This window comes from Flagellimonas sp. 2504JD4-2 (assembly GCF_053642935.1).
This window is the reverse complement of record NZ_JBSIOV010000003.1, coordinates 288,358-342,991: the sequence shown is the minus strand read 5'-3', so window position 1 is coordinate 342,991 and position 54,634 is coordinate 288,358. Positions and strand designations below refer to the sequence as shown.

Sequence of the window (54,634 nt, the reverse complement as noted above, 5' to 3'; positions counted from 1 at the left end):
ATGAGCAGCGCTTTTGAATACATTAAACGAAGATTTCGCCTTCATATTTTAAACGGTTACAAGCATTCGTTTTTCTACGTATTCCAATACCGACATCCAGTTCATTTTAAGAATCAATGCGGCCGTTGGAATATTGTCTTCTTCAATAGCCTGTACAATGGCCATACTTTGATGCTCTAAATTGGCGTAAAAACCTTCATCATGGGCAAAACTGTACTCATAGAACAAAAGCCTGGCCTTTAAATCTTCCAGCATTTGCAACAACATGGTGTTTGAAGATTTCTGGGTCAATAATTTATGGAACTCAAACCGGGCATGTAATCTATCCTCGAAAGTATCGGCCATTTTCACCTTTAGCTGTTGGGATTGAAGGCTTTCAATGTCTTCTTGGGTAAAGCTCGAGCTTTCCAAAGCCATCACCTCCAATTGGGAGAGGGTTTTGTACAAATCCTGTGCCTCCTTCTGGCTCAAACGGGTCACTACGAATCCCCGATTGGGAATTGCTTGAATGATTCTAGCCTGTTCCAATTGACTCAGCGCTTCGCGAATTGGAGTAACGCTAATCCCAATCTGTCGGGCCAAAGCAGCCAGATTGATGGTCTTTCCAATTTTTAATTCGCCATTACGAATTTGGTCTAATAGATGTAACCGCACTTGGTCACGGAGGTTAAAGGTTGATTGCATATCCCTAAATTACAAATCGTATACGATTTTAAGGATTTAATGTTGTAAATCATGAAAATTCGGGTATAAACCCTATTCCATAGGATAAAATGCAGCCTTGGAAATGATGGTTTGGAGCTTCTGCGAATTCAAAATAATTGCTTACTTTTCACAACTAACTTTCTCATGTAACTCAAACTGACTGACTCGCTATGAAATTTCATTCCATATTTATTTTAGCTGCTGTTTTACTCGTCGCATCCTGTCGAAAGGAGATAAAAACCGTTGACAGTTTATACGAAACACAACTGTTCAATGATGTGCAACTGAGTGATGCTTTTAAAGATTCCAAAACCTTTGTGGATTTGGTGCCAAAAGAGGATGCGAATGTGCTTGAGGCTAAGTATTTAGATCAAAAAGACAACGAAGGGTTTAACCTCCAGGTTTTTATCAATGAAAACTTTGAAGATAGGTCAATGAGCGCATTGGAATTTGAGACGGACACTACCAAAACCATGTATGAACATATTACGTTAATGTGGGATAAGTTGACTAGGGGGCCAGATACCATTATCCCCAATTCGTCTAGGATAGCATTGCCCTACAAATATGTTGTTCCTGGTGGACGTTTTCAGGAAATCTACTATTGGGATAGCTATTTTACGCTCGAAGGTCTACTGGCCGATGGGAGGGATGATCTTGCGAAATCCATGGTGGATAATTTCTCCTATTTGATAGACACCATTGGCTTTATACCAAATGGTACAAGAGATTATTACGAAACACGTTCCCAACCTCCATTTTATGCCCTTATGGTCGATGCCTTGGCACGAAAAGATGACAATCTGATTTTATACTACCTGCCTGAGTTGGCTAAAGAATATGAGTTTTGGATGCAAGATATCGATAAAGTGGTTTTGGCAAGACCGCAAAAACACGTTGTCAATATAGAGGGGTCCGTTTATCTAAATAGATATTGGGATGAAGGAGATTCGCCCCGTCCGGAAGCTTATAAGGAAGATATGCACTTGGCCAGCGGATTGGAAACAGATTCGTTGAAACAGATCCTATATAAAGATTTACGGTCTGCAGCCGCTTCGGGTTGGGATTTCAGTTCTCGTTGGTATGGTGAAAAAGGTGAATTCAATAGCACCGAAACTACTGCTATTTTACCGATTGATCTGAACTGCCTTCTATATTTTATGGAACGAACGCTCTTTAAAGCTTGTAGATTAAAGGGAGATGAAGAAGCTGGAACAACCTTTTATCGTAGGTCACAGAAAAGAAGATTTGCAATCCGTGAATATTTTTATAATCAGGAAACTGGTTTTTTTCATGATTATAACTTCAGAAAAAAAGCAGTAACGCCGGAATTAACCTTGGCTGGGGCTTACCCACTTTATTTCGAAATCGCAACTAAGGAACAGGCAGAGAAAGTAAAAGAGGTAATAATGGCCGAGTTTTTAAAGGACGGAGGTTTGGTCACCACCTTGGACCACTCAGGGCAACAATGGGATGCTCCGAACGGTTGGGCACCACTACAATGGATTGCCGTTAACGGATTGCTGCGGTATGGATACAAAGCAGAAGCTATCGATATCATGGAGCGCTGGCTGGCCCTGAACGAAAAAGTCTATAAAAACACGGGTAAAATGATGGAGAAATATAATGTGGAGGATCTTTCCTTGCTTTCCGGTGGGGGAGAATATGAGACCCAGGATGGCTTTGGCTGGACCAACGGTGTTGCCGTAGGTTTTAAGCAACTACTAGAAGATTTGAACCAGCAGGCAGCGAAGTAAGCTTTGGTTTTTTAGTGAGACCAATTGCCTAACAACTTCAATCAAAAACATGTCCAAGTCACTACTCTTTATTCCTGATATCTCCGGATATACAAAATTTATTCAGACCACCGAGGTTGAACACAGTCAGCATGTGATCTCAGAATTGCTTGAAGTTCTGGTCAATGCCAACACCCAGGAGTTAAAGTTGGCCGAGATTGAAGGAGATGCCCTTTTCTTTTATAAGGAAAACGAAATCCCATCCCAAGAGAATCTTTTGGCGCAGATAGAGTCCATGTTCACGGCATTTTACAGTCATTTGAAAATGCTCGAGAAAAATAGGATATGTCCATGCAACGCTTGCGCAACGGCTCCAAATCTTCAGCTAAAGATTATTGCGCATAGCGGCAATCTTCAGCATATTGAAGTGCAAGGCACCCGAAAACCGTTTGGTGAACAGGTTATAGAAGCCCATAGACTATTGAAAAATTCGGTGGACAGTGACAATTATGTGTTGATAAGTCGAACACTTGCTCTGGATATTATGCTGTCACGGTACTACTCCAGCAAGATTTATAGATTTAGACAGGGCTCCGATATATACGATGACAAGGAAGTGGAATATATCTACTCAGTTATCGATCCCAAAGAATTGAAACTACGCAGTTTTTCCAATCCAACGAAGGTGTCCTTTGATTATCCGGCTCCAGTGACCATGAAAGAACAATATCCGGTATCAGCAGAAGCGCTATTGGAATACGTTACAAACTATTCGCTACGACATCTTTGGACGGAAGGAGTGGATCGATTGGATTTTAACGAGCATGAGGTAACAAGGGTAGGCTCTGAGCATACCTGTGTGATCAACGGAAAACATTTTAACTTTACCACCATCACAAAGGAACCTAGGGAAGGAAGCATTATTTATGGTGAGCTTTTGACGAATCCGCCGCTTGTGGACGAGCTATACCAATTCTACCATTTTTCACCAATATCCGAAAATAACAGTGAATTGGAGATAGAGGTATTTTGGAAGGTAAAGTCTCCCATAAAAAAACTGATCGTCGCTCTTATAGGTAAGAAGTTGTTCCGGAAAAGCGTTGATAAGGCCCTGACCGGTTTGCTTCAATTTACCCAAAATAGAAGTGGAGCTTAGTTGGTGTCCAAATAATTTCCAAGATTGTCCAAAGTAGCATCCCAGAACTTCTCATAAAAGCTTACCCACTCAGTAATCTGTTTTAAAGGTTTCGCATCCGCAACACAAAAACGTTCCCTGCCGCTTGATGTAATTTCCACCAAACCCGCTTGCTCCAAGGTTTTGATATGTTTGGTAACTCCCTGCCGGCTAATCTCAAATTGACCGGAAATTTGGGAAATGGATAGGGCAGAGGAGGTAATGATCAAGGCGTGAAAGATTTCACGCCTTTTGGGATCTGCAATTGCCTTTAAGACTTTGGTGATACTATCCTGCATGGACTTCTTTGGTTAAAAATGAAGTTAATTCCGTAATGCAGTTGTCCCAGCCTCCGTCATAATCATTGAAATAGGTAATGGCCGAGTCACCAGGATATCCAGATATTCCGGAATGCTCCAAATGCAGGAGTGTACCTGCTTCGGTCTCCCGTAAATCCCATTTCACAACAGTTTCGGTGGTGGTATTTTCCACCACCCAAGTGTAGATCAAAGTGTAGGGAGATGCGCTTTTCACCTCCCCGGTAATGTTTGTACATCCATGTTCCTCGCTCGCTACGAAGGTATATTGATACCCTTTTTCTGCTTTAAAATCAGCTTTGATAAACCAAGTCGAGATTTCCTCAGCTACGGAAATGGCGTTCCAAACTTTCTGGATGGGATGAGCGAATACATGCTCTTTTGTGATTACATCTTTCATAATGTTCGTTTTTTGAATTTATTTATGCAACTAATCGGTTGCTAATATACAAAATGATTTTTAATGTGCAACTTTTTGGTTGCTTTTTATCAAAAGTCACTTCACTATATTTGATACAAGAACCTTAGCAATGAAGAAAAAATTCTGGAGTTCGGACAAGTTGGTTGGTCTAGTGGCCATTCTAATTAGCTTGATTACCCTGATCATTTTTGTGAAGCAGACCAACATCATTGAGAAACAAAGCCGTTTGTCTGCGATGCCGTATCTCTTACTTTCCCAATCCTACGTAGGAGCAGAGAACAAGTTCTCCCTTGAATTGATCAACCATGGGGTAGGGCCGGCGATTATCGATAGCACCGTGATCATATATCAAGGAAAGGTGCACCACAAAGAACTTTATGAATTCCTGACATCAGAACTAGAGGCTATGGATAGCATTCCAATCCTTAATTATGCTACCCTGGAAAAAGGTTCTGCTATCCCCGCTGGAGGCGAACGAAATATTCTTACCGTCGGAGGAAGTAAACAGGCTTTTGACGCTTTCTTGGTTCTTTTTGAAGAGCTTCAAGCCAATGGTCTCGATTTTGAAATTAGATATCGCTCCATTTACGATGATCAATGGCGGATTGGCTCCGATACAGATTTACCCGAAAAATTGAACGACTAATTCCATGCCAGAAGGATACTCAGGAACGCCCTTGGCCAAAAAATTGGGAATCAAAGCAGGGTTTTCAATGGTTTTGCACAATCCCCCGAAACAGTATTTCAGTTTGTTTTCTGATTTTCCCGATGATGTGATTGTTGTTGAGCAACCCGAAGCGGAAACGATTGACTTCATCCACATATTTACCACCACTTTTCAAGAACTGCAACAAATCGCAGACCAATACAAATCGCTGTTAAAAAAGAATGGAATGCTTTGGGTCAGCTGGCCCAAAGGCGCTTCGAGCATCCCCACAGATCTAAAACGGGACCCTATCCGGGAGTATTTACTTTCCATGGGATTGGTCGATGTCAAGGTCGCTGCTGTCGATGAAGATTGGAGCGGTTTAAAGTTTGTCTACCGCCTGAAAGATCGTACTTGAAAATTCTTCAAAAAGGCAGATTATTTTCACATTTTTTTTGGAATTAAGGCTAATGCTTTTGGTTATCTTTCAATGCTAATTCAACGTAAACTAAAACGCATGAAACACTGTACAAAATTCTCTTATGTCCTAATCTTTACATTTCTTTTTTCTTTTCAATTATTTTCCCAAAAACCCGATTCCACAACCTTTAAAGGCTTGGAATGGAGGAGCTTGGGACCTGCTTTGACATCTGGGCGGATTGCGGATATCGCCATCCATCCGAAAAACGAAAGTGTTTGGTATGTTGCCGTTGGCTCTGGAGGTGTTTGGAAAACCATCAACGCCGGAACCACATGGAAACCGATTTTTGACAAGCAATCCAGTTATTCCATCGGATGTGTCACTATTGACCCCAATAATCCGAGTACCATTTGGGTAGGTACTGGTGAAAACGTTGGTGGTAGACATGTTGGTTTTGGTGATGGAATCTATGTCAGCCATGACGAAGGCAAGACCTGGAAAAATATGGGGTTGAAAGCCTCTGAACATATCTCGGAAGTGATTGTGCATCCTGAAGATTCCAATACGATTTGGGTGGCTGTGCAAGGCCCGCTATGGAGCAAAGGAGGCCAGCGTGGTTTCTATAAATCCACCGATGGCGGAAAAACATGGCGCAAAACATTGGGTGATAACGAATGGACCGGGGTAACAGACGTTGTTCTAGATCCGAAAAACCCGAACATCCTATATGCCGCAACTTGGGATCGACACAGAACGGTAGCCGCTTACAACGGTGGTGGACCTGGTTCTGGAATCCATAAGAGCACCGATGGAGGAGAGACGTGGACAAAATTGACCACTGGAATTCCTGCATCCAACCTTGGAAAAACGGGATTGGCCATTTCTCCATTCAATAGTGATGTGATCTACGCGGCCATTGAGGTCGATCGCAGAAAAGGTGGACTCTACATATCTAAAAACCAAGGTGCATCATGGACCAAACAATCCGATGCGATTTCTGGTGGAACAGGTCCACACTACTACCAAGAATTATACGCCTCCCCGCATCAAGAAGGGAAGCTATACCTTATGAGCAACTATGTGTTGGTTTCTGATGACCACGGAAAGCATTTTGAACAAATGAACGAAAAGGGCAAGCACGTTGATAGCCATGCGATGGCATTCAAAAGCGATGACCCAAATTATGTGTTGTTTGGTACCGATGGAGGTTTGTACGAGTCATACGACCTGACAAAGACATGGAAATATTTCAGCAATCTTCCCATCACACAGTATTACAAAGTGGCGGTGGACGATGCAGCACCTTTTTATAATATCTATGGAGGAACACAGGACAACGGTTCCCACGGTGGACCTTCAAGAACTAGAAGTAGTGCGGGAATTTTAAATGCTGACTGGTGGATTACATTGGGTGCTGACGGACATCAGTCCGCAACAGAGCCTGGAAATCCGGATATCACCTATGGTGAATTTCAACAAGGGTGGTTATGGAGAATCGACCAGACTACTGGGGAAACTGTGTTTATCCAGCCGCAACCTTCCGCTGGTGACCCGCACGAACGTTTCAATTGGGATGCTCCCATTTTGGTGAGTCCACATAACCCAACACGACTGTACTTCGCTTCGTATCGTGTTTGGAAATCTGAAAATAGGGGAGATGACTGGACGTCAATTTCCGGAGATCTTACCCGAAATGAAGAGCGATTGGCACTACCCATTATGGGGAGGCAGCAAAGCTGGGACAACCCATGGGATGTTTTGGCCATGTCCAATTATAACACCATCACCTCTTTGGCTGAATCGCCAATACAGGAAGGGCTGATTTACGCCGGTACTGATGACGGAATCCTTCAGGTGACCGAAGATGGCGGTAATACTTGGCGAAAAGTCATGCTAGGAAATATTAAAGGTGTTCCGAACAGGGCTTTTGTAAACGATGTACGTGCCGATTTGTACGATGCCAATACCGTTTATTTAGTACTGGACAATCATAAAGAAGGAGACTTTAAACCGTATTTGCTGAAGAGTAGGGATAGGGGTAGAACTTGGTCCTTTATGAACGGAGATCTTCCAAAAAGATTGGTTACTTGGAGAATTGTCCAGGATCATGTAAAACCAGGGTTGCTGTTTGTTGCTACGGAGTTTGGTATCTACTTCAGCAGTAATGGCGGGGTCAACTGGTTGGAGCTTGATGGTGGACTGCCAACAATTTCCTTTAGGGACATTACCATTCAGCGCAGGGAAAACGATTTGGTCGCTGCCTCTTTCGGTCGTGGTTTCTATGTTTTGGATGATATGTCCGCGCTGCGTGACTTTGACACTTCCAAAATGAATGAGGCTACGCTCTATTCTGTTAGACCAGCCTATTGGTATGTGGAAAAAGCAGGGATGTATGCCCAGGGTAGCAACCAATATGTTGCCAAGAATCCAGCATTTGGTGCCACTTTCACATATTACTTGCCAGAGAAACTAAAATCCCTGGAAGACACACGAAAGGAAAGGGAAAAGGATCTTAACAAGCAGAAAAGCAATATTGCGTTTCCAGGATATGACGCTTTGGACGAAGAAAAGAACCAGGATAAACCAGGGATAGTGCTATTGGTGAAAGATAGTCAAGGAAATGTCATCAATACCGTAAAGGGAACCAACAAAAAAGGTTTCAATCGAGTAGCTTGGAATCTTACCTATGCGGATAGGACAGGGGTTCCCCTAAAAAAACCAAAAGGGGGTGACGATGATTTCTTCGGATCTCCGTATTTGGCAACACCAGGAAACTATACGGTTGAATTGTATCAACGTGTAAATGGCGGGATGCAACAACTTTCAAGCGCCCAGACCTTTGAGGTAAAACCATTGGCCAAGGGAGCATTGCCTGCAAAACCAACATCGGAAATCGATGCATTTAGGGGAATGTACCAGGATTTCCGTCAGGATTTGTCCGCCACAAACTCCGTGCTTAGCAAAAGCTTGGAGAAAGTGGGTGCTATGAAGCGTGCTTTTGATGAAGCCCAAAGACCAACCGCGGCATTGGCGACCAAGATTGGTAATGCCAACAAGCAATTGCAGCAGTTGAACAAGGTAATGAACGGTAGTCCGGCCAGAAATGAGATAGGAGAGAAGACGCCTCCATCTCCGCAGGACGGTACTTTTATAGGCTTGGTTGCCCTACGTAACACTTATGGTCCAACAGGCAATCAAAAAGCTGCGATGCAACGTGCCATGAATCAATTGGATGAGCTCAAAAGAGAGCTTAAAGCGCTTGCCAACAGCACTTTACCAGCACTTGAAGCAGAACTTAAGGCTGCAGGCGCTCCATGGATTGAAAGTCAGGGACTTATAGAAGATTAAAAATATAAATGAAAGCTCATCGTTCCTTCCTTTTTATCTTGTTGTTACCATTGATAGGGCTCAATGCCCAATACGGCAAGGAAGATTGGAAGGAACGCGATGAGTGGATGCAAACCGAAACCCTTTTAGCGTTAGCAGATTTATCAGAAGGGGATAGGGTAGCGGATATTGGCTGCCATGAGGGCTATTTGAGCATTCATCTGGCCCAAAAAGTACCGAACGGAAGGGTTTATGCCGTTGATGTAAGGGAAGACCGCTTAAAGACCCTACGGGAAAACGCTGCTGACAGCAACCTAAAGAACATCATCACCATTTTAGGGGACTACGATGATCCAAAGCTTCCGGAACGGGAGCTGGACATGGTTTTTGTGATTGACACCTACCATGAAATAGATTCCCATGAAAAAATGCTTCGGCTTATCAGGCGTTCACTCAAGCCAGGGGGCAAGGTCATGTTTCTTGAAAAATTAAAAGAGTGGGTAAGGGGCAAATCACGTGAAGATCAGGTGCGGTCGCATTCCCTTGGACCAGAATATGTTCGTAAAGAGCTGCGTCAAGCGGGATTCACCATAGTTTCAGAAATCGAAGATCATGGACCGTGGGAGCGTGAGGAGAACAAACAAATGTGGGTCATCATTGCGCAAAAGACCCCTTAAAACATCATTCTTTATGCAACTCCTCCTGTAATTGCTCATAGGAAGCAATCCAACTGTATAACCTTCCACCTAAACTAATAATGGGATTTGCAATCGAATCCATCTCTTCAGGGGATTTGGACAAAAATTTACCCAGTTGCTCCTTCACATCGGGTTGTTCATCCAACGAAACACTTCTGAATAGATAGTTATCCACAGTAAGTTTGGACACAATGCTATCGCAAGAGGCACAGTTGGTTCTGGTATAAACTGTTATCTGTTTTTTCGGTTTGATCTTTGGCGGGGGAATATCCAATTTCTCATATTCTTTTTTCAGCGCCCGTTTGGAGAGGCTATCGTTCACCTTAATGGTTTTGGTGTAGACGGGCTGTTTGTCTCGAAACAGAATAATGGTCTTCAAATTCACCCTTGAGGTGGCCGGAATATGAATCCATCGCGGTCTAGCCGCACTCTGTCTAAAATTACTTCCCTTGACCTCAAAGAGCACGTCGTAAGGAGTATAGGTTTTATTTACCGCATAGAAGGTAATCCTGTTCTTGCCTTTCTTTTCCTCAATTTTTATAGGATGCGCCTGGGCATACAGTTGGGATACCCCCAAACCTAAACACAACAAAAGAACTAGTAGAGGTTGCTTCATATTTTTAAATCTTTATTAACCTACGGCCTCAAGGCGTAGACATAGCTTACGATTCCCGGTAAATCGTCACCAATCTGATTCACCAATTGGTCATTGATAATAACAAAAGGATCTGGCGCATTATCGCCGCTGAAGGTAACCTGACTTCCGCTCGCATTCCAAAGTCCCGTAGAAATATCCGTACCGGTACAATCCGCAAAAAACAACCCTCCTGTAATCGTGGTAATGCTGATTCTGGACTGTTCCAACGTCCAAATCAAGTCGCTGTCGATCAATAGTGTGCCCGAAATACAATCCACTTCATCCAATAGGTTTGTGGAGGAAGTACCATCGCTATTCATATCCTGTGCACTGCTAATATTGACCTCCACCAAATCCCAAATACCGATTACGGCAGTGTTTAGGGTATTGGTATCGCCATTATCATCAGAATTGCAGGAAGAGAGGCCAAGGAGCAAGGCCAAAAGCGGTAGAATTTTAAGAATTTTCATAATTCAATCTTTTTCAAACAATATATACTGTAAAGTAAAACAATTTTCACAAAAGCTGGGATAACATCTTTTTTTAACAGTAGTGTATTTCATCGATTAGTCAATTTTAAAAACACTAAAAACAGCTGCGTTGCGTTCACCAAACGTAACCAAAACTTAAGTAATATGTATAGACTCGCAAGAATCACCTCCTTAGTAGCTTTTTTAAGCCTTGTTTTAGTATTTGTAGGATGTAGTGAGGACGCCAAACCTTTGGGAGAAGGGCAGGAGCTGAGCCAAACTGAAGTAAAGACCATATTGGAAACCGATGATGTTACCAGTGTAGTGGATAGTGTTTTGGCCGAACTATATGCCAACAGTGCAGCTGGAAAAGCTGTGGAAAAATCAAATGAATGTTATTCCGTAGAGTATTCACAGAGTGGTTTTGTAGCCACTTTTAACAATTGTGAGCTCAACGGAACCGATAATATCAATGGTACGCTGACCGTAGCGTATCAAACCGACGGGGAAACCGTATCGTTTACAGCGGTGTATTCCGATTTTTATGTGGGTACCATCAAAGTGAACGGAACCAGAACCTTTGTAATTAGTGGTGACGAGCAGCAAGGCACCATTTCCTTTACCGTGACCAGCGAGTTGTCGGTTGTTATGGAAGATGAGAGCGAAATTACCGAAAGTGGAACCAAGACCTTTAGCTTCACCTTTGGTGATGGACTTGAAAACAGCGGATTTAGCATCTCAGGTAGCTGGACCATCACTGCCGATGGCAATACCTATAGCATAGCGACCGTGGATGACCTTCAAGGTAGCTTGGGATGTGAATATCTTACCAGTGGTAGCATGACAGTCTCTAAAAACGGATTACAGGTAACTGTTGATTTTGGAGATGGCGAATGCGACAACGCAGCTACGGTGACCTATCCTGACGGAACCGTGGAAGACATCGAACTATAAGATATCTCCCTTATAAAATAGCAAAGCATCGACCGGGGTCGGTGCTTTTTTTGTTTGTCCGCTTTTTATTGGGAAGCCAGTCTTACCGATTTCTTGTAACGGATCAACCCAATGGTCTGAAAGGTGGCGAACACCGCGACCAAAAGGTTGGTGCCGATGATCAATAGTGTTCCGCCTATGCTGATTTCGGAGGCGACCAAACTTAGGGTGTACAATCCGAGCAGGACATATAGAACGTCGAGGACTATGATTATCCAAACGAGAATGGTGGGTACCTTTTTCCGATAAGCGGCCAGCAGAACCACCGCTGCAAAAAAGAAGAGTTGCAATGAAAGGGCCGTAGGTTGCCCATTGGCCATTTCATTGATTGCAATAACCGTGCTGCCCAATATGAGTGTCACCGCTGCCATGGTCAATGAGAAAAATCCATTGGCTTTGAGCGCAGTGCGTAGTATCGTTAAACCTTCCATATCTATTTATTTTGATGGCAAGGTTAGGGTATATGTGTGTCAATCGAGTGTCTATGGCTTTAGAATGACCCATTTTAGGCTCCTGGATTCGGTGATGGCAGGGAAGCGCTTACATTTGTAGTATGCGAAACCGTTTTTGATCATGCAGCAATTTTCTGAAATTACCTTTGACCTTTGGTCGGCCCTTTTAATTTTTGGGCTGCTGCAGGGCGTGTTCTTTAGTATTGCGCTGATGGTGGGGTTTCGCGGAAGAAAATCCAAGTATTTCTTGGTCTCGCTGGTGATGGTAATTTCCTTGAATTTGTTGAACTACCTGATCATCAATACGAATTTATATACAACCTTGCCGCATTTGGCGCATATAAGCCTTCCCTTATTGTTTTTGATTGGTCCCTTGTTCCTGTATTATATCAAATCCAGCTTAACGGATCAATTGAAGCTCCGCGCTACGGATCTGTTGCACAGCATACCGTTTTTGGTAGCGGTGGTGTTTATGTTGCCGTTCTTTGGATTGGCAGGGGAGATCAAAATTGAATTATTACAGGCCCAAACACGGCCCGGAGGTCAGGAATTTGATGTAGCCAGTCAGATATTTACCATGGCGCAGATCATCCATAGTTTTGTGTATGTACTTGTGGCGCTACGGTTGCTAAATACAAAGGACTTGGCCACCCATTTGAAGGGTATGGACAGGAGGGTAGGCTGGCTAAAAAAGTTCGCGGTTGGATTCTTACTGTTCTGGGTTGTTGATTTTTTGGCGGTGCTCTGGTATTTTCAGCAGGGGTATATTGATATCAGGGCCTATTATTTGACCATGTTCTGTTGCGCATTTGCAATTCATTTGCTGGTTTTTCTGGCAATGGGCAGGAATAGGGTGTTTATGGAGATCTTTTTGGGGCTGACCAAGCCAAAATACCGGAATTCAAAGCTTTTGGAGGAGGATTTAAGCCGACATTTAAGGGAAATCAAGGCCTATATGGATGCTGAAAAACCGTATTTGGACCATGAATTTTCGCTCTCCAAATTGGCCAAAGACCTGAACAAGTCCAAATATTTGGTCTCACAGGTATTGAATGTCGAGTTTGGCAAAGGCTTTTATGAATTTTTAAACGAATACCGTTTCGAAGAAGTAAAACTGCGCTTAAAGGATCCCCAATACAGACACCTGACCATATTGGCGATTGCATACGATTCTGGGTTTAGCAACAAAAATACTTTTAATAAGGTGTTTAAAAAGCAAGCTGGAATTACACCTTCGGAATACTTACGGTCGGTTTCTTGAGGCTATAATGAAGCTGTTGCGTTCATAGTTGCGATAAATAAAACAGAACATAAGGAGGGGAAGGAAAACTAGGAGGATTCGGGGTTATTGAATATTCTATTTTACATAATATGGATTATAGTACAAGATGTGACAAGTTTTGGACTACAAGTTAAATTGGTATGGTGACGTAAGAAGTAGGAAAATGAATCGTTAAACCCAGAACGCACTAGTATAAATTGGTGTGACTACCCTCTAGTGCGTTCTTTCAATTTCATCTGAATGAGTGACCAATTTACTACAATTGGCGTTAATCGACAACGCCGTTTGACGAAAATCGTCAAAAAACCCTCCAAAAAAGAGCTTTTGACCTTGGAAAGGGTCAGAAAAATGAACTACACTAAGCTGTGTGGCAACACTTTACAGCGCAACGCCTCTCGTTTTTATTTTACAAGTAAGATAGGCTCAAGATTGGTGCTTTCACATCCGTACACCGATGTACATGGTAGGCATATAAAATCTGTGCTGCTTGATTTTTCCCTGCACAAGAATACGGGCTATGTTCATGTACAACCTTTTGCGCATGTGAGTGAAGATAGTCACGGTGTGACCACTACAAATTACACTTTATCATTATGGGTTGATTCCCATAAAGCCCTGTACAGGAAATTACTTGAACACAAACTATTGTAAATGAAGGTGTGCAGGCACTGTCTGCACTTCCGCTTGCATCTTCCAAGGAATACAGAGGTTGGCCTATGCTCAAAATGGGTACAGACCGAGGATAGTAACGGTAAATGTGGTTGGTTCAAATCAAGACCTCCAGAGCCTATTTTACATAATCCTTGGTCACGTAATGGCAAATCCTTTGCCGAATGGAAAGCACTAACAAAAGGTGTTGACTGTATGACGGGCTACCCTCTTGAATACTGGAAGATAAAGGCCATAGCGGACAAACACGGCATTCCTTCAAAGGACATTGAAAAATTCAAAAACAACGCTGTTAAGCAGTTGGATATAGGATACGAGCTAAATCTATTTTCTGATGGGAACAACAATAAGCCAAGGTCTGGTAAAAGTGGTTTACGGTAACAAAATCGATGGTGTTTCACATTTTGTGTGGCACCGTATAAGCCGTCGTACTTGGCATTCCTTGGAAAGTTATTACGGACGGCAACCCAATTTTTATTACGCCAAAGTTTACGAGTACAAGCGTCTGGGCAGGAAAAAAGGCCATCCCACTAAACAGATTGGATTTATCCATTGGGATAGTGACGGGATTTTGACCACAAAGATTTTTTAACTACTGCCAATCCCCCGCGCTCAACAGCGTAGCGAACACCATAAAAACTAATGAACACAAAATAACATTGAAAATGAAAAAACTTATAAAACGAATCTTCACCCTTAAACAACCAGAGACACCCCAAGAACTGTTATTGGCAATGGTGCATAGTCTGTCTCTGTCCGCCTTTGTTCTGGCGTTATTCGTATTGATTCTCGAACTTTTAATCCTTTATAAGTAATGCTATCACCTCAAAAACAGGGCGTTAAAGTCCCCGATAGGTATAACGGGGACTTACTCGATTCGGGTTATGCGCTCAACTTGGACTATTTGATTTTGAACCTCACGGGCAATCCATTAACTGAATCCTTCGACGGTCTAAAAATTGATGTTGCCGACTACGGCACGAAAGTTTTTGCGCATCGTGCCACCCTCACCTATTTGGGTGAATCTTTTGGGACAATGGTATTTAAGCCTAGAAGCTCCGTTATAGATGAAGATTTGGTACAGCTCCAACTCGAAAACCATCTTTTTTATACTGACACCCCCGAAAAGCTCAGGGACAAGGTAAAGGCCGTTATAGATATTCTTGGTCTGGAATTTTCAGGCATAAACCGCCTCGATATAGCACTCGACTTTAGCGAAAAGCAACACGATATACCAAGTCTTTTAAGGGGTATTTTCAATGGTGAGTTTCTGATCTCTGGACGTGAAAAGGATGTGAACGTGTACACCAAGACCAAAAAGGGAAAGATTGAATTTACGGGTGTCCAAATTGGTAAGCGTTCCTCCTCCCGTTTTTGCCGTATCTACAACAAGTCCCGTGAAATGAAAACGGGGGCTTTGAAGCCCTATATAAGAACGCTTTGGGAAACATTGGGGTTTGAGGGCGATGTATGGCGTTACGAATACCAATTGAGCAATAAATACTTGACTGAAATTGAAGGTATAGACCTTGATAGCCTATTCAGTAAGAACTTTATCTATAACCTCTTGGAAAAGGCACGTGCAAACCACTTTGAAATAAAGCACAATACGGGCAAATCCGAGGTAAACAAGGAAGAAACGCACCAATTTATAGACTTTGGAAAAGTTGGTAGAATGGTTGGCGCTATCAAGGGGGCTTTGGGAAAATTGGTGCGCACTATCAAAGAGACTTTTATAGGCCAACAACGTATGATTAAGGGGCTGCTCCGCTCCTACTTTTCATCAAACCATGATATACGGTTTTTACTGCCTGTGCGTAGGATTCTGGATGATTTTGATTTGTGGGAATGGTACAGCGAAAAGATAGGCCAGTACATACACGAATTTAAGTTTAAGGAAATGATTAAGTGTGTTGATTTACGGATTTATGAACGTGATTTTGAATTAGATTTTTGATATGAAGGTTACAAGAAAAATGCTGGCAAATTATCTGGGAATCCACCCCAACAAGTGTAAACCCTTCTATGATGATTATTTAAGGCTTGCGGACAATGGCCGTGATTACTTGACATTATCGGATGTGGCTAGGGTCGATGGCATTCCGTTAATCTCTGTTGTAGAGATAATGGGTCTAAAATCTGTTGTGAATTTATCGGCTTTTGATACTCGAGTTGGACAAACAAAAGCAAACTAATTCAAACAAATCCAAACCAAATCAAACATAGTCAAACCATTGTAAAAGCGCAATTTAAAAGCTCTTTATACTTGTGACTGAATTCATTAAGAACAAAATTTTTTAAATAATACAAATATGAAATTAGCAAGTGCAGCAGCAGCGAATGAATTGGTCTTTGAGGTCGATGTGCCAAGCCAAGGTCTTATTTTGGTGGGTGATATACCTTCCGAATGTAAAGTGAAGGTGGATTTGATTACTTCAAATGCCAATGACGTTAACAGGATTCCAGAGGTCTATATTGAGGACTTGTTGGACATTAACACCTATATCGGTGCTGATGCGGTAAGAACTTGGGACGATAACAATGCGGTTCATCAGAACTACCCTCTTATTCTTTTCTCTGCTGGTGGTGTCCTTCTTTTTGATGATGACACTAAGTACAAAGTGACTTTTACCGAATTGGGCGGTGCTACCTTCGACGTACACAACTTGGACAACTCAAAATTGGGTGTTCCTATGGTTGTCAAAAAAGCAGAGGTAAAGCAAACCCAAGCTGAAAGAACCGAAAACTACTCAAATGTTGACTTCCTATTGTTCAATGGTGACCACTCCCCTACCAAATTGACGCATTTGGTAAATGACAATGTGGGTGTTAATGGCGCTCCAAAAGTTAGGAAGGTTGAAATTGATGAAGAGCAGATTAAGGCTTACCATGCATCCTTTGAGGCATCTCAGAGGGCTACTGTAGGCGGTCTTTTTAGTAATGGCGTGGGTAGTTATGGTTTTCCGATTGACCAGTTGGACGCTCTAACGCTCCATCATGATACATCCTTGAATGAGGATATGTCCTACCTGACGGTTGACTACAGTTAATACAAAATAAATTTGGTCGTTGCATGTTAAAACCCCCGTTATCTCCTTGACGGTATGCATAATGGGGGTTTTTATTTAAAGTAAAAAATTATGGTTTATAACATATATAGCGGTGGTTCTACCCTACCAAAAACACAACCTGTAAAGGGCGGTGGAACTAAAACCGGTTCTGGTGGTGTGCTTGGTGCTGTTGGTCAAATATCCGCTGTTTCAAGCCTGTTGGGTGGCATTGTTAGTGCAGAGGTGATAGGTAAGACCATTGGGCAAGCGTTAAAGGATGGTTGGAAATGTTGGGGCTCTACTTGGACTCCCACAAGGGCGCAAAATGAATTGCCCCAATGGGTTGCTGTTATAGGTGAGCAGTTCAAAAACGCTTTGAACGTAGATAGGAATCAGCTTGAATCTTCTGTAAACACTTTCTTTAAGAGTTTTTGGGGGAAATCAAGGGTCACGGGTACTACACTTGAAAACTGGATAGGGTGGCGTTATGATTCTGCAAAGGATTGTACGCTAAAAGGGCTTATCTCTCTTGAAAAGGGTGTTGATGCCTATTTAAGTGAGCTTGAATCTGCTTTAAAGCTGATTGGCCCTGAAATAAATGCAACGGTGGTTGTCCGAAGGGAAACGATAACACTCTATCGTACGGAAGCTGGTGGAAAAAAGGTAAACAAGCCTTATAAGAAATCAGTACCGCAAATCAAGGTGACAATAAAACCTGATGTAATAGATGATACCAAAGATGCAGTGGATAACGTAAAAAAATTGGCTGGTAACAAGACGTTGCAATTTTTCGGTGGCTCGGTGCTTGCTCTTGCTGCTCTGGGTACTCTTTTTGTAAAGTCTGGTAACGGTTCAAAAAGCAAATCTAAATCAAGAAAACTTTTTAAATAATGGAAAAGGCAAAGGAATATTTTATGAAGCCCCTATTCTGGGGAATTACAGTAGGTCATCTCACATTGACCGTACTTAGTGTAATTGCAAGTGTAGTGTACTTGCGTAAATTTTCAAAATAGCAGGTTATGTACGGAAACAATAACGGTTATGGGAACAATGGTTATCGAAGGGGTAACAACTATAACAATAATGGTTATCGCAATGGTAATGGTTATCAAAACGGTAACAATAACCGCCCTGCACCCAAAAGAAGTGGTGCAAAATACTCAATCATCCGTAATGGGAAGTTTGAGGGTGGTACGATTGTGAACGCTTGGAACAAATCCAGAAGTAAGGGATTGATTACGGCAAAGGTTGCACCTTATAAGGATTCCAAGGAATATACTGCTGAATCAAGTGGCAAGACATATATTACTATGATTGCGGAAGTGACTTATCAAAATAGCGGTCATACAAGGATTATACCATGTAGTATGAACAAGGCTACGAAGGTTATTGTACTTAATGACATTGGTATGGTTATCACTCCCAATGGTGCGGGTATTACCTCTAGTGGAAAAAAAGTTACTGGCTACTTCGGGAAATTTAGTAGGTAGCTATGGTGCATAAAATCTTGATGGTTCTGTCATATGGCAGAAAAATAGAAAAATATGCACGTTCTGCGCAAGCGATTTCCAAGGCTTTTAAGATGCTCCATGATGATTTGAGCGAAATATGGGGCGATAAGAAGAAAGAAGTAGGAAGTAAAAAAGTCTTGGATTCGGTGAAAGAGGTAATTAAGGACGAAAAATAGAAACAAGATGTTTAAAAAAGAAAATACGGGGTTTTGGCTGTTGATGACGGTGTTAGCGCTCCCTTTTGTGATATGGTTCATATTCCCAGACATTTTGGAATCAAAGAAAAGCTAATTGTTAGCTTGATAATATTGTTGGTTTTATCAATATCAAGGTTTATGAGGTTTAGCATGTTGAATTTTAAAGAGGGTCTTAGGCTCTGTGATGCGTGGGGCTGTGGACATTTTGGCGCAAATAGAAGTCATGGAAAACATAGGGGTATGGATTTTAAGATTGCTCCTGATGGCGCTGTTTATGCTCCATTTCCTTGCAAAGTGATTCGTCAAGGCTACCCCTACTCGGACGATTTGAGCTATAGGCTTATTGAGATTAAAGGTTTGGAAGGGTATAGCGATTATACCGCTAAGCTCATGTATGTTAAGAATTTACCTGCTGTTGGTTCAACCTTCGGTGAAAAAGAAAAAATGTGTATTGCGGATGACCTTTCACGCAAGTTTGATGAACGTATGGTAAACCATGTTCATTTTGAGCTTTACGCAAAGGGAAAATTGGTCAATCCTGAAATTTATTTTTAGTATGAAAAGTCAAGTTAAGAATACCAAATGGATGTATTTATTGGGTGGCCTAGTGTTTTTGTCTGGGTTGTTGATTCTTTGGTTACTGAAAAAGAACAAAAAACCCTGTGTCTGTAAAGAGGCGGATATGGATTCAAAATCTAGCAAAGGCGGTGATACCTCTAAGGGTTCGGCTGCTGTAGGCGCAAAAGGAAGCGTTGCACCTGATAATAGCGAAGTGCTTGATTCTGTGGATGAATTGAAAAAACTTTTGGTAGAAAAGGGTAACGATAATTGCGGATGTTGAACAAGGTAAAGCAAATATGGTCTAAAAATCCAATTTTGGTATTGGTCTTTGTGGCCTTTACCCTAGCTATTCTAATGTTGGTTTGGAGTTGGTTAAAAAAGGGGTTCGCTTACATTTTTGATAGTGTGAAGGGTGTTGGTTCAACCTTATCCAAAGATGAAGCCGAGGCTTTAGCATCAGCGATTTACTCAGAAATAAACTCCATGTTTACCGATGAAGATAACATAGTTGATTTGGTCGTACCGTTGACTTTGGCAGATTATCATAAGGTAAAAGCTGCATTCGGTATTCAGCCCTATAATGCTACTTTGGATGAATTTAGCGAGTTGGGTGGGGATGATAGCAATTTAACGGAAGTATTGAATAAAACATTAAGTGAAAGTGACAAAGAAAAAATCAAATCTCAAAATCCTCTGCTACCGATTACTTAAATGGGGGTTGTTCATACCCTCTTTTGTGGGGCTGTTGGTCTATATATTGGGCTTGTCCATTGAGTTGTTTTCTATTAAGGCTGCCAAGGCCGAGCATACAAAACGGGATGTAAAGAATGCCCGTTTGTGGTTCATTTATTTGGCCTTGCCGTTTTTCGACTCAAATCATTTTAGTGGTATGGCGTATGAAATGACTGGCGATGAACTTCGTAGGATGTATGAGGTTTACGGAATGAAAAATTTTAGTTCTAAGCTGAAAATGTACGTGCCATTCGTTGGTAAGAAACTTAACGCCTTTGATGCTGTACATGCTAAAAATGGGCTTTCACTTGAATTGGTAGGTTAATGAAGCTGTGGGAAGTAAATACTATTTCGCTGTTCTCTTTGGGCAGTTTGGCGGTTAACGTAGAAAAGGGGTTGACGATTTTGTTATTGATAACCGCAATAATTCTGAACATTAAAAAATTCTTCGATAAAAATGATTGATAAGATACTCGGCATATTTTCCAGCCTTGCGACTAGTAGGGAATTTTTGGCCTTATTCAAAGGGAAGGAAAGGAAATTACAGGAATTTCAGTTAGCAATGGCAAAGGAAATGCAAAAGGCTAATTTCCATCAAATTGAGCTTAATAAAATTGAGGCCAAGCATAAAAGTATTTTTGTGAGTGGTTGGAGACCGTTTATAGGTTGGGTCTGTGGTTCTGCACTTGCCTACCATTTTATTTTACGGGATTTGGTGTATTGGTTTTTGGATGCTGTTGGGCTCAATGTCTCTCCCCTACCCGCTATTGAGCTTGGGCAGTTGATTAGCATTCTTCTTGCTATGCTTGGTATGAGTGGTTATAGGACTTATGAAAAAATTAAAAACGTTAGGTAATGATTGATTTTAGTTGTTGTGAAGTTGAAAAAGCTGTTAAATCTCTTTTTTCTGATAATGAAGTTTTGAGGGTTAGCCCGATAATCAAGTCTTATGGGCAAACGTTTACGGATGACGGAAAAACCGCATATTATGGATTTTTTACTAATGTGGGTGACGGTCATCAAGCAATGTACGGGGCTTACCCCCTAGCCTCTGATGGCGTTACGTTGTTTAGTCGTGTGCAGAATCCTAGGTATGACTTTTTTCAAGGTTATGAGATTAGGTTAAAGAACAATTTGGACGGCTCGGTAGATTACCAGCAGCTTAAATTGATTGATGATACGGTGTTTGGTGATGATTCGGTAACGTTTAATATCAATTGGACTTTGTTTGTTGGTACTTATCCATTGTTCCGGTTGACTTTTTCAAGTGGTGATTATATCATATTGAAAACTCATGCTGATGGTGTTCAACCTTATGACTTTTTGGGATGGCCTTTGAATATGGGTAATTATTTGGGGCAATCTGTAAGGATTGAATGTTTGAATGATGATTTAACGGTAAGGGGGCTTGGTGTGAATATACCAGGCGATATTGTTAGGGAAGAATATTATGATATGGAGATAAAGAAAGGTTACAATACCGTGAATTTGAATGCGCAGCCTGTTTTTGCTTAATAATTGTTTGTTGGTTTTGGTGCAATATGTTTCAATTTCATTTTGCTTAACCTAGTTGTTTTATCTGATCTAGAATATTTAATCAATGTGTTGTGGTCTTGCTCTGTCCATTCGTAAATTTCTAAACCTTCGTGCCTGTATAAATTGGTAGGTGGTTTTAGGATTCTATAAAGTGTGGGTTGACCATTTTTACATAAACTCTTTAAGAGTTTGTGACGTTCTTCATCATCTTTGGGTGCAATTAGATAACCTAAAATTTTTGTACCGTTTAAGGTTGATTTGGTGGTTTTATCTCTAACCTTTTTGTCGAAAAGTTTCTTTCGTATTGCTAAGGCTTTGGTGATTTCCATTTTAAATTATTGCCTTTTCGATGAAGTGCTTGTTATACATTGAAAATATAAGAATTATTATTGTCGTATTACATATAAATTACTTAATTTGGCAACAAATATTACTTCACATACTGATTTTTTTCTAAGGCAAAACTTGTGCCTCACTTGACAATAATATGGATTATAGTACAATATATGACTGATAGGGTCTTACAGGTTTGGTAACAAAGTTTACTGAAATTGTAGGAAACGGACACGTTTATTAACCCAGAACGCACTGTCCCCAACTTCCCGGTTGTCACAGTGCGTTCTTAATATCATTCTAATATGAGTACGCAATTTACTACAATTGGCGCAGAACGCCAACACCGTCTGACGAAAATCGTCAAGAAGCACAAGAAAAAGGAACTCCTGACACGTAAACATGTTGACTTCATGCGTGACACGCCTTTAAATCCAACAACATTTCAAAAGCATGCCAGACAGTATTATGTGACACATCTTGTGGGTACACGTCTTGTACTGAGCCATCCATACACGGATATCCATGGTCGTTATATCAAAACCGTTGTGTTGGATTTTTCCGTGTACAAGAGAACAAACTATGTATATGTACAGCCCTTTGAACCTGTTAAGGGCAATGAATATGCTGTTTCGTCGGTCAACTATACTTTTAGTTTGAACGTGCGCTCACATCGTGAACTGTACAAAAAACTTCTGGAACACAATCTATTGTAAATGAAGGTCTGCAGACAATGTCTGCATTTCCGCCTGCACCTTCCAAGAAATACGGGAATCGGTCTATGTTCACAATGGGTTCAGACCGAAGAAAGTACGGGTTTTTGCAGTTGGTTCAAGGGAAAAACCATAAAACCAACTGTATATAATCCTTGGTCACGCAATGGGAAATCCTTTGCCGAATGGTCGGCACTCAAGAAAGGTGTTGACTGTATGACGGGCAATCCCATGGAATACTGGGAGATAAAAGCGATAGCGGGCAAATACGGCATTCCTTCAACTGATATTGAAAAATTCAAGAACAACGCTGTCAAGCAATTGGAAATGACATGGGAACAATAAGCCAAGGTTTGGTAAAAGTGGTATACGGTAATAAAATCGATGGTGTTTCACACTTTGTGTGGCACCGCATCAGCCGTCGTAAATGGCATTCCTTGGAAAGCTATTACGGTAACCAACCCAATTTTTACTACGCCAAAGTTTATGAATATAAACGCCTAGGCAAGAAAAAAGGCCATCCTGTTAACCAGATTGGCTTTATCCATTGGGACAAGGACGGGATTCTGACCACCAAAATTTTCTAGCTCCCCTCCTGCCAATCACCCGCGCTCAACAGCGTAGCGAACACTATAAAAAGTATTGAACACAAAATAACATTGAACAAAATGAAAAAATATATAAAACGATTCTTCACACTGGTAGAGCCAGAGACACCTAAAGAGCTAATACAGGCAATGGCACATACTTTATGTCTTTCTGCCTTTATGCTGTCAATTTTCTTGTTGATTCTCGAACTTTTAACTCTTTAAGACCATGTTAGATATTGAAAATAAAGGCGCTAACGTCCCCGATAGGTATAACGGGGACTTACTCGATACGGGGTATGCGATCAACTTGGACTATTTGATTTTGAACCTTTCCGGTAGTCCATTAACAGAGTCCTTTGACGGTCTAAAAATCGATGTTGCCGATTACGGCACAAAAGTTTTTGCGCATCGTGCTACCCTCACCTATTTGGACGAATCTTTTGGTACGATGGTTTTTAAGCCTAGAAGCTCGGTGATAGATGAAAATTTGGTACAGCTTCAGTTGGAAAACCATCTTTTTTATACTGACACTCCTGAAAAGCTAAGGGACAAGGTAAAGACCGTCATAGATATTCTTGGTCTGGAATTTTCAGGCGTAAACCGCCTCGATATAGCACTCGACTTTAGCGAAAAGCAACACGATATTCCCAACCTTTTAAGGGGTATTTTCAATGGTGAGTTCCTGATCTCAGGACGTGAAAAAGATGTGAACGTATATACCAAAACAACAAAGGGTAAAATTGAATTTACTGGCGTTCAAATCGGTAAACGCTCCTCCTCCCGCTTTTGCCGTATCTACAACAAATCCCGTGAGATGCAAACGGGTTCTTTGAAGGCCTATATAAACACGCTCTGGGAAACCTTGGGGTTTAAGGGCAATGTATGGCGTTACGAATACCAATTAAGCAACAAATACCTGACTGAAATTGAGGGCGTAAGCCTTGACAACCTGTTCAGCAAGAACTTTATTTATAACCTCTTGGAAAGGGCCAAGTCGAACCATTTCGAGATAAAGCACAATACAGGCAAATCCGAGGTGAACAAAGAGGAAACTTATCAATTTATAGACTTTGGAAAGGTCGGTAGAGCCGTTGGCACTATCAGGGGTGCAATTGGAAAATTGGTGCGGACAATCAAAGAGACCTTTATAGGCCAACAACGTATGATTAAGGGGCTGCTTCGCTCCTACTTTTCGTCAAACCATGACGTGCGCTTTCTTCTCCCAGTGCGCAGGATTCTCAACGATTTTGACCTCTGGGATTGGTACGATAGGAAGATTAGTCAATACATCCATGAATTCAAGTTCAGAGAAATGATAAAGTGTGTCGATTTAAGGATTTACGAAGAGGATTTTAAACTTGAATGTTAGTTATGAAGGTGACTAAGAAAATGTTTGCTGTTTACTTGGGAATGCATCCTACCAATATAAAACCATACTATGAAAGCTATTTGGAGGATTTGGGTTTGAAGAGGAACTATTTGCTTATTTCGGATGTTGCCCGTTTGGATGGGGTTCCCATTAAATATGTATCGGACATAATGGGCGTAAAAATCCCAAGTCAATGTGACTTTGTGCCACGGAGAATGTTATAATTCAATTTCCTTAATTACAAATTCCTTGATATCGTTTTTATTGTATATATAATTTTCTTTAGAATTAACTTTTCTAAAAAAAAGATAGTCGTTCGTTTGTCCAAAAAAGAGAAGCTGTTTGTTAGTTTCTATTAGTTGTTCATCAATTGTAAATTTTACATGGTACTCGGGCTCTCCACTGATTATTTTGTCAGCTTTGTTCAATGTAATGTCAGCATAAACGATGAACATGACTATTAATAAAATGAAGTAAACGAATAATTGCATTCTTGGATTAAATTTCGATTTAGAATTTTGAAATCTAAACTTAAGCATAAATAGAATCCCCCAAATTATCATCAAAACAACCACTAGTTTGGAAGTCAACATGGTATATTCAAGATTTTTGGTTATCACGAAAAATAAAAATAGAAGCATGGGGACGTAATCAAGATATATGATGGTAATTATTGCGAGTATCCAATATGTTTTTCTTGATATTTTTTGTAGTTTTTGGTTTTTGATTTTATCAATTAGACGATAGATATTATGCTTGTCTTTCTTGATTTCGGATTCTAAATCTTCCTCATCGTCGGCTCGAAACACTAACCATGGAGACGAGACAATAATTAGAAAAAGTATTGCTGCAACTATTGCCGAGCCAGCTGGAATAAACATTAAAACCAGTTCCTGTATGCTGAGGTAATACAGGATGTCAATTCCGAATTTGTCATAATACAGGCTTTTGCTGAAATAACCAAAGCATACTAAGAAGATGTAAATCAAAGGCAGATATTCTTTTAAGGTTTTTAAGCGGGAATCTTTTGTAGCCATGTATTGTTCTATCCAAGTGTTTTAAAGTTTAGTAAAAATAAGTGATTATTAGAGATTCTTAGCGATTCCTGATTGTACACCCCCCTACTCCATATGTTTGTTTCATAATTCCTTAAGAACGAAAAATTTAAATAGTATAAATATGAAATTAGCAAGTGCAGCAGCAGCGAATGAATTGGTCTTTGAGGTGGACGTACCAAGCCAAGGATTGATTTTGGTAGGTGACATCCCTTCCGAATGTAAAGTGAAGGTTGATTTGATTACTTCAAATGCCAATGATGTTAACAGGATTCCCGAAGTCTATATTGAAGACTTATTGGACATTAACACCTATATCGGTGCTGATTCGGTTAGGACGTGGGATGATAACAATGCGGTACATCAGAACTACCCTCTTATTCTTTTCTCTGCTGGTGGTGTCCTTCTTTTTGATGATGACACTAAGTACAAAGTGACCTTTACTGAGTTGGGCGGTGCTACCTTCGATGTACACAACTTGGACAACTCGAAATTGGGTGTTCCTATGGTGGTTAAAAAAGCTGAGGTTAAACAAACCCAAGCTGAAAGAACCGAGAATTACGGAAACGTTGACTTTCTTTTGTTCAACGGTGACCACTCGCCTACCAAGTTGACACATTTGGTAAATGATAATGTGGGTGTCAATGGCGCTCCAAAAGTAAGAAAGGTAGAAATTGATGAAGAGCAGATAAAGGCTTACCATGCATCCTTTGAGGCATCCCAGAGGGCTACAGTGGGTGGTCTATTTAGTAATGGTGTAGGTAGTTATGGTTTTCCGATTGACCAGTTGGACGCTCTTACGCTTCATCATGATACGTCCTTGAATGAGGACATGTCCTACCTGACAGTTGACTACAGTTAATACAAGATAAATATTGGTCGTTGCATGTTAAAAACCTCCGTTATCTCCTTGACGGTATGAATAATGGGGGTTTTAATTAAAGTAAAAGATTATGGTTTATAACATATATAGTGGTGGCTCTACCCTACCTAAAACACAGCCTGTAAAAGGTGGTGGAACTAAAAGCGGTTCTGGTGGCGTGCTTGGTGCTGTTGGTCAAATATCTGCTGTTTCCCAATTGTTGGGCGGTATCGTTAGTGCAGAAGTCATAGGTAAGACTATTGGTCAGGCGTTAAGGGACGGCTGGAAATGTTGGGGCTCTACTTGGACACCTACAAGAGCCCAAAATGAATTGCCCCAATGGGTTGCGGTTATAGGTGAGCAGTTCAAGAACGCTTTGAATGTAGATAGGAATCAGCTTGAATCCTCCGTTAATACATTCTTTAAGAGTTTCTGGGGAAAATCAAGGGTTACCGGCACTACGCTTGAAAATTGGATAGGTTGGCGTTATGATTCGGCTAGGGATTGCACATTAAAAGGGCTTATTTCCTTAGAAAAGGGTGTTGATGCCTATTTAAACCAATTGGAATCTGCGTTAAAACAGATTGGTCCTGAGATAAACGCAACCGTTGTTGTGAGAAGGGAAACAATTACGCTCTATCGTACGGAGGCTGGTGGAAAAAAGGTAAACAAACCTTATAGAAAATCTGTTCCGCAAATAAAGGTGAGCATAAAGCCCGGCGTTGTGGGTGATGTAAAGGAATTGGCAGGTAACAAAACAGTACAGTTCATGGGCGGTTCGCTTCTAGCTCTTGCTGCGCTAGGAACTCTTTTCGTAAAGTCTGGCAACGGCTATAAACGTAAATCTAAATCTAGAAAACTCTATTAATTATGGAAAAAGTAAAAACATATTTTATGAAGCCTCTGTTCTGGGGGATTACAGTAGGTCATCTCACATTGACCGTGCTTAGTGTAATTGCAAGTGTAGTGTACTTGCGCAAATTTTCAAAATAACAGGTTATGTACGGAAACAATAACGGTTACGGTAACAACGGTTACCAAAGACGTAACGGATATGGAAATAACGGTTATCAACGTGGTAACGGTTATAGGAACAACAACCGTCCTGCCCCTAAAAGGAGTGGCGCAAAATATTCAATCATACGTAATGGAAGGTTTGAGGGCGGTACAATTGTCAATGCTTGGAACAAATCCCGGAGTAAGGGTTTGATTACGGCAAAAGTTGCTCCCTATAAGGATTCCAAGGAATATACTGCCAAAACAAGTGGTAAGACCTATATCACCATGATAGCGGAAATCACATATCAAAAAAGTGGACATACCAGGCTTATCCCTTGCAGTATTAACAAGGCCACCAAAGTTATTGTACTCGGTGATATTGGTATGGTGATTACCCCCAACGGTGCAGGTATAACTTCTAGCGGAAAAAAGGTGACAGGCTACTTCGGCAAATTCAGTAGATAGCTATGGTGCATAAAATTTTAATGCTCTTGTCGTATGGCAGGAAAATAGAAAAATATGCACGTTCGGCACAAGCTGTTTCCAAAGCCTTTAAGATGCTCCATGATGATTTGAATGAAATATGGGGTGATAAGAAGAAAGAAGTAGAAAGTAAAAAGGTTCTGGAATCTGCAAAAGAAACTGATAAGGAAGGAAAATAGAAATAAGATGTTTAAGAAAGAAAACACGGGGTTTTGGCTGTTGATGACTGTATTGGCGCTCCCTTTTGTGATATGGTTCATATTCCCCGACATTTTGGAATCAAGGAAAAGCTGATTATCAGCTTGATAGTATTGTTGGTTTTATCAATATCAAGGATTATGAGGTTTAGTATGTTGAATTTTAAACAGGGTCTTAGACTCTGCGATGCATGGGGCTGTGGACATTTTGGAGCAAATAGAAGTCACGGAAAGCATAAGGGCATGGATTTTAAGATAGTTCCAGATGGTGCTGTTTATGCTCCCTTTCCCTGTAAGGTGATTCGACACGGCTTCCCCTACTCCGACGATTTGAGCTACAGGCTTATAGAAGTCCGAGGTTTGGACGGTTATGAGGATTATACCGCCAAGCTTATGTATGTCAAGGATTTGCCCGTTGTTGGTTCAACTTTTGATGAAAAAGAAAAAATGTGTGTTGCGGATGACCTTTCACGCAAGTTTGATGAACGTATGGTAAACCATGTGCATTTTGAACTGTATGCCAATGGGGAATTGGTCAACCCTGAAATCTATTTTTAGTATGAAAAGTCAAGTCAAGAATACCAAATGGATGTATATGTTGGGCGGTCTTGTGTTCGTCTCTGGGCTGGTCATTCTATGGCTGCTCGGCAAGAACAAAAAACCTTGTTCGTGCAAGGATTCCGATAAATCGGGAAATGTCTCTAAGGGTAGCCGCGGCAAGGGTGCAACTAATAATACGGATAACATTAAAGAATCTGTGGATGAATTGAAAAAATTATTGGTAGAAAAAGGTAATGATAACTGCGGATGTTGAACAAGATGAAACAAATATGGTCAAACAACTCCATTTTGGTACTGGTATTTGTGGCCTTTACTCTAGCTATTTTAATGCTGGTCTGGGGTTGGTTGAAAAAGGGATTTTCCTATGTGTTCAATAGCGTAAAGGGTGTGGGTTCTTCTTTATCCAATGATGAAGCCCAAGCTATTGCCTCCTCTATCTTTTCAGAGGTAAACAGTATTGCCACGGATGAAGATAAGATAGTTGATTTGGTGGTGGTTTTGACATTGCCCGATTATCACAAGGTAAAAGCGCAATTTGGTATCGTTCCATATTCGGCAACCTTTGACAATTTTGATTCGCTTACAGGAACTGACAGCAATTTAACTGAAGTATTAAACCAAACATTAAGTGAAAGTGACAAAGAAAAACTTAAATCTCAAAACGCTGTGCTACCGATTAGTTAAATGGGTGCTTTTCATACCCTCTCTCGTAGGTCTTTTGGTCTATATATTGGGCTTGTCCATTGAGTTGTTTACCATTAAAGCTACCAAAGGTGAGCATACCAAACAGGATATAAAGAACGCTCGTTTATGGTTTGTTTATTTGGCTTTGCCCTTTTTTGGCCCTAATTATTTTGAAGGTTTTGTGCATGGCATGACGGGAGAGGAACTTCGCAGGATGCATGAGGTTTACGGAAAGAAAAACTTTAGCTCCAAGCTTAAAATGTACGTTCCGTTTGTAGGTAAAAAACTTAACGCCTTTGATGCTGTCAATGCTAAAAATGGGCTTTCACTTGAATTGGTCGGTTAATGAAGTTGTGGGAAGTAAATACTATTTCGCTGTTCTCTTTGGGCAGTTTGGCGGTTAATGTAGAAAAGGGGTTGACCATTTTGTTATTGTTGACCGCAATAATTCTCAACATTAAAAAATTCTTTGATAAAAATGATTGATAAGATACTCGGCATATTCTCCAACCTTGCGACCAGTAGGGAGTTTTTGGCGCTGTTCAAGGGTAAGGAAAGGAAATTACAAGAATTCCAATTGGCGATGGTAAAGGAAATGCAAAAGGCGAATTTCCACCAGATTGAACTGAATAAAATTGAAGCCAAACACAAAAGTCTATTTGTTAGTGGTTGGCGACCGTTTATAGGTTGGGTCTGTGGTTCTGCTCTCGCTTACCATTTTATTTTAAGGGACTTGGTGTATTGGTTTTTAGATGCAGTTGGGGTCAATGTATCTCCCCTACCCACAATTGAATTGGGACAATTGATAAGTATTCTTCTTGCCATGCTTGGAATGAGCGGTTATAGGACTTATGAAAAAATTAAAAAAGTTAAGTAATGATTGATTTTAGTTGTTGTGAAGTTGAAAAGGCTGTGAAATCTCTTTTTTCGGATAATGAGGTGTTAAGGGTCAGCGCTATAATCAAGTCTTATGGGCAAACGTTTGCGGATGATGGCAAAACTGTATATTATGGATTTTTTACAAATGTTGGTGACGGTCATCAAGCAATGTACGGGGCTTACCCCCTAGCCTCCGATAGCGTTACGTTGTTCAGTCGTGTGCTGAATCCTAGATATGACTTTTTTCAGGGTTATGAGATTAGGCTAAAGAACAATTTGGACGGCTCGGTAGATTACCAGCAGCTTAAATTGATTAATGATACTGAGTTTGGTGATGATTCGGTGACGTTTAATATCAATTGGACTTTGTTTGTTGGTACATATCCATTGTTCCGGTTGACTTTTTCAAGCGGTGATTACATCATATTGAAAACCCATGTGGATGGTGTTCAGGCATATGACTTTTTGGGCTGGCCTTTGGATTTGGGAAATTATTTGGGGCAATCGGTCAGGATTGAATGTTTAAACGACGATTTATCAGTAAGGGGAATGGGCGAAAATGTTGATGGTGGTTTAATCCGAGTGGAGCATTATGACATGGAGATAAAGGAAGGTTTTAATACAGTTAATTTGAATGCCCAGCCAGTTTTTATCTAAATATGATTTAAATATAGCTTAGGAAGGTTTTATTTTGGTATTCCCTTCCTTTGTTCATCTTTCATCCACAAACTTATTCGTTTCATAAAACCCCAAACATCATCGTCTCCGGGTTTAACATATTCGGGGCTATCCGAATTTGCTCCCATTTTCTCGAATACTTTTGAAATCCAATTAGTTTTATTAGCTTCTATGTTCAAATCTGACAGCCAGTTTTCAACTTCGCCTATTCTAACAGTAAAAATTCCATATTCTTCTAATTGGTCAAACAAATTGTTGGCCGCCTCTTGCTCTTCACTTGGCAATGCATTCACTCCTCCATCTTTTTTCATATCCAGTCCGAGTTCGACAAATTTACTTTTCAAAAGAGTCCTGGCCTGCCCAAGTGGAGTTCTACTAATTTCGGGAATAAACGATGACTTTAAGGCATTTGTCCAATTGCTTCCTTCATTTTTTAGGATATCAATATCATAAATTCCCACAGCAGGAATTCCCATCTCTCTTAGTGGTTTTATTATCTTATGTATTGTATCCTTGCCAACGGCGTTTATTATTAGACAATTGTCAATTGAATTTTCTGTCTCAAATTCGCTAAGTCTTTCATTTATCTCTTGATAAAATACTCTATCAGAATCTCCTTCTGTAACAATGACTGTCTTATAAAATAATGCATTTAAAACGCCTATTGATTTTAAAAGCGGGTCTTTCATTAAAGATTCAATTTTATCTTTATTGAGAAGTCTAGCTGTTCCTATTTCATTGGAATATGTAAGCCTAACAATATTTACTGGTGAGCCGCTCTGAATGCAGCCCATTAGAAAATTTGAACTATGGGTTGAAACAAACAATCTATTTGGCTTATTCTTGACAGAATTGGAAATTTCTTTTCCTAACTTGTAGGATAAAGATGGGTGCAAAAATGCTTCCGGTTCATCGAGGATAGTAACTTTTGGGCTGCCAGCTATGATAGAAGTGATTATTCCCGTAAAAGCCTTAACTCCGTCGCTAGCATTTTGAATTTCTAATGCTTTCTTATGAAACTCCACAGCCTCTTTGTGTAATCCTCGTTCTTGTTGATGGTTTTTGGGTTTAACCTTTGATAATCTAATTCTTAATTTTCCAATCAGAGTCGGGTCAATAACAAAATAGAACTTAAAGGCATCATATATTATTCTTCGTGCTTCAAGTCTTTTTTTATCCTGTTTAAACAATATTGCCAAGTTGTTTCTTGGAGCTTGCTGCAAATCACCTGATTCTTGTTGGTTAACTAAAGATATCCGATTTAATGCATCTAACTTCAATGTCTTGAGTCTTAAATAGTACTTGCAAAAATCTGTTTTATGCTTATTTGGGTCTGAAAGAATTAGTGCAGGTATCTGATTTTGTAATTGGAAATTTCTAATTCCATCTCCAAATAGCACGTAACCTTCAATTAATCTATCAGATGTTTTTGGTTCCACTAAATGAGCCTGTATTTCCTTGGAAAGTTCTTCAATTTTAATTGGAACGAAAGTCAAATCTTCTATTAGCTTAAAATTATGTTGTATTGACCCCTCTGTACATAACTGATTTATCTCTGACAATAATTTACTTTTACCAGAATTGTTGGGTCCTACAAAAACTGTAACGGGCGTAGTTTCAACCAAAAGATTTGAGCTATCAGGATGTGCCCCAAATTGAAGTTTAATGTTCTTTATCACTAGTGTACTTTGTTTATGTTTTATTAATTCATTTTAAAATATTCTTTCGCAAGAGGGATATTGTTCTTATATATTTTTAGAATTTTTGAAAAAAATAATTATTGATCCGCTCTCATATTACAGTTGAAATTTTGACAGTTCTAATTATGAATTTGAGGGAAATTTTACTGAGCTAATAAACTTAAAGAATCAATAGCATATTTCCTACATTATGAGAAGTATATTTAATTGATGCTATACATCGAAAATTCTATTTTGTACAACAAAATTTTGGGTTTAAAATACTATATTAGTAGCCTCTTATCCGTCATCGTACTCTCCCAAATCTAAGTTATAATACAAGTAAATTATTAAGGCAGAAAATCTAGGTCACCACGGCTTAGACCTATTACCTCTGGATTGTTAAATACAATTCCCGTTAGGATAAGTATGATTATTAATAAGATAATAATCAGTGATTTGTTTGTGTTGTTTGAATTAGCCATTAGGTATTACACCTAGGCATCAATATACTGAAAACAAATGAATGTTTTACATCGAAAATTCCATGTTGCGCAACAAATTTTTGGGTTTAAAATACTATATTAGTAGCCTCTTATCCGTCATTGTACTCTCCCAAATATGGATTATGATACAAAACAATATTCATAAGAATTCGAGATTTTAATTTCATAAGATTTTATTCGCTTGTAGATACGACATCGCATCTTTCTATAAGCAAATCTGTGACATCCTTATTTAATTTCCGGAATCCTTCAACTGTCCAATCCCTGACATATTTATTTTCGGTATCCTCTTCATGTACTTTGTCGGTTGCTCTTAGGATGCAATGTATTAAAGCTTGTCTAGTATCAGAAATAGTATCTAATTCTCCGAGGCAATAACAAGCTTTTTGTGCAATCTTATATTCGTATGGCAATTCAGCTATGGTATCCTTCTGACTTTGACCAAATGTTTGAGCCACGCAACAGAAAACTACGCAATATGTTATCCATTTCATACCACTAATCTAAACCAAAATGTTCTTTTGTAAGCCACAAGCGTATCGTTCTGGTACGGGCGGGTTAAAAACTCAACTTTTCGTTTTTATTGAAACCTTTGGTTTAATTGAAAATTTGGAGAAGAAAAATTTCAAGAACTGTTCGTCAGCCTGCCACAAAACTGAAATTTTCTCTGCGAGCAAAATTCTTAGCACTTGCTTACTCCTTATCGCAGACAAATTGGCCTTAATTAATCTATTTTACATAATGTAACTATTTTAGTCTATACAGCGCAACTGCCTCATAATCAATAAATACTGTCAACTCTCTAGCCCGTGTTATATTCTTAAGTTCTATTTCAAACTCAAGTTTTCCATCTTGACATTTTATATCACCCAGTGAGTATTGCTTCAAATCAATATCGTAATCAACAGTATAAGTCCCAGGTTCACATAAAAAGCTAAACCTCACCCTGTTTTGACCTTTTTTAATGATACCATCTAATGGAGATATTAAGGTATAATCAGTTTCATATATAAGCGGTGCTTTAGAAAAACTCTCTTTGCTAATCTTATCTTGAAGCAAAGCATCATTATAGTTTTCAGGATAATGGCGATTGATAAAAATTCTTGGAGAGGTCAAATAAAATGAGTTGTCAAGTTCTTTTTGGAAACCAGGACCATATGAGCCAGCTCCCCAAGTCACATCAACCAAATACGAACTTCCATCAATTTCTACTATGTTCCACGCATGATTTGAATAGAACCTTTTACCTATATCTTTTACGGTTGTTTTGGAAGCACCTTCAACAACTCTAGATTTGATTCCTAAGTCCGTACAAACTTTTGTAAACAAAACGGAATATCCTTCACAGACCGCAACTCCCTTGGAAATTACTCTTTCAGAAAGTTTGTTGTTGTGTTTCTTTTCTTTTTCTAGATATTCAGCTCTGTCTCTATATTCAAAACCAAATTTCCCATCTTCTTTGGGATCATATTTGACATTGTCAGCAATCCAGAAAAAAACCGCTCTTACTTTGTCTGTTTCAGTTTTAAAGTCCTTGGATATCAATTTTGCAAGTTTGGCAGTTGAACTAAATCGGTTTGGGTATTTTGAAACGACTGTATCAATTCGAAGATAATCTTGCGAATAGATTGCACTTAATGACAAAAAAACAAGCAAAAAAACGATTCTTCTTACAATAGGCATTTAGTTAGGTTTTCTATACATATTCAAATATAATACCAAGGCAATTGTGTTGTCCTTTCTTTTTTCTTGACCCTGCTCCGTCGAAGCGGTTACGCAAAGGCGAGTAAAAAAGAAACAAAAAATCCATCGGCCGCCAGAGGCTTTCCGACGTCCAAGCAAGAAGAAAATATGCTTCCACGCTCTCTTTGTGTCTTAATAGCTTCGCTGTTTGGGCTGCGCCCCTACACAAAGCCCAGGGCAATGACGCTGCCGTGTTAGCCACAAATTCACTCCCCTACTGGCCCGCATTTTCTTCTGGCCTATCCATTTTTGTAAAGAAAGAATATATTTTCATAGTGTTTAATCTTCTTTATCGACCACATGGTAAGATATTTCTATTTCATCTTCCCTCATCTCAAATTTGTTATTCACTTCCTTATATTCAATTTTTTCAAAAAATTCAGGTTGAATTTCAATTTCTATAACTTCTGTGGTATTATAATCCCTTGCGAGAAGTTCACATTCCAAAATCATAATGTTGCAATATGGCTCTGGTAAAAGTGATACATTGAAATACCTATTATCTTTTTGTATCAGAGGTTGATTCTCAATTGGTTTATATGTTATTCTGTTATTCTCATCATCAATATATGTTGTTGAAGAAATTTTTGGAAAGAATGGATGTCCATTGTCCAGTCTTCTTACGCCCTCCACAAAATTTATCTCTACTTTCCAGTCTTCTATTACTGCAGAACCCCTATTTTCCATGACAAGGTCAAAACTTACCCAAGATTTGTTTACCTTATTCGATTGAAAAGAACTAAATAGAAAAGGTGAGATTTTTGGAAAATCAATCTCCATTGTATCCTTAAGAATTTGATAGTCTGATTTTTGAGAAAATTTGTACTTGGTTATTTTTTTTTCAAAAATGGGTTTCAACACCAATTTTTCCTGCATTTCGTTGAATAATACACCAAAATCAAACCTTCCTTTTTGACCTACGTCATTAAGGTACCAATTATAGGTGTTTGGGTTCTCTTCAATTAAATCTACTATGTCTTCCCAGCAAAAAAGTAAGATTTCAAATAATCCTTTTTCCCTGTTTTCTTCGTCTTTTAGTCTTACAAACTCCTCAATTTCGGAATCCTTGTTTTGTGTTGTAGCGATTACGTAAACTCCTAACGCAGGTTTGAAGCTTTTTGCTTTTTCAATTTCTAGCGTAATTTCATTTTTAGAGAGTTTTGCTTGAGCATAATCATCCTTTCCCTTAGCCTGTACTCCCCAATAAAGTTTTTCTTCTTTTGGCCGACCATATACATCTACCCCAGCTTGAGGCTGACCCATTCTGCCATTTTTTTTGATCTTGTTTGGAATTCCCAAAAGTTCGCCCCATAGTTTTTTACAAAGAGATTCAAAGTCTTGCCAATTTTCAGGTTTACCTAAAGTTTTTTTCATAAAGTGTACCTAAACCTAATGATAGTTCTCTATTAAATTTTTTAAAACAATAGCAACACCTAAAATGAAAACCCCTATTGTGAGAAAAAATAAGGACATGCTTAAATTGAACATTACTCTATATAATATACCTCTTATAAAAGTGCGTTTGGGGTTATTAATTCTTTTATCAAAATAGCTTTTTGAAAACCCAAAACGATTTGCATAATCAAGTTTAAAACTATCCAATTGTTTTTCTATGTCTTTGGGTTCTGCAAGTGCTTGGTAATAGTTTATAAGTAATTGTCTATATTCTTTTTTCTTTTCTTCTGACAGTTGAGAAGTTTCCAAAGTCCTAACTTGCTCATTAAAGTCCAATCGTAGGTATTCGATTACGTCTTCAGCGGAATCATTTTCGTCAATTTTTCTTGTTTCGTTTAATTCCGGGGTGTTGTTTAAACCTTCCGAATAACTAGCCAGCTCAATTACAATAGTAGAATATCTAATTTGCGTAAAGAAAGAACTAATTCTAAAAAGCAGCCCAAGTATTACTACGGATAAGGAATAAACGTAAATTTCAAAAGTCAAATCAAGAATAAGTCTATTCTCTGTTTTTTGGCTTATAAGTAGAACGAAAATACCAATTGAAAAGCCTACAATCCAGATGATTATTTTATCGGCTTTTTCAAAATTTTTATTTATTTGATCCGTGTGTGTTATTAATACCTTGCTGGTAGTAGAATAAAGATGTTTTAACAATTCATAATCCATTCGTAGTTTAATAAAATGACATTACTAAATTACCTAAAAAAGCAACTAGTGATTTTGAATTCTATTCTTTTGTTGGAACCAAAAGCTCTCGAATATCCACACCCAAGGCCTCAGCGATTTCTCGAAGAGTTTCGAGCGAAGGTTGCATATCGTTAGTACACCAACGGGAAACTGTAGTTCTGCTCTTCCCTACCCTTTCAGCAAGCCATTTGTTAGTTCTATCCTGTTCGGCAAGAACAACTCGAATCCTGTTAATTGGCTTTTTAGTGCTCATTTGAATCGTTTTATGTTAAATGCATAGCATTTTACACAAACTTAGTTTTCTTATTTGCATTTTATTTATTACTTTAAACGACCATATTGAACCGTTTTATATCACATTAATATCGTTTTAGGTGATTATTTAATGGTTAAACGATATTCAATAGACGTTTTTAGTTTTTTCAACAATCAAATAACTGACTTTATGAATCCCAAAAAACTTGACCTATCACCAATTTCAAATTATATAGAAAAATGCCACGAAGGTGACCTTCTTTCCTTTACCCAAAGTTTAGACAAGACCGTTTTTATGTTCCACTTTCTTCCTTGGGACACCTTTTCAGATATAGAAAGGCAAAATTGCTGTCATGTGCTTATGGAACTTAAAGAGGCGGTGATGGAGGTTTACTTAAACATGAAAAAGGATATTTAGCTTACCCTCCCCTCCTACCTCGGGTTGTATAAAATGTTCTGTTAAGTTTTTCAAGGAGATAATTGAAAGAAATCGAAGTAATCAAATAGTGCATTTTCGAAATTGAAAATTAGATTTAACAGGAATTATTTTACTTTTTTTCTTATATTGTTCTGTATTTTTTTACGAATACTCCCCCCCTTCCAGTTTAAAAAAACAGAAAAAAGCTATTACAAACTAACCATATAAACATATAATGTATTCGTTAATATTTCAAGACCAAACTACTGACTTCTTAAGTGGACCCTGGAGTGTTATTGATAAAATAGGCAACCCAATTACATTAGCAGCCTTTATCGTCGCAATTGTGATTGCATATTTTCAATTTAAAATAATACAACAAAGAAGGTTGATTGAAAATCTTCCTGAGGACAGAAAATATGATGCAGCGGCGGAATATTTAGGGAATTTGGGTATAAACCCAGAAGATTTAACCAAGCAGCAAAGGTTTGAATTGGCTATGCAAACTTTAAAGGATAAATCAAGTCATCGCAGGAATCTAATTTTGCTTGCCATTTTTATTTCCACTATTCTTGGTGCTTTGGCTTATACAGCTAACAAAAAGGCTGTAAATACTGAAATACCAATGTTAGAATATTCTGTAAAATATAAAATTCCTTCATCCAAGGATTCAATAATCACTAGAAAAATAATAGATACTAAACAGCATCGTAATGGCCATTGTTCTTCTCCTACTAATATCAATTGGATAGTCAGAAGTGATTCCAATGAAGGATGGAAAATTATTGTGGACAGCATTAAAGTTTTGGATGTATCTAAAAGGTCTAATGATGTTTTTAGCGGTCTATTTGATAAGTCAAGTTCAGGATTTTCCTTAAAAGGGATTGTTAGAAATAGAGGCGGCTGCACTCCTTTTTCCAGAGATTCAAGGGGAAAGCTAGTAGTAACCTACTCATATGTTGAGGAAAGAAAAACTCAAGTTCCAGCTTTAGATGATATTGTTTTAAAAGGAAGCAGTATTTTCGGGAATGAGGTGTCCGTACTATTGCCTCAAAATGTATTAGATTATGATATCGAGTTGATTGATCCCAAAAAGAATAAAATAAAACTATCTAAAGATAATCCGTCAGCGGGAATTTTTACTGTCCAGGAATCAGAGGGAAAACTATTTATAAGAAGTAAGAGTAATATTTAAGTGCTCCTTTTTGTAAATCATTCCACACATGTTACCCTTCCCTTCTACTTCTCGGGTCGTGTAATAAGTGTTCCATTACCTTTTTAAAGAAGATTTTAGAAGAAATTTTCGGGATTTGCAAGCAAAACCGTTGTTATGTTTTTATGGAACTTAAAAAGGGTAATGGGTAATTACCTAGCTAGTGAATAGAGTAATTAGCACGTACTTCATAGCGCTATTTTTTAAAAATACTTTGTGTGGATTTAACTAGCCATTCATAAAACTGCTTGGAACTAAAGCCAGCAATTAAACTTAGAAAAGCTAAGGTTAAAGGTTCCACATTACTTTCTCCATCTACGAGAAGATTTGGGATTATTCTCGAAATTGCCAATATTAAAATCCCAATCATTAAACCTAATATAGGAGAAAAGTACACCTCAATATCCTTAAACAGAACTTTATCCATGGCTATTTCTTTATTTATTCTTGTAATTACACCTAGAACGCCAAATGCCATCGCTGTAAATAAATAAAGTAAATTGGTAGGTAAATTATTAAGAAGTATACGAAAATAGCCCATAGCTTTTACTTCATCGGAATGTACTTGCGCTATTGCTTCATTTTTAAATTCTATGCCGTGATAGTCCACTATCTTTTCAGGCTGCTCTCTAGCTTTTTTATGTTTATCCTCTATGTCCAATGCAACGTATCCACCAATGCCAAAGTATAACGCAATACCAAACCAAAGCAAGTAAACTATTATTTTTAAAATATAACCCATTCGCCTCATTAATCTAAGTGCTAAATTCTTATAATTTAATGAATTCCAGTACACCCCTTTTCCTTTAATTCATCAACTTTATCAGCTGACCTACAGTGTTGTTTATCATGGTTAGAACAACAATATAAGCCAGCTAAAGCAAAATCTTGGGAAGCTAGATTATTAGCGGGAGCTGTTGTCTCAGCTATCTTTAAATACTTTAACGCCGTTTTGGTATCCCCGAGTGCGGAATATCCCCGGGCGAGACCATAGTGTACTGGCCATGTGTCTTTGTGGTTTTTGGCATTCCATTTAAAGATTTCTAAAGCCCTCTGCGCGTTTCCCTGTCCAATAAGTTGCCTTCCATACCCATGTACTTGGAAGACTGTTCCTAGAGGCAGTGCTTCCTCCATTATGGCATCCGCTTCAGCTGTTTTACCCTGTTTAGCCAATATCTGGGATTTGATGCTCAAATTATTGAACGTTTTTTGGCTAAAAAACTGTCCAGCAATAGCAGCATCAATCCAGTCCAATGCCTCGTCCAAATCCCCTCCATTGTTTTGGGCATAGTTTGCTGCTTGCTCCCAGCTTTGTCTACTAAATCCAGGAGTGGTCTGTAACTGTCGTCGTATTTCTGCCAATACATTGTTGGTCACATCCACTTCAAGTTTGAATGGAATTTGTTTCTTCTCCCAATTCAAAGAAACAACAGCAGAAGTAGCGTCTACATTGTCGAAATTAAAAGTAAGCTGTTCCACATGTGAAATTTCCTTGGTTTCAACATCAACACAAAGTGCATCATCACTTGGCTCATAAAAATAACTCCCCCAGGACGTATGATTTTTGGAAAAAATTACGGTTGCCGTGTTGTCTTCGTTCACTATCATGTGAAGTCCATACTTGCCAGCTGGTAACTTTTTGCCTCCGATTGTAAGGTCGTGGGTAGTGTTAAAGATTGTGTTTTCATTGGCACCGGCCCTCCAAGGGGACTTGGTGGCCGTACCAAATCCAAGGTTGTTCATTCCATAAGGTACCAAAGAACCCCAGATTTCCCTGTCATTGACACTTGGCCGAGAATAAATAATAGTGACATCCGTATTTCCAATTCGCTGAGAAACTTCAGCTTTTTGACTTTTTCTAGGAAGGTCTAATTGTGAAAATAAAGAATTAGACAACGGTGAGGTTGTCAAAATTAGAACCAATATAGCTTTTAAATAATATCCTTCCATTTATCTTTTTTATAGTGTGTTTTCAACTTTGGAATAAAGTGTAGGAAGTTAATTCTTTGGAGTACCTAAATATAGAAATAGACCCACAGAATCTATTGCAGAAAATCCTTATAATTTCTGGGGATTTTCTCCATTTCATGCTCTTTCGACACTTTTCAGGAAGTTTAAGACAGTCATTACCAATCCTAATTATCTGTGCCATATATTTTTATTAATGGAATATCCCAGCTTAATCGAATCATGAAACGCAAAGAATTAGAACTTGTCTCGATGGCATTGGCGGTAACTTTCCTTAATTCAGGGGTATACTGAATTCCGGCACCTATAGTAACAGGTGAATTTCTGAATCCATGATTTAGAGATATCCCTGGTGAGAAAATTTGCTTGAAGGTAAGTTCTTCTGGCAAATCACTTTCCGGATCATTTAATCTATAGTTGAAGGCTGCACCTATATCTGCAAATGAAGCAAAAATACTCCAGGAGCTTCCTTTACGATGTTTAATCTTGTTATCATCTACAATAAAATTGGATTCATTCTTAGCATATCCCTCCTTTGCAGTAGCTATAGCAAACTCAAATCCAATAGGAGCCGTAATACCAAAATTAGCTTCAGTCTCATCGTTGGTTTTAAGTTGTTCAAAACCACCATAGATTCCCGGATGCGCACTGACAGTAATACTAAAACGACTGCTTCGCTTATCTAAATATGAGAACTTAGTTACATTTCTTTTAATGGCCTCTTTTACCTGATCAGAATCGTCTGCAGTAACTATGTCAACCATAAAGCCACCATATTTGTTGACAGCTTGAGTTACTTTTACAACCTTTGAATTTGAAAGACCAGCCGCTAATAAAACATTTTCAGTTAGGTATAGGCTGTTTGTAACTACATAGCCATATTCTTTGCTTTGCACAGATTTATAAAGATCAACTATCTTATCTATAAATTCAAATAGATCAATTTTTTGTTGGTTATTTCTTCCAATTACTGCAAAACCGGATATTTGAGGAAGCCGTTCTGCCGATTCTTCCTTACCATTTATGTGCTTAATAAGTGACAGTGTATTGCTCATGATATCTACATAGTCATCAGCGGTCATATCTTTACCCTTGGACTGTAAATTCTCAATAGTATTTAAGATTTCTAGAGCAGGGTATATTACTTCATTTAAAAACTTCTTGCCTGATGCGACTCCACCAGCTATTCCAGTTATATCGATTTTAAGAACAGTAGAGAAATAAACCGGATCCTGATGATATATCATAGCGGCAAAAAGCTCTATTTTTTTATCCGAATCTAACCTTTTTAGGTCCTTGAAACGCAACCAAATATTTTCGAATTGCTTATTTAAAACATAATCAACATCATCTACTTTTCTTCGTTGGATATTATACTGCAATAAATTCATCCCATGGATGACATTATAATAGCTTTTAAAAGCTGCAGCATCTGGATGGTTCTCATATCTGTTCTCCAAAAAATCCAATATTTCGATAGGATGGTACCCTTTTATTAATTTATCTGATAATTGAAGAGCAAAATCTAATGGATAATATACTCCTTTGTTCTTTAAATTGGAGGAAAGCCCATCCGTATTCTCAACATAATTACTTAGATTCACCAACACATTCTTCAGGTCCTCTTCAAAGGCTTCTTTAAAATCATTCCCAAGAGAACGATAATCAAAAACATTTGCAGTTTTTAAAAAGGAATGGGTTTTGGGATACAAGCCCTTTAACTCCTCAATTTCATCTAATTTCTTTCTAAACTTATCTATATAAAGTGTTGTAATATCTTCTTTAAAGCGTTCAGCCAAAAACTTGGCGGTACCATCAATGATTGTGGATTGTGCTGATACAGGGATTGACAAAAATCCTTGGTTGACTAGACTTGAATTTTGTAATCCAGCTACTTTAGCTAATTGCGTCTCAATACCAATCACACCTTCCTCATTAATAACAACAGCCTTCCTAATTGCCCTGAGAGTTTTATCATTTAAGGGCGGTGAAGTAAAAGGAGAATTAATAAATGAATTGAAGTTATCTATATCAGGAATAATATTTATGTACTTTTCTTGGGCTTTAGTAAGCGAATTATTTAATTTCTGAATATCTGTAGATTTACGATTATAATCAGCACTATAATCCTTTTTATACTTTTCAATAATTTTTGTAAAGGGTGTGTTAGTTGGCATAGATGACATTCTGAAAGCAGAAGAACTTTCTAATTCGCTTTTCAATGCCACACTATCTCTATCGAAATCAGCTTTATGTGCTTTCAATTTTGTAAAGTGATTTTTAGATAAATACTCAATTTTAAGGGCATCGTAATAAGCATTTTGACCGTTAATATTTAAACTAAAAGTTAGAATAAAGAAAATCAGGATTAAAGGATGGAATTCTGGAAGTTTCATAGTGTAGTTTTATTTATATATTGAAATTTTCAGATTAATCATAATGTCTGATAAATGTTGAGCCCAACAAAACTCATGACTAGCTTTTACGTCTTCTGTTTCGCCAGCAAAAAGTAAACCTACACCTTCATTTGTCTTAAAATCAAACCAAATGGAACCTGAATCTCCTTCATCTGATATTTGAATATTGTCGGAATTATGATCATCAATTGGCACTAATCTAAACCCTTTTATAGCTCTTCGTCCATAACGCATTGACTTATAATAAACTCCTATCCCGTCAACCAGTGCGGGTGTAACGTTTGTTGTTCTACCTGACTTAGTCAAAGTTTCACCAAGTTTTACATCTCTAAAACTCTCAATGATATTTTTAGTCTCAAACTGTTCAGGTATTACCTTTCTATTGCCCCTAAGGGTAGCAATCGCAGCATCACCATTTGAATCGGCTCGTAATTTTTTGGCTATTCCATCACGCAAAATAATTCCCCTGTCCAAACCGAAAGCAGGTTGAAGAACAATTTTACCTACGTTTCCCGGAATGACATGTTCTGCGGTAAGTAGGCAGGGACGGTTACTTAAATTATCATAACATATTAAACCTAGAGTTCCTACAGAACGAGACATTCCAATACTAATGCCAGGTTGAATAATTTGGCGCCTTTGTCTGCGTTCGGAATTTAAGGGAAGAACTTTGCGACGTTTGTGTAAATTAAGATTGGTATAGTCGAAAAAATATATTAAATCATTATTTGAACTTTGTCCGTTATAAGAATCAAAATGGACTCTTACACAATGGTCATCCAAACGCTTGGGACCATCATATCGAAAACCAATATCAATAGCAAATACATCCGTATCATTCTCGTACAAAAAAACGGCCTCTTTAAATGCCTCAAGTAGATTATTGGAAAAATTAAATCGTTGCATATTTTATTTTATTACAACTTCGCTTTCCTTTAAAACGACACTGATGTCAATGGGCTCAGTATTCTCAATAATTTCAATATGACCCTCATCATAATATCTTTTATCACCAATCACTAGCTCAGATTCAATTTTATAATTACCATCAGGAATATCATTGAAAAAAAACATTCCTGTTTTATCTGGATTGACCGAATCCATATAGTCCGATTCAATTCCAGTGATTGTTACGGCAACATACTCATTGTTCATTTCTCTAACAGTCTCATCTACATTATCGATAACCACATTACCTCTTATACTATTCCCTTGTTCATCGGGTTTAATTGGCCTGTCCTGATTACCATTTCGAACTGGTAGTATTAAATCTTTTATCCTTCCAATTAAAACAACCGATCTTCTAGTAAAAAAACCAAGAACAAATGCCAAGACAATGACACTTTTTCCAACACCATCAAATTGAATAGTGCCTTTATTGACAATACCATTGATTGAGAGGTATATAACAATTACAACAAATGGTGTATAAAAAATTTTTCCAATATGTTCAGGTATTCTTTTCTTATCAAATTTTTCAGTAATGGGCACCGTGTACATTAGATTTGCCATTAGTCCAAAAAGTGCCCAAAAGATGATCTCAAGAAAAAGTTTGTTTCCAACAAGCCAAAAGAAAGATTCAACTCTAAATGAGTATTTAGGTAGAATCGCACTTAAATGTTTAGTATTGTAGTCTTTAAATAACTGCCCGATTTCTGTGGAATTATCTCCCGGCAAAACATTCTCCAAATAGTTATATATTAGGTTTTTGGTGTTGTTTTCAATACTGTCCAATTCCTTCTGAGACAAATTTTCAATACTACTTGGATACTCTAATGTAATCATGGTGTTAATTGCAGCTAATTGGTCTCCATTTAAAAACACTTCTTCGCCACCATGATTATTAATATGTGAGATTAGATAAGTGCTTATCAGTAAACTGGATATAATACATGCTTTTATAAGCCATGCCATTTTATGGTTCGTCCTGATTTTTGACATTTTGAAGTATTTTTTTATTAGCAAAACTTAAATCTGTTCTTAATTAATTGCCTAGCAAACTAGGAGCATTTCTGATCGTTAATCTCGCTTCTTGTTCCCCATTGAGTGCCTTATGAAATAGTTTCATAGTATCCCTAGAAGAAGTGATATCCATAATTTCATCCCCGTCCAAGAACTTACGGTTGTTTCCCAAAGCAATGCAGCCGTTGAGTTGATACCAATAATTGGCAGAATGGAACTTGCACTCGCTACGACCAGGAACTTCTTTTATCTCCCAAAGCTTTTTTTTAAACCGTGGACTGTATTCCAAAACCAAAGGGTATTCCCCTTCCGGGATACAGCTTATATTTCGTTGATTGTTCACCCAACCTCTTTCCAAAGATTCTCCTTTGAACAATTTGTTTGCTTCGTTAAGAACAAGACAAACCCCCAAACTTGCTTCTTTGCCAAAAAACATATCTCTTACTATAAGTACTTGTAGCATTTTGTGTGTTTTGAATTAATAAATAAACTGTGCCGAGCTGCTCAATTGAATAGCATAAAGAAATAACCTATAATAGGTATTCAGATGGGGGAAGTAAGTAGTAGGAAATCAATAACTTGAAGCACCCACAATATATAAAACGTATACAACAATCCATTGCGGAAAAACCTTAGAAATTCTGGGGTTTTTCTACAGTTTTAGTGTGTTTTGGGCAGTTTTTATTAACAAATAGATACTCGTGTACTCTAAAGAGATTCATCACCTTTCTTAAGGGATACTATGCATTGTTTGCTTTAATCGATGGATTAATTCATAAATTTCTTCATCGTTATAGGAAGCAAAACCAATTCTAATTGCATTGTGCCCTAATTTGGCTGCATCATACCGCCACCATTCTCCAATTTCCAACCCATGTTTTCTTGCCGCTTCGGAAATTGTTTCCCAAGAATAATCCGGATGCAACTTTGTCCAAACTGCCATACCACCTTTTGGTGTTTCAAACTGAAAAAAATCACCTAATTCATCCTTTAAAAGTTTACAAAACAAATCACGTCGTTGCTTATAAATTTTCATCACTTTACGAATGTGCCTATCCAAATCACCAGACTTTATAAAGCTCGCGAAGGTCAATTCTAAAAGTGCATCACCCTGCCTATCCATATAACCCCGTAATTTTGAGGCTTCGTCCACAAACTCTTTTGACGCGATTAAATACCCAATTCTAAACACTGGAGCGACCGTTTTACAAACAGAACCAATGTAAATTACGTTTCCGTTCGTGTCATGACTTGCCAATGGAAGAATTGGAGCATGATTGTAGTTAAAATCATAATCGTAATCATCTTCAATAATCGCAAAATTATAGTGCTGTGCAAGGTTTAAAAGGTGAATTCTTCTTTGTGCTGAAAGCGTTACCGTGGTTGGATGGTGATGATGGGAGGTCACATATACCGCTTTAATTTGGTGTCGCTTACATAGCTTTTCAATGTCGTCGGTCACAAGTCCATCTTTATCTACCGCTACGCGTTCCAATTTTGCTTGTTGGTTTAAAAAAGTAAAATCAGCAGACTCATAATTGGTATTGCCAACTACAATAACATCCTCTTTTTGAAGCAATAGTTTCGCCGACAACCAAATTCCCATTTGACTGCCACGGGTAATCAACACATTTTCCTTGGTAATATTCAGACCTCGGGTTGAATTCAAATATTCAACCAACACCTTTCGTAGGGTCTCATTGCCATATGTGGAGCCGTAGGACAAATGTTCATATATCTTTTTTTTGGAAGAAACGCTTCTGTACGTCCTTGCGATTTCATCAATAGGAGTTAATCTTGCATCTGAAATGCCATCGTTCAGATACATAAAGCCATCCCGCTTTTCGATGAACACTTTTGGTAAGACACTACTCTTATAAAAAGAAAAATTAGCATTCTTGTTTAAGCCAACAACTGCAGCATCATTTAATTTTTGCTGATTTAACACGGGTAAATTTCGAAGTACATAAGTGCCTTTTTTAGGAATACTCTCAATCCAACCCTGAAGCAATAACTCTTCATAACAAGCCACTATTGTTTTCCTATGCACATTTAGCTGCTCCGCCAATGTTCTACTTCCAGGAAGTTTGGTGTTGGGTGCCAACTTTTGATTTTTAATCAATTGAATTATTTGATTGGATAATTGAAGATACAGTGCCTGATTGCTTTTTCTATCAAATTGAATACTTGTTTTAAATGGAAACATCTGGACTATTAGTTATGTCTATTCTGGACGATTATAACAGTCCACAAATATATTACTTTCGAGCTATACTATCATAAAGACACCAAAACAAGACCATACATATGGATCAAGACCATTACCAAATATTTACAATATGTTAGAAATAAGACCCAATTGCGAGCACTGCAACAAAGATTTGCCAAATACGTCAACAGAGGCCATGATTTGCTCCTTTGAATGCACCTATTGTAGCACCTGTGCTATAGAAATATTTGAAAATGTATGTCCAAGTTGTGCAGGAAATTTTGTTCCACGCCCCATAAGGCCACAAAAGGCAATTGAGAAATATCCTGCTTCAATCAAACCCATATTTAAACCAAAGGATCTAAAAAAAGCCAGAATGAACATAGCACGGTATAAAAGCATTCCACCAGAAAAAAGATGAGCCCAATTTTAATTGATATCATTGGTTACGCAGCATTGGTAGTTAATCTATATTCAATGTCCACCAAAGGTGAATATAAGCTGCGATTGATTTCACTGATAGCAAACATAGGCTACATAATTTATGGTTTATTGATCAGTGCCGCACCAATAATAGTGGGGTGCACCATTGCAGTGTTTCTACACGGCATTCACCTAAGAAGATTACAAATACAAAATAGCAATGATGAACATAAAAACAGCTAACGAAGCGGATCTTGACATATTAGCTCTGTTGGGAAGAGTAACATACGCTGAATCACACGGTCATTTTATAGAAGATAAAAACGACTTAACCGTATATCTCAATGAAGCTTTTTCGGTCACTAAAACGAAGCAGGAAATCAACAATCCCAAGCATCTTTACTATATCATTTATGTTGATGACCTACCCGTTGGTTATGCAAAATTAGTAGTAAATGCATTTCACAAAGATGTGGTCTCACAAAACAATTGTCGATTGGAAAGAATCTATATTTTAAATGACTTCATACCCCTAAAAATTGGACAACCCTTTCTAAATTTCATTGAGGAGAAAGCCAGGGCCCTGCGATTGGATACGATGTGGCTTTCGGTGTACATAAAAAACAACCGGGCCATTAGATTCTATCAAAGAAATGAATTTAAAAACGTTGGAGAATTAAATTATCTAGTCAATGGCAAAGGTTATGAAAATGCCGTTTTATCAAAGGAGCTATAAACATGAAGGAATATCCAAAATCTAAATTAAACAGGGTAAAACGCGGTCATAACAGGGCAACTTATGATGTTAAAAATATCAACGCCATTTTAGATGCTGGTTTTATAGGCTATGTAAGCTACGTTTACGAAGGCAAGGCTATTTCACTACCCATGGGGTATGGAAGAAAAGACAACAAAATTTATTTACACGGTTCCCAAGCCAACAGAATGTTGCTGGCATTGGTGGAGGCCAAAAAATTGAGCATGACGGTTATGCATTTAGATGCTTTGGTTCTAGCACGATCTGGTTTGCATCATTCTGTAAATTATCGTTCTGCAACCCTATTTGGTTCAATACGTAGAATTGACAATACCAAGGAAAAAGAAGCTGCGCTGTTCTGTGTTATGGAACAAATGATGAAAGGACGTTGGGATGGCATTAGACCAATGGACCAAGAAGAATTGGACAGAACATTGGTTGTAGAAATGACTATTGAGACAGCATCGGCAAAAATAAGGGATGTCGGTGTTGCGGACGAACCAGAAGATTACGATTTAGATGTTTGGGCCGGGTTAGTACCTTTAAAGCAAATAGCGGAATACCCGATTGCTGACAAGGGTTTGCCCCAGCAAATGGAAATTCCTAAACACGTATTGGATTTTTATCAGCAAAATAAATGAACTATCACAACAAACAGTTTAAAGTAGTCGAGAGCTCAGCAAATGCTGATGCGACCGAAGAAACCCTATTTACTTATGAGCATAGCGGAAATATTGTAACATCTGAATATAAAGGTGGAAACATAGCAAAAGGCCATTTGATCGGATTAGTGGACAAAAACGGATCTATCGATATGCGTTATCATCAAGTCAACATAAAAGGTGAATTAATGACTGGAATCTGTCATTCAACACCTAAATTGACCGAAAACGGAAAAATCAGGCTTTTTGAACGTTGGCAATGGACTTCCGGAGATAGGTCAAGCGGAACATCCATTCTTGAAGAGTTATAAAGTATACGAAACGGAAGAAAGCCATATGCACTTTTGGCAACTTTTCAAAAAGTATGGGAACGCAGTAATAGCAAAAAAACGACCCCGGGTAATGCCTAGGGTCGTTAACATCTTGCCATGCTATTTTACTTGGAAACCCGAACTATTCTTTACCAAATGCAGGCACCACGGTTTCAAAAATGGGTTTCATAATTTTGTCATCATCCCGATCATAACCTGAGATGACCATGGTCAAATCAAGTTCCTCCACGACAATAACGCGCTGTCCACCGCCTCCCCAGGCCAAGGTCATATCATAGCTTTTATTACCAACCTGTACAGGGGTGTGGTACCAAAAATAGCCATAACGATAATTCTTGGGCATCCAATCTATGGCTGGTTTTACAATACCGCTGGTCGCTTTTTCCAAATATGCTGCAGAAATGAACTGTTTCCCATTCAATTTACCCTTGTTTTCCACTAAATGCCCAAATTTGAGCATGTCACGGGGCACAATCCTGGCCTGCCATCCCGCCTGTGGCAAACCACTGGCATGTTTGGACCATTCATAATTGGTAATGCCCAGTTTGCCGAGAAATTCTTCCTGTATAAAATCCTCAGCAGTTCCAGGCACCACAGCATCAATAACCGTCATGACCATCATGGGATTAAAATTACCATACAAATAGGTCTGCGTCTCCTTGGTAATGGGCGCACTACGCTCAAGAAGTGTCTGCACCAACCCCTGCCCTTTTAGTGTAACAGAATCATTTTCAACTGCTTTCCATTGTTCACGGTCGATCGTCAATCCCCCTTGCATGGTCAATGCCTTATGAAGGGTAATTTTCTCAGTTCCCTTCGTGAATTTTTTAGGGTCTAAGTCTTTCAAGAAATCCGTCAAAGGTCTGTCCAGGTCTTCCATGGTCAGATACCCCAACTGCATAGCTCTTCCCAATATCAAACTGGTATACCCTTTAACCGCAGATGCTTGTCCGTGTGGCAAATTGATACGCCCTTTTTTATAATAGGACTCAAAAACAAGCTTGTTTTTGTGCGAAATGAGCAGGGCATCATAGTTCCCGTAGTTGCCATCAAAAATTTCTTGGGCAACCTTTAGGATTGCGTTCTTTTTATTGCTGTCCATGGATAATTCACCAACGGATATCCCATCTTCCCGATCCTCAGGCGCTGTGCTCACAAAGGCATTATTAAGAAGTGGGATTTCGCGGAATGATGCCTGATAGTCCTCAACTGCAACGTGGGACATCGAGGATGCCAACCAGGCGACACTTTCTACAGCGATCCTTGGGAAAGCCGTTCCGTGATCACCTTCAATGGTTTTGCTCTGTACAGATGCCCTTAATTTTGTTCTAGCCCTCAGTAAATCCTTAAAAGCCTCCGTAGTTTCGTCCCTTCCTTCCTCCAAGGTGCCGTAAGCCATAAATACATTGGCATGCAATGTCTTGCTCTTATCCGACTCGGCAGCTACAAGTTTGTCATTGATCTCCGATAGATAGGGCATTATGTTATTGCTCAATGGACTGCCAAGAATATAATTATCAAAAGTATCAGGCTGCGCAAGTAGTATGTAAGCACCGAATGCACCGCTTAGGGAGTAACCGAAGTAGCTACGACTGTTGGGATTGGTTCGATAGTTTTTATCCACATAGGTAATCACATTGTTTCGAATAAATGCCAAATGATTTTCGGCTTCCCCAAATTTTAGTTTGGGGTGATTGGGGTTTGACTTTTTCCAAAATGAATAATCCGTAAATCGGCTGGCGTGCGCCCCATATTGTTCCCTTAAATCTTCTGCTACGTCCTTCTGCCATGAAATCCCCACTAGAATAGCGTCTTCCAGCATAAACTCCGCGGCCCCGGATAGCATTTCGAGATGCCACATAGCATCGGTATAATAAAGGACAGGATAGGTTTTAGTAGGGTTCTCGGTATAATCCTCTGGCAACTCTATATAAAGTTCGTAGTTCCTTGCTGTGTTGGTATCTTTTATCGGGACAACCTGAATCTGTGGCAATACCAAGGAAGCGCTTTTGGTGGATACGGTTCCTTTTGCGCCATTCTCCTGGGCAAAGGCAGTATTTATACTAATTGTTAGTGTTAGTACTACTAATTTGATGACCTTCATTTTGAAATTCTTTTTGTTGATGATAGATATTGACCTTTAGCATCCAGCTAAATGGCTTCTAAAATTATGTCTTAGTTGGTGTCGGATTTTTAGAATTGTATCAACAGATCAATTAAATGACAAAATCATTTCATCATAGATATGCTGCATTTATACAGAAATTATGAGACCTTGAATCTCAAGACAGTATCTTTATTTCGTTTTTGATACCATCGAAGGGATGATTATGATGAAAAAATCTTTACGCAATACCCTGCTTATCAATGTAGGTGCCTTTGTATTGGTGCTTATCCTTGAGCTATTAGGCGGATGGATGCTCATAGATAAATATGACACGCTTTATTCCTTTTATTTATGGGGGCTTAGTTTTACGATCAGTATCATGATAGTAATATGGATAAATCATTTTGTTCTTATCCCATATCTTTTTGATAAGAAAAAATATATTTTATACGGATTATTACTTATTGGAGCCATATTTCTTGGAGCCAGCATAAAAATATATCCGAAATTTAATTGGATCGGTATTACTAAAATGTCTTCTTTTCTTATTTATACTACAGGTACTGGTATGGCCGCTTTCTTTTTAAGGAGAAGTGTACTCATGCAAAGACAAAAGGAAGAAAAAGAAAAATTGCAAAAGGACATGGAGCTCAACTATTTGAAGGAGCAGGTGAATCCGCATTTTTTATTTAATGCTTTGAACAGTATTTATGCATTGTCAAGACAACGATCTTCCGAAACTCCTGATGTTGTCATGCAGCTTTCAGATTTGGTGAGGTACCAATTGGAGAGTTCTAAAAAAGATACGGTTTTACTAAAGGAAGAACTTGAGTTTATAGAAAACTATTTGCTGCTTGAAGAAAAAAGGTTGAGTAAACGTTGTGTCATCGAATTTTCAATAGATGGTGATGTATTGGGATTGAAGATCCCTCCAATGTTGCTCATTCCATTTGTGGAAAACGCTGTTAAACATGGTGCCCAGAGCACGAATGAACAGAGCGAAATTACCGTTGTTGCCGCCATTAAAAATGCGGTCTTTCATTTTCAGATTGCCAATTCCAAACCCAGCAACTATACTGCATTGGACAGAAAAGGCTTGGGTCTTGAAAATGTCAGGAGACGTTTAAACCTCTTATATCCCAATTCCCATACATTGGAAATTAAGGATACAGCAAAAGCATATTATGTAAATTTATCCATTGATTTAAAACAGGCCCAGTAGTACACCACGAATGATTCAAATTGGTATCATAGACGACGAAATACTGGCACGTAAAGTGTTGGAAGAGTACTGTTCCAAAATCAATAACTTCCAGTTGGTATTGAGCACGGGCAATCCACTTGAGTTTATCAATTTCGTACAGCAAAATAAAGTCGACCTTATCTTTCTTGATATAGAAATGCCAGAACTTAACGGCATGGAAATCTTGCGATCTATGATAAAACCGCCTAAAGTTATTTTAACCACCGCCTATTCTGAATATGCTTTGGAAAGTTATAATTATGGGGTTGTGGATTATTTATTAAAACCCATAAAGATCGAGCGTTTTTTAAAGGCCATAAATAAGGTGGAGCCGTCTAAACTAGAGGAATCCAAAAAAGATAGCTCCAATGAAGAACTTCAAATAAAACACGATGGTGTTCTGGTAAATATCCCATTTAAGTCCATACAGTACATCCAGAGTTTTGGAAACTATCTAAAGATTTTTACGGATTCAAGAATGTACCTGATCACCGAAACACTCATCAATATCACTACCTTATTATCTGATAATTTTCATCGTACCCATAAATCGTACATCGCCAATTTGGACAGAGTTACAAAGGCAACCCGGACCTATTTGTTAATTGAAAACAATAAAGTTCCCATCAGTGCTATGTATAAGATTGTTGTCTTGGAAAAACTGGAAGGTTCCAGTAAGATTGTGAAATAGTCAAAGTATAAGTTTTCTTAGATTTGAATTATAACCAGTTTAGTCAGGCACAATTGTTTTATACCTACCTTTTTCTACTCCTAGCTTTCGTTGTTTTTCTTAGACCAATTTCTACCCTTATACATGAGTTAGGACACGGGATTCCTGCTTTGTTGTTGACAAAAGGTAAGGTTACTTTGTATTTGGGTTCTTATGGAGATCCAAAGGATAGCATCAAAGTCAATATTGGAAGGCTCGAAATATTTTTTAGAAAGAACCCCTTTCATTGGAAAATAGGCCTTTGCAAGATGCATGATGAGAGAGTGTCTATAAACAATCAGATTTTTGTGACCCTTATGGGGCCAATTATGTCCTTGGCATTGGCAGCAGTTGTAACCTATTATGTGTTTTTTGCCAATTTGAATGATGACTTTGTGGTTTTGCTGTTCTTTTTCGGTATATCAACATATTTTGACTTCTTTACCAACATCATTCCAAAAAAAGCGCCTATAAAGTTGCATGATGGAACCATTACCTATAATGACGGCCAATCTATTCTAAATTTATTAAAGTACAAGAAGCTCCCATCAGAATATGAAGAAGCTATCAACCTATACAACGACAAGAAGTTCTTAAAAGCGGGAGCACTATTCAACGAACTTATTGCTTCGAACCATAAACTGGATTACATATATCGTTTGACAATTTCCGCTTATTTGAATGCACATGACTATCAAAAAGCCAAGTTGGTAAATGAAGAATTTGAGAAAAAGGATGGTAGAGCAAATTTTGATACAAACGATTATAACAATTCAGGGCTGCTAAAATCATATTTAAAGGATTTTTCTGAAGGTTTGAAGGACTATGCAAAGTCACTAGAACTCAATCCTGATAACCCTTTAGCTTATAACAACAGAGGTTATACCTATAATTTGGTGGGAGAATATGAGAAAGCAATCAGTGATTTTGACAAGGCAATTGAGCTGG

73 protein-coding genes (2 of these 73 running past the window's edge) are annotated in these 54,634 nt (G+C 38.6%); 51 read left to right on the top strand and 22 right to left on the bottom strand.

The features are described from left to right. Together ACULLH_RS12795 and ACULLH_RS12790 are read right to left on the bottom strand one after the other, a co-directional pair. Positions 1–2, bottom strand: a 2-nt sliver of a protein-coding gene (locus tag ACULLH_RS12795) for a hypothetical protein (RefSeq protein ID WP_454089145.1). 142 nt of this gene lie to the left of the window's left edge; just 2 of its 144 coding nucleotides fall inside the window; only part of the start codon is in view: it crosses the left edge, with 2 bases visible at positions 1–2; the stop codon falls past the left edge of the window. Positions 3–48: 46 nt separating this feature from the next. Beyond that, positions 49–684 carry a GntR family transcriptional regulator gene (locus ACULLH_RS12790; RefSeq protein WP_454089144.1) on the bottom strand — a complete coding sequence of 212 codons (636 nt, stop codon included), beginning with the start codon at positions 682–684 and terminating at the stop codon, positions 49–51. 191 nt (positions 685–875) lie between these two features. Between ACULLH_RS12790 and ACULLH_RS12785 the strand changes: the two genes are divergently transcribed. Continuing rightward, complete coding sequence (locus ACULLH_RS12785) at positions 876–2,462, top strand: trehalase family glycosidase (RefSeq protein ID WP_454089143.1); 1,587 nt, start codon at positions 876–878, stop codon at positions 2,460–2,462. Positions 2,463–2,511: 49 nt separating this feature from the next. After that, entirely contained in the window at positions 2,512–3,597 is a 1,086-nt protein-coding gene (locus ACULLH_RS12780) for a DUF2652 domain-containing protein (protein ID WP_454089142.1), read from the top strand. On the opposite strand, the gene ACULLH_RS12775 is transcribed toward ACULLH_RS12780, so the two are convergent. Both ACULLH_RS12775 and ACULLH_RS12770 read right to left on the bottom strand, forming a co-directional pair. Beyond that, positions 3,594–3,914 carry an ArsR/SmtB family transcription factor gene (locus tag ACULLH_RS12775; RefSeq protein WP_454089141.1) on the bottom strand — a complete coding sequence of 107 codons (321 nt, stop codon included), beginning with the start codon at positions 3,912–3,914 and terminating at the stop codon, positions 3,594–3,596. The genes ACULLH_RS12780 and ACULLH_RS12775 overlap by 4 nt on opposite strands. Then, the gene (locus ACULLH_RS12770; RefSeq protein ID WP_454089140.1) at positions 3,904–4,332 is read right to left on the bottom strand and encodes an SRPBCC family protein; all 429 of its coding nucleotides are present in this window, start codon (positions 4,330–4,332) and stop codon (positions 3,904–3,906) included. The genes ACULLH_RS12775 and ACULLH_RS12770 overlap by 11 nt, the downstream gene beginning before the upstream one ends. Positions 4,333–4,462: 130 nt before the next feature. Between ACULLH_RS12770 and ACULLH_RS12765 the strand changes: the two genes are divergently transcribed. From ACULLH_RS12765 to ACULLH_RS12750, 4 genes are all read left to right on the top strand, one after another. Next, positions 4,463–4,999, top strand: a complete 537-nt coding sequence (locus ACULLH_RS12765) for a hypothetical protein (protein ID WP_454089139.1) — start codon at positions 4,463–4,465, stop codon at positions 4,997–4,999. 4 nt (positions 5,000–5,003) lie between these two features. After that, positions 5,004–5,417 (top strand): DUF3052 domain-containing protein, encoded by a 414-nt coding sequence (locus ACULLH_RS12760; RefSeq protein ID WP_454089138.1) that lies wholly within the window; start codon positions 5,004–5,006, stop codon positions 5,415–5,417. Positions 5,418–5,516: 99 nt separating this feature from the next. After that, entirely contained in the window at positions 5,517–8,768 is a 3,252-nt protein-coding gene (locus ACULLH_RS12755) for a WD40/YVTN/BNR-like repeat-containing protein (protein WP_454089137.1), read from the top strand. A gap of 8 nt (positions 8,769–8,776) precedes the next feature. After that, positions 8,777–9,424, top strand: a complete 648-nt coding sequence (locus tag ACULLH_RS12750) for a class I SAM-dependent methyltransferase (protein WP_454089136.1) — start codon at positions 8,777–8,779, stop codon at positions 9,422–9,424. Between the two features lie 4 nt (positions 9,425–9,428). Here the strand turns inward: ACULLH_RS12750 and ACULLH_RS12745 are convergent, their stop codons facing one another. Both ACULLH_RS12745 and ACULLH_RS12740 read right to left on the bottom strand, forming a co-directional pair. Beyond that, positions 9,429–10,061, bottom strand: coding sequence for a hypothetical protein (locus tag ACULLH_RS12745; protein WP_454089135.1), 633 nt, complete (start codon positions 10,059–10,061; stop codon positions 9,429–9,431). A 20-nt stretch (positions 10,062–10,081) separates the two neighbouring features. Then, positions 10,082–10,552, bottom strand: a complete 471-nt coding sequence (locus tag ACULLH_RS12740) for a hypothetical protein (RefSeq protein WP_454089134.1) — start codon at positions 10,550–10,552, stop codon at positions 10,082–10,084. 165 nt (positions 10,553–10,717) lie between these two features. Here ACULLH_RS12740 and ACULLH_RS12735 point away from each other — a divergent pair, with 165 nt between their 5' ends. Next, positions 10,718–11,506 carry a hypothetical protein gene (locus ACULLH_RS12735; RefSeq protein ID WP_454089133.1) on the top strand — a complete coding sequence of 263 codons (789 nt, stop codon included), beginning with the start codon at positions 10,718–10,720 and terminating at the stop codon, positions 11,504–11,506. 65 nt (positions 11,507–11,571) lie between these two features. On the opposite strand, the gene ACULLH_RS12730 is transcribed toward ACULLH_RS12735, so the two are convergent. After that, the gene (locus ACULLH_RS12730) at positions 11,572–11,976 is read right to left on the bottom strand and encodes a hypothetical protein (RefSeq protein ID WP_454089132.1); all 405 of its coding nucleotides are present in this window, start codon (positions 11,974–11,976) and stop codon (positions 11,572–11,574) included. Between the two features lie 142 nt (positions 11,977–12,118). Between ACULLH_RS12730 and ACULLH_RS12725 the strand changes: the two genes are divergently transcribed. The 18 genes from ACULLH_RS12725 (at position 12,119) to ACULLH_RS12640 (ending at position 21,514) form a co-directional block, all read left to right on the top strand. Next, positions 12,119–13,258, top strand: a complete 1,140-nt coding sequence (locus ACULLH_RS12725) for a helix-turn-helix domain-containing protein (protein ID WP_454089131.1) — start codon at positions 12,119–12,121, stop codon at positions 13,256–13,258. Positions 13,259–13,519: 261 nt separating this feature from the next. Continuing rightward, positions 13,520–13,930, top strand: coding sequence for a hypothetical protein (locus tag ACULLH_RS12720; RefSeq protein ID WP_454089130.1), 411 nt, complete (start codon positions 13,520–13,522; stop codon positions 13,928–13,930). Beyond that, positions 13,931–14,329, top strand: coding sequence for a hypothetical protein (locus ACULLH_RS12715; protein WP_454089129.1), 399 nt, complete (start codon positions 13,931–13,933; stop codon positions 14,327–14,329). It begins immediately after the preceding gene. After that, positions 14,283–14,540: a hypothetical protein gene (locus tag ACULLH_RS12710; protein ID WP_454089128.1), complete on the top strand. Its 258-nt coding sequence runs from the start codon at positions 14,283–14,285 to the stop codon at positions 14,538–14,540. Before ACULLH_RS12715 ends, ACULLH_RS12710 begins: the two co-directional genes overlap by 47 nt. Positions 14,541–14,613: 73 nt before the next feature. Beyond that, positions 14,614–14,763 (top strand): hypothetical protein, encoded by a 150-nt coding sequence (locus tag ACULLH_RS12705; RefSeq protein ID WP_454089127.1) that lies wholly within the window; start codon positions 14,614–14,616, stop codon positions 14,761–14,763. Then, positions 14,763–15,905, top strand: coding sequence for a replication initiation factor domain-containing protein (locus tag ACULLH_RS12700; protein ID WP_454089126.1), 1,143 nt, complete (start codon positions 14,763–14,765; stop codon positions 15,903–15,905). The genes ACULLH_RS12705 and ACULLH_RS12700 overlap by 1 nt, the downstream gene beginning before the upstream one ends. Position 15,906: 1 nt before the next feature. Next, entirely contained in the window at positions 15,907–16,143 is a 237-nt protein-coding gene (locus ACULLH_RS12695) for a hypothetical protein (RefSeq protein ID WP_454089125.1), read from the top strand. A gap of 117 nt (positions 16,144–16,260) precedes the next feature. Continuing rightward, positions 16,261–16,998, top strand: a complete 738-nt coding sequence (locus ACULLH_RS12690; protein WP_454089124.1) for a hypothetical protein — start codon at positions 16,261–16,263, stop codon at positions 16,996–16,998. A gap of 90 nt (positions 16,999–17,088) precedes the next feature. Then, complete coding sequence (locus tag ACULLH_RS12685) at positions 17,089–17,889, top strand: hypothetical protein (RefSeq protein ID WP_454089123.1); 801 nt, start codon at positions 17,089–17,091, stop codon at positions 17,887–17,889. Positions 17,890–18,017: 128 nt separating this feature from the next. After that, positions 18,018–18,488, top strand: a complete 471-nt coding sequence (locus ACULLH_RS12680; RefSeq protein WP_454089122.1) for a hypothetical protein — start codon at positions 18,018–18,020, stop codon at positions 18,486–18,488. 2 nt (positions 18,489–18,490) lie between these two features. Further along, positions 18,491–18,685, top strand: coding sequence for a hypothetical protein (locus ACULLH_RS12675; RefSeq protein ID WP_454089121.1), 195 nt, complete (start codon positions 18,491–18,493; stop codon positions 18,683–18,685). A gap of 159 nt (positions 18,686–18,844) precedes the next feature. Further along, the gene (locus ACULLH_RS12670) at positions 18,845–19,261 is read left to right on the top strand and encodes a hypothetical protein (RefSeq protein ID WP_454089120.1); all 417 of its coding nucleotides are present in this window, start codon (positions 18,845–18,847) and stop codon (positions 19,259–19,261) included. Between the two features lies 1 nt (position 19,262). Then, the gene (locus ACULLH_RS12665) at positions 19,263–19,547 is read left to right on the top strand and encodes a hypothetical protein (RefSeq protein ID WP_454089119.1); all 285 of its coding nucleotides are present in this window, start codon (positions 19,263–19,265) and stop codon (positions 19,545–19,547) included. Further along, a complete protein-coding gene (locus ACULLH_RS12660; protein WP_454089118.1) occupies positions 19,541–19,978 on the top strand; it encodes a hypothetical protein in 438 nt (145 codons plus the stop codon). The genes ACULLH_RS12665 and ACULLH_RS12660 overlap by 7 nt, the downstream gene beginning before the upstream one ends. Continuing rightward, positions 19,929–20,324, top strand: a complete 396-nt coding sequence (locus ACULLH_RS12655) for a hypothetical protein (RefSeq protein ID WP_454089117.1) — start codon at positions 19,929–19,931, stop codon at positions 20,322–20,324. Before ACULLH_RS12660 ends, ACULLH_RS12655 begins: the two co-directional genes overlap by 50 nt. Next, on the top strand, positions 20,324–20,464 hold the full coding sequence (locus ACULLH_RS12650) for a hypothetical protein (RefSeq protein ID WP_454089116.1): 141 nt from the start codon (positions 20,324–20,326) through the stop codon (positions 20,462–20,464). The genes ACULLH_RS12655 and ACULLH_RS12650 overlap by 1 nt, the downstream gene beginning before the upstream one ends. Next, complete coding sequence (locus ACULLH_RS12645; RefSeq protein ID WP_454089115.1) at positions 20,457–20,855, top strand: 3TM-type holin; 399 nt, start codon at positions 20,457–20,459, stop codon at positions 20,853–20,855. The genes ACULLH_RS12650 and ACULLH_RS12645 overlap by 8 nt, the downstream gene beginning before the upstream one ends. Further along, entirely contained in the window at positions 20,855–21,514 is a 660-nt protein-coding gene (locus tag ACULLH_RS12640; RefSeq protein WP_454089114.1) for a hypothetical protein, read from the top strand. Before ACULLH_RS12645 ends, ACULLH_RS12640 begins: the two co-directional genes overlap by 1 nt. Here the strand turns inward: ACULLH_RS12640 and ACULLH_RS12635 are convergent. Further along, entirely contained in the window at positions 21,511–21,864 is a 354-nt protein-coding gene (locus ACULLH_RS12635; RefSeq protein WP_454089113.1) for a hypothetical protein, read from the bottom strand. The two genes, ACULLH_RS12640 and ACULLH_RS12635, sit on opposite strands and share 4 nt — an antisense overlap. Before the next feature lie 309 nt (positions 21,865–22,173). Here ACULLH_RS12635 and ACULLH_RS12630 point away from each other — a divergent pair, with 309 nt between their 5' ends. From ACULLH_RS12630 to ACULLH_RS12610, 5 genes are all read left to right on the top strand, one after another. Next, positions 22,174–22,584: a hypothetical protein gene (locus tag ACULLH_RS12630; protein ID WP_454089112.1), complete on the top strand. Its 411-nt coding sequence runs from the start codon at positions 22,174–22,176 to the stop codon at positions 22,582–22,584. Continuing rightward, the gene (locus ACULLH_RS12625; RefSeq protein ID WP_454089111.1) at positions 22,585–22,926 is read left to right on the top strand and encodes a hypothetical protein; all 342 of its coding nucleotides are present in this window, start codon (positions 22,585–22,587) and stop codon (positions 22,924–22,926) included. It abuts the gene before it with no gap. Continuing rightward, complete coding sequence (locus ACULLH_RS12620; protein WP_454089110.1) at positions 22,914–23,168, top strand: hypothetical protein; 255 nt, start codon at positions 22,914–22,916, stop codon at positions 23,166–23,168. The genes ACULLH_RS12625 and ACULLH_RS12620 overlap by 13 nt, the downstream gene beginning before the upstream one ends. A 229-nt stretch (positions 23,169–23,397) precedes the next feature. Then, positions 23,398–24,540 (top strand): replication initiation factor domain-containing protein, encoded by a 1,143-nt coding sequence (locus tag ACULLH_RS12615; RefSeq protein WP_454089109.1) that lies wholly within the window; start codon positions 23,398–23,400, stop codon positions 24,538–24,540. A gap of 2 nt (positions 24,541–24,542) precedes the next feature. Continuing rightward, positions 24,543–24,764, top strand: coding sequence for a hypothetical protein (locus ACULLH_RS12610; protein WP_454089108.1), 222 nt, complete (start codon positions 24,543–24,545; stop codon positions 24,762–24,764). On the opposite strand, the gene ACULLH_RS12605 is transcribed toward ACULLH_RS12610, so the two are convergent. After that, positions 24,759–25,577 (bottom strand): hypothetical protein, encoded by an 819-nt coding sequence (locus ACULLH_RS12605; protein WP_454089107.1) that lies wholly within the window; start codon positions 25,575–25,577, stop codon positions 24,759–24,761. The two genes, ACULLH_RS12610 and ACULLH_RS12605, sit on opposite strands and share 6 nt — an antisense overlap. Before the next feature lie 142 nt (positions 25,578–25,719). Between ACULLH_RS12605 and ACULLH_RS12600 the strand changes: the two genes are divergently transcribed. The 11 genes from ACULLH_RS12600 (at position 25,720) to ACULLH_RS12550 (ending at position 30,917) form a co-directional block, all read left to right on the top strand. Beyond that, positions 25,720–26,457, top strand: a complete 738-nt coding sequence (locus tag ACULLH_RS12600) for a hypothetical protein (RefSeq protein ID WP_454089106.1) — start codon at positions 25,720–25,722, stop codon at positions 26,455–26,457. Positions 26,458–26,548: 91 nt separating this feature from the next. Next, on the top strand, positions 26,549–27,325 hold the full coding sequence (locus ACULLH_RS12595; RefSeq protein WP_454089105.1) for a hypothetical protein: 777 nt from the start codon (positions 26,549–26,551) through the stop codon (positions 27,323–27,325). A gap of 131 nt (positions 27,326–27,456) precedes the next feature. Further along, positions 27,457–27,921 (top strand): hypothetical protein, encoded by a 465-nt coding sequence (locus ACULLH_RS12590; RefSeq protein WP_454089104.1) that lies wholly within the window; start codon positions 27,457–27,459, stop codon positions 27,919–27,921. A 2-nt stretch (positions 27,922–27,923) separates the two neighbouring features. Continuing rightward, positions 27,924–28,118 carry a hypothetical protein gene (locus tag ACULLH_RS12585; RefSeq protein WP_454089103.1) on the top strand — a complete coding sequence of 65 codons (195 nt, stop codon included), beginning with the start codon at positions 27,924–27,926 and terminating at the stop codon, positions 28,116–28,118. Positions 28,119–28,277: 159 nt separating this feature from the next. Then, a complete protein-coding gene (locus ACULLH_RS12580) occupies positions 28,278–28,694 on the top strand; it encodes a hypothetical protein (protein ID WP_454089102.1) in 417 nt (138 codons plus the stop codon). A 1-nt stretch (position 28,695) separates the two neighbouring features. Continuing rightward, positions 28,696–28,950 carry a hypothetical protein gene (locus tag ACULLH_RS12575; RefSeq protein WP_454089101.1) on the top strand — a complete coding sequence of 85 codons (255 nt, stop codon included), beginning with the start codon at positions 28,696–28,698 and terminating at the stop codon, positions 28,948–28,950. Positions 28,951–28,955: 5 nt separating this feature from the next. Beyond that, positions 28,956–29,381: a hypothetical protein gene (locus tag ACULLH_RS12570; protein ID WP_454089100.1), complete on the top strand. Its 426-nt coding sequence runs from the start codon at positions 28,956–28,958 to the stop codon at positions 29,379–29,381. Further along, complete coding sequence (locus ACULLH_RS12565) at positions 29,326–29,727, top strand: hypothetical protein (protein WP_454089099.1); 402 nt, start codon at positions 29,326–29,328, stop codon at positions 29,725–29,727. Before ACULLH_RS12570 ends, ACULLH_RS12565 begins: the two co-directional genes overlap by 56 nt. After that, the gene (locus ACULLH_RS12560; RefSeq protein ID WP_454089098.1) at positions 29,727–29,867 is read left to right on the top strand and encodes a hypothetical protein; all 141 of its coding nucleotides are present in this window, start codon (positions 29,727–29,729) and stop codon (positions 29,865–29,867) included. Before ACULLH_RS12565 ends, ACULLH_RS12560 begins: the two co-directional genes overlap by 1 nt. After that, a complete protein-coding gene (locus tag ACULLH_RS12555; protein WP_454089097.1) occupies positions 29,860–30,258 on the top strand; it encodes a 3TM-type holin in 399 nt (132 codons plus the stop codon). The genes ACULLH_RS12560 and ACULLH_RS12555 overlap by 8 nt, the downstream gene beginning before the upstream one ends. Continuing rightward, positions 30,258–30,917 (top strand): hypothetical protein, encoded by a 660-nt coding sequence (locus tag ACULLH_RS12550; RefSeq protein ID WP_454089096.1) that lies wholly within the window; start codon positions 30,258–30,260, stop codon positions 30,915–30,917. The genes ACULLH_RS12555 and ACULLH_RS12550 overlap by 1 nt, the downstream gene beginning before the upstream one ends. A 29-nt stretch (positions 30,918–30,946) precedes the next feature. Here ACULLH_RS12550 and ACULLH_RS12545 read toward each other — a convergent pair whose 3' ends face one another. The 5 genes from ACULLH_RS12545 to ACULLH_RS12525 form a co-directional block, all read right to left on the bottom strand. After that, complete coding sequence (locus ACULLH_RS12545; protein ID WP_454089095.1) at positions 30,947–32,617, bottom strand: ATP-dependent nuclease; 1,671 nt, start codon at positions 32,615–32,617, stop codon at positions 30,947–30,949. A 1,253-nt stretch (positions 32,618–33,870) separates the two neighbouring features. Next, complete coding sequence (locus ACULLH_RS12540) at positions 33,871–34,806, bottom strand: transglutaminase domain-containing protein (RefSeq protein WP_454089094.1); 936 nt, start codon at positions 34,804–34,806, stop codon at positions 33,871–33,873. A 339-nt stretch (positions 34,807–35,145) separates the two neighbouring features. Then, positions 35,146–36,240 carry a hypothetical protein gene (locus tag ACULLH_RS12535; RefSeq protein ID WP_454089093.1) on the bottom strand — a complete coding sequence of 365 codons (1,095 nt, stop codon included), beginning with the start codon at positions 36,238–36,240 and terminating at the stop codon, positions 35,146–35,148. Positions 36,241–36,255: 15 nt separating this feature from the next. Then, complete coding sequence (locus ACULLH_RS12530) at positions 36,256–36,990, bottom strand: hypothetical protein (protein ID WP_454089092.1); 735 nt, start codon at positions 36,988–36,990, stop codon at positions 36,256–36,258. Positions 36,991–37,051: 61 nt separating this feature from the next. After that, positions 37,052–37,264: a helix-turn-helix transcriptional regulator gene (locus ACULLH_RS12525; RefSeq protein ID WP_454089091.1), complete on the bottom strand. Its 213-nt coding sequence runs from the start codon at positions 37,262–37,264 to the stop codon at positions 37,052–37,054. Between the two features lie 192 nt (positions 37,265–37,456). On the opposite strand from ACULLH_RS12525, the gene ACULLH_RS12520 reads away from it, so the two are divergent. Next, positions 37,457–37,684: a hypothetical protein gene (locus ACULLH_RS12520; protein WP_454089090.1), complete on the top strand. Its 228-nt coding sequence runs from the start codon at positions 37,457–37,459 to the stop codon at positions 37,682–37,684. Positions 37,685–37,919: 235 nt separating this feature from the next. Then, a complete protein-coding gene (locus ACULLH_RS12515; protein WP_454089089.1) occupies positions 37,920–38,879 on the top strand; it encodes a hypothetical protein in 960 nt (319 codons plus the stop codon). A 214-nt stretch (positions 38,880–39,093) separates the two neighbouring features. Here the strand turns inward: ACULLH_RS12515 and ACULLH_RS12510 are convergent, their stop codons facing one another. The 7 genes from ACULLH_RS12510 to pdxR form a co-directional block, all read right to left on the bottom strand. Further along, entirely contained in the window at positions 39,094–39,639 is a 546-nt protein-coding gene (locus tag ACULLH_RS12510; RefSeq protein WP_454089088.1) for a hypothetical protein, read from the bottom strand. A 35-nt stretch (positions 39,640–39,674) separates the two neighbouring features. After that, a complete protein-coding gene (locus tag ACULLH_RS12505; RefSeq protein ID WP_454089087.1) occupies positions 39,675–40,793 on the bottom strand; it encodes a DUF2911 domain-containing protein in 1,119 nt (372 codons plus the stop codon). A 239-nt stretch (positions 40,794–41,032) separates the two neighbouring features. Further along, positions 41,033–43,261: a hypothetical protein gene (locus tag ACULLH_RS12500; protein WP_454089086.1), complete on the bottom strand. Its 2,229-nt coding sequence runs from the start codon at positions 43,259–43,261 to the stop codon at positions 41,033–41,035. A 9-nt stretch (positions 43,262–43,270) separates the two neighbouring features. Further along, positions 43,271–44,188 carry a hypothetical protein gene (locus ACULLH_RS12495; RefSeq protein ID WP_454089085.1) on the bottom strand — a complete coding sequence of 306 codons (918 nt, stop codon included), beginning with the start codon at positions 44,186–44,188 and terminating at the stop codon, positions 43,271–43,273. 3 nt (positions 44,189–44,191) lie between these two features. Continuing rightward, entirely contained in the window at positions 44,192–45,223 is a 1,032-nt protein-coding gene (locus ACULLH_RS12490; protein ID WP_454089084.1) for a hypothetical protein, read from the bottom strand. 43 nt (positions 45,224–45,266) lie between these two features. Then, a complete protein-coding gene (locus tag ACULLH_RS12485; RefSeq protein WP_454089083.1) occupies positions 45,267–45,707 on the bottom strand; it encodes a DUF5675 family protein in 441 nt (146 codons plus the stop codon). Between the two features lie 267 nt (positions 45,708–45,974). Continuing rightward, the gene (pdxR, locus tag ACULLH_RS12480; RefSeq protein WP_454089082.1) at positions 45,975–47,450 is read right to left on the bottom strand and encodes a MocR-like pyridoxine biosynthesis transcription factor PdxR; all 1,476 of its coding nucleotides are present in this window, start codon (positions 47,448–47,450) and stop codon (positions 45,975–45,977) included. A 133-nt stretch (positions 47,451–47,583) separates the two neighbouring features. On the opposite strand from pdxR, the gene ACULLH_RS12475 reads away from it, so the two are divergent. From ACULLH_RS12475 to ACULLH_RS12455, 5 genes are read left to right on the top strand one after another with little or no spacing between them, the layout of a single operon-like run. Further along, positions 47,584–47,874 (top strand): DUF1272 domain-containing protein, encoded by a 291-nt coding sequence (locus ACULLH_RS12475; RefSeq protein ID WP_454089081.1) that lies wholly within the window; start codon positions 47,584–47,586, stop codon positions 47,872–47,874. After that, complete coding sequence (locus ACULLH_RS12470; protein ID WP_454089080.1) at positions 47,871–48,119, top strand: hypothetical protein; 249 nt, start codon at positions 47,871–47,873, stop codon at positions 48,117–48,119. The genes ACULLH_RS12475 and ACULLH_RS12470 overlap by 4 nt, the downstream gene beginning before the upstream one ends. Further along, complete coding sequence (locus tag ACULLH_RS12465) at positions 48,097–48,612, top strand: GNAT family N-acetyltransferase (RefSeq protein ID WP_454089079.1); 516 nt, start codon at positions 48,097–48,099, stop codon at positions 48,610–48,612. Before ACULLH_RS12470 ends, ACULLH_RS12465 begins: the two co-directional genes overlap by 23 nt. A 2-nt stretch (positions 48,613–48,614) precedes the next feature. Next, positions 48,615–49,274 carry a pyridoxamine 5'-phosphate oxidase family protein gene (locus ACULLH_RS12460; protein ID WP_454089078.1) on the top strand — a complete coding sequence of 220 codons (660 nt, stop codon included), beginning with the start codon at positions 48,615–48,617 and terminating at the stop codon, positions 49,272–49,274. Then, complete coding sequence (locus ACULLH_RS12455) at positions 49,271–49,606, top strand: n-acetylglutamate synthase (RefSeq protein WP_454089077.1); 336 nt, start codon at positions 49,271–49,273, stop codon at positions 49,604–49,606. Before ACULLH_RS12460 ends, ACULLH_RS12455 begins: the two co-directional genes overlap by 4 nt. A gap of 142 nt (positions 49,607–49,748) precedes the next feature. On the opposite strand, the gene ACULLH_RS12450 is transcribed toward ACULLH_RS12455, so the two are convergent. Then, entirely contained in the window at positions 49,749–51,731 is a 1,983-nt protein-coding gene (locus tag ACULLH_RS12450; protein ID WP_454089076.1) for an alpha/beta hydrolase-fold protein, read from the bottom strand. A 226-nt stretch (positions 51,732–51,957) separates the two neighbouring features. Between ACULLH_RS12450 and ACULLH_RS12445 the strand changes: the two genes are divergently transcribed. The 3 genes in view from ACULLH_RS12445 to ACULLH_RS12435 are tightly spaced (at most 23 nt apart) and all read left to right on the top strand, a layout consistent with a single transcriptional unit that may run on beyond the window. Then, the gene (locus ACULLH_RS12445) at positions 51,958–52,956 is read left to right on the top strand and encodes a sensor histidine kinase (protein ID WP_454089075.1); all 999 of its coding nucleotides are present in this window, start codon (positions 51,958–51,960) and stop codon (positions 52,954–52,956) included. Between the two features lie 10 nt (positions 52,957–52,966). Beyond that, complete coding sequence (locus tag ACULLH_RS12440) at positions 52,967–53,668, top strand: LytR/AlgR family response regulator transcription factor (protein WP_454089074.1); 702 nt, start codon at positions 52,967–52,969, stop codon at positions 53,666–53,668. 23 nt (positions 53,669–53,691) lie between these two features. Beyond that, positions 53,692–54,634 carry the 5' portion of a tetratricopeptide repeat protein gene (locus ACULLH_RS12435; protein WP_454089073.1) on the top strand. It continues 266 nt past the right edge of the window, so 943 of the gene's 1,209 nt are visible here — the first part of the coding sequence; its start codon is at positions 53,692–53,694; its stop codon lies off the right edge, out of view.

Coding starts and splice junctions, on each gene's coding strand:
- ACULLH_RS12790 (WP_454089144.1), bottom strand. CDS start 684: ATGCAATCAACCTTTAACCTCCGTGACCAAGTGCGGTTACATCTATTA.
- ACULLH_RS12785 (WP_454089143.1), top strand. CDS start 876: ATGAAATTTCATTCCATATTTATTTTAGCTGCTGTTTTACTCGTCGCA.
- ACULLH_RS12780 (WP_454089142.1), top strand. CDS start 2,512: ATGTCCAAGTCACTACTCTTTATTCCTGATATCTCCGGATATACAAAA.
- ACULLH_RS12775 (WP_454089141.1), bottom strand. CDS start 3,914: ATGCAGGATAGTATCACCAAAGTCTTAAAGGCAATTGCAGATCCCAAA.
- ACULLH_RS12770 (WP_454089140.1), bottom strand. CDS start 4,332: ATGAAAGATGTAATCACAAAAGAGCATGTATTCGCTCATCCCATCCAG.
- ACULLH_RS12765 (WP_454089139.1), top strand. CDS start 4,463: ATGAAGAAAAAATTCTGGAGTTCGGACAAGTTGGTTGGTCTAGTGGCC.
- ACULLH_RS12760 (WP_454089138.1), top strand. CDS start 5,004: ATGCCAGAAGGATACTCAGGAACGCCCTTGGCCAAAAAATTGGGAATC.
- ACULLH_RS12755 (WP_454089137.1), top strand. CDS start 5,517: ATGAAACACTGTACAAAATTCTCTTATGTCCTAATCTTTACATTTCTT.
- ACULLH_RS12750 (WP_454089136.1), top strand. CDS start 8,777: ATGAAAGCTCATCGTTCCTTCCTTTTTATCTTGTTGTTACCATTGATA.
- ACULLH_RS12745 (WP_454089135.1), bottom strand. CDS start 10,061: ATGAAGCAACCTCTACTAGTTCTTTTGTTGTGTTTAGGTTTGGGGGTA.
- ACULLH_RS12740 (WP_454089134.1), bottom strand. CDS start 10,552: ATGAAAATTCTTAAAATTCTACCGCTTTTGGCCTTGCTCCTTGGCCTC.
- ACULLH_RS12735 (WP_454089133.1), top strand. CDS start 10,718: ATGTATAGACTCGCAAGAATCACCTCCTTAGTAGCTTTTTTAAGCCTT.
- ACULLH_RS12730 (WP_454089132.1), bottom strand. CDS start 11,976: ATGGAAGGTTTAACGATACTACGCACTGCGCTCAAAGCCAATGGATTT.
- ACULLH_RS12725 (WP_454089131.1), top strand. CDS start 12,119: ATGCAGCAATTTTCTGAAATTACCTTTGACCTTTGGTCGGCCCTTTTA.
- ACULLH_RS12720 (WP_454089130.1), top strand. CDS start 13,520: ATGAGTGACCAATTTACTACAATTGGCGTTAATCGACAACGCCGTTTG.
- ACULLH_RS12715 (WP_454089129.1), top strand. CDS start 13,931: ATGAAGGTGTGCAGGCACTGTCTGCACTTCCGCTTGCATCTTCCAAGG.
- ACULLH_RS12710 (WP_454089128.1), top strand. CDS start 14,283: ATGGGAACAACAATAAGCCAAGGTCTGGTAAAAGTGGTTTACGGTAAC.
- ACULLH_RS12705 (WP_454089127.1), top strand. CDS start 14,614: ATGAAAAAACTTATAAAACGAATCTTCACCCTTAAACAACCAGAGACA.
- ACULLH_RS12700 (WP_454089126.1), top strand. CDS start 14,763: ATGCTATCACCTCAAAAACAGGGCGTTAAAGTCCCCGATAGGTATAAC.
- ACULLH_RS12695 (WP_454089125.1), top strand. CDS start 15,907: ATGAAGGTTACAAGAAAAATGCTGGCAAATTATCTGGGAATCCACCCC.
- ACULLH_RS12690 (WP_454089124.1), top strand. CDS start 16,261: ATGAAATTAGCAAGTGCAGCAGCAGCGAATGAATTGGTCTTTGAGGTC.
- ACULLH_RS12685 (WP_454089123.1), top strand. CDS start 17,089: ATGGTTTATAACATATATAGCGGTGGTTCTACCCTACCAAAAACACAA.
- ACULLH_RS12680 (WP_454089122.1), top strand. CDS start 18,018: ATGTACGGAAACAATAACGGTTATGGGAACAATGGTTATCGAAGGGGT.
- ACULLH_RS12675 (WP_454089121.1), top strand. CDS start 18,491: ATGGTGCATAAAATCTTGATGGTTCTGTCATATGGCAGAAAAATAGAA.
- ACULLH_RS12670 (WP_454089120.1), top strand. CDS start 18,845: ATGAGGTTTAGCATGTTGAATTTTAAAGAGGGTCTTAGGCTCTGTGAT.
- ACULLH_RS12665 (WP_454089119.1), top strand. CDS start 19,263: ATGAAAAGTCAAGTTAAGAATACCAAATGGATGTATTTATTGGGTGGC.
- ACULLH_RS12660 (WP_454089118.1), top strand. CDS start 19,541: ATGTTGAACAAGGTAAAGCAAATATGGTCTAAAAATCCAATTTTGGTA.
- ACULLH_RS12650 (WP_454089116.1), top strand. CDS start 20,324: ATGAAGCTGTGGGAAGTAAATACTATTTCGCTGTTCTCTTTGGGCAGT.
- ACULLH_RS12645 (WP_454089115.1), top strand. CDS start 20,457: ATGATTGATAAGATACTCGGCATATTTTCCAGCCTTGCGACTAGTAGG.
- ACULLH_RS12640 (WP_454089114.1), top strand. CDS start 20,855: ATGATTGATTTTAGTTGTTGTGAAGTTGAAAAAGCTGTTAAATCTCTT.
- ACULLH_RS12635 (WP_454089113.1), bottom strand. CDS start 21,864: ATGGAAATCACCAAAGCCTTAGCAATACGAAAGAAACTTTTCGACAAA.
- ACULLH_RS12630 (WP_454089112.1), top strand. CDS start 22,174: ATGAGTACGCAATTTACTACAATTGGCGCAGAACGCCAACACCGTCTG.
- ACULLH_RS12625 (WP_454089111.1), top strand. CDS start 22,585: ATGAAGGTCTGCAGACAATGTCTGCATTTCCGCCTGCACCTTCCAAGA.
- ACULLH_RS12620 (WP_454089110.1), top strand. CDS start 22,914: ATGGGAACAATAAGCCAAGGTTTGGTAAAAGTGGTATACGGTAATAAA.
- ACULLH_RS12615 (WP_454089109.1), top strand. CDS start 23,398: ATGTTAGATATTGAAAATAAAGGCGCTAACGTCCCCGATAGGTATAAC.
- ACULLH_RS12610 (WP_454089108.1), top strand. CDS start 24,543: ATGAAGGTGACTAAGAAAATGTTTGCTGTTTACTTGGGAATGCATCCT.
- ACULLH_RS12605 (WP_454089107.1), bottom strand. CDS start 25,577: ATGGCTACAAAAGATTCCCGCTTAAAAACCTTAAAAGAATATCTGCCT.
- ACULLH_RS12600 (WP_454089106.1), top strand. CDS start 25,720: ATGAAATTAGCAAGTGCAGCAGCAGCGAATGAATTGGTCTTTGAGGTG.
- ACULLH_RS12595 (WP_454089105.1), top strand. CDS start 26,549: ATGGTTTATAACATATATAGTGGTGGCTCTACCCTACCTAAAACACAG.
- ACULLH_RS12590 (WP_454089104.1), top strand. CDS start 27,457: ATGTACGGAAACAATAACGGTTACGGTAACAACGGTTACCAAAGACGT.
- ACULLH_RS12585 (WP_454089103.1), top strand. CDS start 27,924: ATGGTGCATAAAATTTTAATGCTCTTGTCGTATGGCAGGAAAATAGAA.
- ACULLH_RS12580 (WP_454089102.1), top strand. CDS start 28,278: ATGAGGTTTAGTATGTTGAATTTTAAACAGGGTCTTAGACTCTGCGAT.
- ACULLH_RS12575 (WP_454089101.1), top strand. CDS start 28,696: ATGAAAAGTCAAGTCAAGAATACCAAATGGATGTATATGTTGGGCGGT.
- ACULLH_RS12570 (WP_454089100.1), top strand. CDS start 28,956: ATGAAACAAATATGGTCAAACAACTCCATTTTGGTACTGGTATTTGTG.
- ACULLH_RS12560 (WP_454089098.1), top strand. CDS start 29,727: ATGAAGTTGTGGGAAGTAAATACTATTTCGCTGTTCTCTTTGGGCAGT.
- ACULLH_RS12555 (WP_454089097.1), top strand. CDS start 29,860: ATGATTGATAAGATACTCGGCATATTCTCCAACCTTGCGACCAGTAGG.
- ACULLH_RS12550 (WP_454089096.1), top strand. CDS start 30,258: ATGATTGATTTTAGTTGTTGTGAAGTTGAAAAGGCTGTGAAATCTCTT.
- ACULLH_RS12540 (WP_454089094.1), bottom strand. CDS start 34,806: ATGCCTATTGTAAGAAGAATCGTTTTTTTGCTTGTTTTTTTGTCATTA.
- ACULLH_RS12535 (WP_454089093.1), bottom strand. CDS start 36,240: ATGAAAAAAACTTTAGGTAAACCTGAAAATTGGCAAGACTTTGAATCT.
- ACULLH_RS12530 (WP_454089092.1), bottom strand. CDS start 36,990: ATGGATTATGAATTGTTAAAACATCTTTATTCTACTACCAGCAAGGTA.
- ACULLH_RS12525 (WP_454089091.1), bottom strand. CDS start 37,264: ATGAGCACTAAAAAGCCAATTAACAGGATTCGAGTTGTTCTTGCCGAA.
- ACULLH_RS12520 (WP_454089090.1), top strand. CDS start 37,457: ATGAATCCCAAAAAACTTGACCTATCACCAATTTCAAATTATATAGAA.
- ACULLH_RS12515 (WP_454089089.1), top strand. CDS start 37,920: ATGTATTCGTTAATATTTCAAGACCAAACTACTGACTTCTTAAGTGGA.
- ACULLH_RS12510 (WP_454089088.1), bottom strand. CDS start 39,639: ATGGGTTATATTTTAAAAATAATAGTTTACTTGCTTTGGTTTGGTATT.
- ACULLH_RS12500 (WP_454089086.1), bottom strand. CDS start 43,261: ATGAAACTTCCAGAATTCCATCCTTTAATCCTGATTTTCTTTATTCTA.
- ACULLH_RS12495 (WP_454089085.1), bottom strand. CDS start 44,188: ATGCAACGATTTAATTTTTCCAATAATCTACTTGAGGCATTTAAAGAG.
- ACULLH_RS12490 (WP_454089084.1), bottom strand. CDS start 45,223: ATGTCAAAAATCAGGACGAACCATAAAATGGCATGGCTTATAAAAGCA.
- ACULLH_RS12485 (WP_454089083.1), bottom strand. CDS start 45,707: ATGCTACAAGTACTTATAGTAAGAGATATGTTTTTTGGCAAAGAAGCA.
- pdxR (WP_454089082.1), bottom strand. CDS start 47,450: ATGTTTCCATTTAAAACAAGTATTCAATTTGATAGAAAAAGCAATCAG.
- ACULLH_RS12475 (WP_454089081.1), top strand. CDS start 47,584: ATGTTAGAAATAAGACCCAATTGCGAGCACTGCAACAAAGATTTGCCA.
- ACULLH_RS12470 (WP_454089080.1), top strand. CDS start 47,871: ATGAGCCCAATTTTAATTGATATCATTGGTTACGCAGCATTGGTAGTT.
- ACULLH_RS12465 (WP_454089079.1), top strand. CDS start 48,097: ATGATGAACATAAAAACAGCTAACGAAGCGGATCTTGACATATTAGCT.
- ACULLH_RS12460 (WP_454089078.1), top strand. CDS start 48,615: ATGAAGGAATATCCAAAATCTAAATTAAACAGGGTAAAACGCGGTCAT.
- ACULLH_RS12455 (WP_454089077.1), top strand. CDS start 49,271: ATGAACTATCACAACAAACAGTTTAAAGTAGTCGAGAGCTCAGCAAAT.
- ACULLH_RS12450 (WP_454089076.1), bottom strand. CDS start 51,731: ATGAAGGTCATCAAATTAGTAGTACTAACACTAACAATTAGTATAAAT.
- ACULLH_RS12445 (WP_454089075.1), top strand. CDS start 51,958: ATGATGAAAAAATCTTTACGCAATACCCTGCTTATCAATGTAGGTGCC.
- ACULLH_RS12440 (WP_454089074.1), top strand. CDS start 52,967: ATGATTCAAATTGGTATCATAGACGACGAAATACTGGCACGTAAAGTG.